At 71.1% G+C, this 57671-nt stretch carries 40 protein-coding genes (1 of these 40 running past the window's edge); 23 read left to right on the top strand and 17 right to left on the bottom strand.

From position 1 onward, the window contains the following. The 3 genes from JGU66_12890 to JGU66_12880 all read right to left on the bottom strand — a co-directional run. Window positions 1–594, bottom strand: the 5' portion of a protein-coding gene (locus JGU66_12890) for an alpha/beta hydrolase (protein MBJ6761665.1). Its footprint begins 186 nt before the window's first position; 594 of the gene's 780 nt are visible here — the first part of the coding sequence; it begins with the start codon at window positions 592–594; the stop codon falls past the left edge of the window. A 286-nt stretch (window positions 595–880) separates the two neighbouring features. Beyond that, a complete protein-coding gene (locus JGU66_12885) occupies window positions 881–1630 on the bottom strand; it encodes an amino acid ABC transporter ATP-binding protein (GenBank protein ID MBJ6761664.1) in 750 nt (249 codons plus the stop codon). Then, window positions 1627–3072 carry an ABC transporter permease subunit gene (locus tag JGU66_12880; protein ID MBJ6761663.1) on the bottom strand — a complete coding sequence of 482 codons (1446 nt, stop codon included), beginning with the start codon at window positions 3070–3072 and terminating at the stop codon, window positions 1627–1629. Before JGU66_12880 ends, JGU66_12885 begins: the two co-directional genes overlap by 4 nt. Before the next feature lie 140 nt (window positions 3073–3212). Here JGU66_12880 and JGU66_12875 point away from each other — a divergent pair, with 140 nt between their 5' ends. The 3 genes from JGU66_12875 to JGU66_12865 are packed head-to-tail and all read left to right on the top strand — an operon-like array spanning window position 3213 to window position 6483. Further along, complete coding sequence (locus tag JGU66_12875; protein MBJ6761662.1) at window positions 3213–3908, top strand: response regulator; 696 nt, start codon at window positions 3213–3215, stop codon at window positions 3906–3908. Then, window positions 3905–5242 (top strand): histidine kinase, encoded by a 1338-nt coding sequence (locus JGU66_12870; GenBank protein ID MBJ6761661.1) that lies wholly within the window; start codon window positions 3905–3907, stop codon window positions 5240–5242. The genes JGU66_12875 and JGU66_12870 overlap by 4 nt, the downstream gene beginning before the upstream one ends. Before the next feature lie 5 nt (window positions 5243–5247). Beyond that, a complete protein-coding gene (locus JGU66_12865) occupies window positions 5248–6483 on the top strand; it encodes a cytochrome P450 (protein MBJ6761660.1) in 1236 nt (411 codons plus the stop codon). Between the two features lie 13 nt (window positions 6484–6496). Here JGU66_12865 and JGU66_12860 read toward each other — a convergent pair whose 3' ends face one another. Next, window positions 6497–7150, bottom strand: a complete 654-nt coding sequence (locus tag JGU66_12860) for a thioredoxin domain-containing protein (GenBank protein MBJ6761659.1) — start codon at window positions 7148–7150, stop codon at window positions 6497–6499. A gap of 145 nt (window positions 7151–7295) precedes the next feature. Between JGU66_12860 and JGU66_12855 the strand changes: the two genes are divergently transcribed. The 5 genes from JGU66_12855 to JGU66_12835 all read left to right on the top strand — a co-directional run bounded on the left by JGU66_12855 (window position 7296) and on the right by JGU66_12835 (window position 13420). Continuing rightward, window positions 7296–8498, top strand: coding sequence for an alanyl-tRNA editing protein (locus JGU66_12855; protein MBJ6761658.1), 1203 nt, complete (start codon window positions 7296–7298; stop codon window positions 8496–8498). A 276-nt stretch (window positions 8499–8774) separates the two neighbouring features. Beyond that, window positions 8775–9212, top strand: a complete 438-nt coding sequence (locus JGU66_12850; protein MBJ6761657.1) for a hypothetical protein — start codon at window positions 8775–8777, stop codon at window positions 9210–9212. An 87-nt stretch (window positions 9213–9299) separates the two neighbouring features. Continuing rightward, window positions 9300–9959, top strand: coding sequence for a sigma-70 family RNA polymerase sigma factor (locus JGU66_12845; protein MBJ6761656.1), 660 nt, complete (start codon window positions 9300–9302; stop codon window positions 9957–9959). Further along, window positions 9956–12892, top strand: coding sequence for a CHAT domain-containing protein (locus JGU66_12840; protein MBJ6761655.1), 2937 nt, complete (start codon window positions 9956–9958; stop codon window positions 12890–12892). The genes JGU66_12845 and JGU66_12840 overlap by 4 nt, the downstream gene beginning before the upstream one ends. Before the next feature lie 27 nt (window positions 12893–12919). After that, complete coding sequence (locus JGU66_12835) at window positions 12920–13420, top strand: hypothetical protein (protein MBJ6761654.1); 501 nt, start codon at window positions 12920–12922, stop codon at window positions 13418–13420. A 131-nt stretch (window positions 13421–13551) separates the two neighbouring features. On the opposite strand, the gene JGU66_12830 is transcribed toward JGU66_12835, so the two are convergent. Then, entirely contained in the window at window positions 13552–16953 is a 3402-nt protein-coding gene (locus JGU66_12830; GenBank protein ID MBJ6761653.1) for an AAA family ATPase, read from the bottom strand. Between the two features lie 477 nt (window positions 16954–17430). After that, window positions 17431–18471 carry a hypothetical protein gene (locus tag JGU66_12825; GenBank protein MBJ6761652.1) on the bottom strand — a complete coding sequence of 347 codons (1041 nt, stop codon included), beginning with the start codon at window positions 18469–18471 and terminating at the stop codon, window positions 17431–17433. Window positions 18472–18874: 403 nt separating this feature from the next. On the opposite strand from JGU66_12825, the gene JGU66_12820 reads away from it, so the two are divergent. The 10 genes from JGU66_12820 (at window position 18875) to JGU66_12775 (ending at window position 31101) form a co-directional block, all read left to right on the top strand. After that, window positions 18875–20890, top strand: a complete 2016-nt coding sequence (locus tag JGU66_12820; protein ID MBJ6761651.1) for a YgiQ family radical SAM protein — start codon at window positions 18875–18877, stop codon at window positions 20888–20890. Window positions 20891–21050: 160 nt separating this feature from the next. Beyond that, entirely contained in the window at window positions 21051–21536 is a 486-nt protein-coding gene (locus JGU66_12815) for a hypothetical protein (protein MBJ6761650.1), read from the top strand. A gap of 59 nt (window positions 21537–21595) precedes the next feature. Then, a complete protein-coding gene (locus tag JGU66_12810; GenBank protein MBJ6761649.1) occupies window positions 21596–22585 on the top strand; it encodes a ChaN family lipoprotein in 990 nt (329 codons plus the stop codon). 554 nt (window positions 22586–23139) lie between these two features. After that, window positions 23140–24072, top strand: a complete 933-nt coding sequence (locus JGU66_12805) for a hypothetical protein (GenBank protein MBJ6761648.1) — start codon at window positions 23140–23142, stop codon at window positions 24070–24072. A 95-nt stretch (window positions 24073–24167) separates the two neighbouring features. Beyond that, window positions 24168–24953 carry a hypothetical protein gene (locus JGU66_12800; GenBank protein ID MBJ6761647.1) on the top strand — a complete coding sequence of 262 codons (786 nt, stop codon included), beginning with the start codon at window positions 24168–24170 and terminating at the stop codon, window positions 24951–24953. 91 nt (window positions 24954–25044) lie between these two features. Further along, window positions 25045–26637, top strand: a complete 1593-nt coding sequence (locus tag JGU66_12795) for a S8 family serine peptidase (protein MBJ6761646.1) — start codon at window positions 25045–25047, stop codon at window positions 26635–26637. Between the two features lie 119 nt (window positions 26638–26756). Next, a complete protein-coding gene (locus JGU66_12790; GenBank protein MBJ6761645.1) occupies window positions 26757–27581 on the top strand; it encodes a hypothetical protein in 825 nt (274 codons plus the stop codon). Window positions 27582–27592: 11 nt separating this feature from the next. Then, a complete protein-coding gene (locus JGU66_12785) occupies window positions 27593–28921 on the top strand; it encodes an SBBP repeat-containing protein (GenBank protein MBJ6761644.1) in 1329 nt (442 codons plus the stop codon). Window positions 28922–28956: 35 nt separating this feature from the next. Then, the gene (locus JGU66_12780; protein ID MBJ6761643.1) at window positions 28957–29904 is read left to right on the top strand and encodes a hypothetical protein; all 948 of its coding nucleotides are present in this window, start codon (window positions 28957–28959) and stop codon (window positions 29902–29904) included. An 87-nt stretch (window positions 29905–29991) separates the two neighbouring features. After that, window positions 29992–31101 (top strand): hypothetical protein, encoded by a 1110-nt coding sequence (locus JGU66_12775; protein MBJ6761642.1) that lies wholly within the window; start codon window positions 29992–29994, stop codon window positions 31099–31101. Window positions 31102–31196: 95 nt separating this feature from the next. Here the strand turns inward: JGU66_12775 and JGU66_12770 are convergent, their stop codons facing one another. Then, window positions 31197–32378, bottom strand: a complete 1182-nt coding sequence (locus JGU66_12770; GenBank protein ID MBJ6761641.1) for a hypothetical protein — start codon at window positions 32376–32378, stop codon at window positions 31197–31199. A gap of 1958 nt (window positions 32379–34336) precedes the next feature. Between JGU66_12770 and JGU66_12765 the strand changes: the two genes are divergently transcribed. Beyond that, window positions 34337–35878: an MFS transporter gene (locus tag JGU66_12765; GenBank protein ID MBJ6761640.1), complete on the top strand. Its 1542-nt coding sequence runs from the start codon at window positions 34337–34339 to the stop codon at window positions 35876–35878. An 11-nt stretch (window positions 35879–35889) separates the two neighbouring features. On the opposite strand, the gene JGU66_12760 is transcribed toward JGU66_12765, so the two are convergent. Genes JGU66_12760 through JGU66_12715 form a run of 10 tightly spaced genes read right to left on the bottom strand, consistent with a single transcriptional unit; the run spans window position 35890 to window position 44324 of the window. Next, window positions 35890–36960: a M20/M25/M40 family metallo-hydrolase gene (locus tag JGU66_12760; GenBank protein ID MBJ6761639.1), complete on the bottom strand. Its 1071-nt coding sequence runs from the start codon at window positions 36958–36960 to the stop codon at window positions 35890–35892. Then, window positions 36947–37813, bottom strand: a complete 867-nt coding sequence (locus JGU66_12755) for a [LysW]-aminoadipate kinase (GenBank protein ID MBJ6761638.1) — start codon at window positions 37811–37813, stop codon at window positions 36947–36949. Before JGU66_12755 ends, JGU66_12760 begins: the two co-directional genes overlap by 14 nt. Continuing rightward, entirely contained in the window at window positions 37810–38583 is a 774-nt protein-coding gene (locus tag JGU66_12750) for an SDR family oxidoreductase (protein MBJ6761637.1), read from the bottom strand. The genes JGU66_12755 and JGU66_12750 overlap by 4 nt, the downstream gene beginning before the upstream one ends. Then, on the bottom strand, window positions 38561–39508 hold the full coding sequence (locus JGU66_12745) for a sulfotransferase (GenBank protein MBJ6761636.1): 948 nt from the start codon (window positions 39506–39508) through the stop codon (window positions 38561–38563). The genes JGU66_12750 and JGU66_12745 overlap by 23 nt, the downstream gene beginning before the upstream one ends. Window positions 39509–39510: 2 nt before the next feature. Beyond that, complete coding sequence (locus JGU66_12740; GenBank protein ID MBJ6761635.1) at window positions 39511–40368, bottom strand: phage major capsid protein; 858 nt, start codon at window positions 40366–40368, stop codon at window positions 39511–39513. A 12-nt stretch (window positions 40369–40380) separates the two neighbouring features. Beyond that, the gene (argC, locus tag JGU66_12735) at window positions 40381–41421 is read right to left on the bottom strand and encodes an N-acetyl-gamma-glutamyl-phosphate reductase (protein ID MBJ6761634.1); all 1041 of its coding nucleotides are present in this window, start codon (window positions 41419–41421) and stop codon (window positions 40381–40383) included. Next, window positions 41418–42260, bottom strand: a complete 843-nt coding sequence (locus JGU66_12730; protein MBJ6761633.1) for a RimK family alpha-L-glutamate ligase — start codon at window positions 42258–42260, stop codon at window positions 41418–41420. Before JGU66_12730 ends, argC begins: the two co-directional genes overlap by 4 nt. A 7-nt stretch (window positions 42261–42267) precedes the next feature. Next, window positions 42268–42462 (bottom strand): lysine biosynthesis protein LysW, encoded by a 195-nt coding sequence (lysW, locus tag JGU66_12725; GenBank protein ID MBJ6761632.1) that lies wholly within the window; start codon window positions 42460–42462, stop codon window positions 42268–42270. Further along, window positions 42463–43500 (bottom strand): hypothetical protein, encoded by a 1038-nt coding sequence (locus JGU66_12720; GenBank protein ID MBJ6761631.1) that lies wholly within the window; start codon window positions 43498–43500, stop codon window positions 42463–42465. It abuts the gene before it with no gap. Beyond that, window positions 43497–44324, bottom strand: a complete 828-nt coding sequence (locus JGU66_12715; GenBank protein ID MBJ6761630.1) for a transketolase — start codon at window positions 44322–44324, stop codon at window positions 43497–43499. The genes JGU66_12720 and JGU66_12715 overlap by 4 nt, the downstream gene beginning before the upstream one ends. A 196-nt stretch (window positions 44325–44520) precedes the next feature. Between JGU66_12715 and JGU66_12710 the strand changes: the two genes are divergently transcribed. From JGU66_12710 to JGU66_12695, 4 genes are all read left to right on the top strand, one after another. Continuing rightward, window positions 44521–46200 carry an AMP-binding protein gene (locus JGU66_12710; GenBank protein MBJ6761629.1) on the top strand — a complete coding sequence of 560 codons (1680 nt, stop codon included), beginning with the start codon at window positions 44521–44523 and terminating at the stop codon, window positions 46198–46200. Window positions 46201–46246: 46 nt separating this feature from the next. Next, window positions 46247–50263 (top strand): amino acid adenylation domain-containing protein, encoded by a 4017-nt coding sequence (locus JGU66_12705; protein MBJ6761628.1) that lies wholly within the window; start codon window positions 46247–46249, stop codon window positions 50261–50263. Window positions 50264–50304: 41 nt separating this feature from the next. After that, window positions 50305–50574 carry a hypothetical protein gene (locus tag JGU66_12700; protein MBJ6761627.1) on the top strand — a complete coding sequence of 90 codons (270 nt, stop codon included), beginning with the start codon at window positions 50305–50307 and terminating at the stop codon, window positions 50572–50574. An 81-nt stretch (window positions 50575–50655) separates the two neighbouring features. Continuing rightward, the coding region (locus tag JGU66_12695) for an amino acid adenylation domain-containing protein (GenBank protein MBJ6761626.1) at window positions 50656–57671 on the top strand (7016 nt) is incomplete at its 3' end.

The raw sequence follows: 57671 nt of genomic DNA, 5'->3' as shown, positions 1-57671 counted from the left end.
GGCCGGCGGCACCAGCACGTCTCGGTCTCCCTGGATGCAGATGCAGGCCACGGGCAGCCGACGCAGCTCCGGAGGCGGGGGCTCGGAGCGGATGGCGAACGCGCGATACAGCGTGGTGACTCGCTCCTCCCACGTCGTGGGCACGACCTCCGCGACCTGCGCTCGCGGCACGGGCTTCCATGCGGCCAGCGACGCGGCGCCCCACCCGGGCCGCCCCAGCACGGCGATGGGCCCCATCATGCGGATGAGCCGGCCGCGAAGGCCCAGATGCTCGGTGCGTGCGAACGAGCCGAGGAACGCGACCCCACGCGTCGCTCCGCCGGCGGCCAGGTGCGCCGCCACCATGCCCCCGTAGGAGCTGGCCACCACCGCGTCCACCGGCCCCGCCGCACGCAGCACCCGCACCGCGAGCGAGCGAGCGCCCTGTGACGCGTGCACGCCTTCGGGGTACTCCACAAGCACCGGCCGCGAGCACTCCGCCAGCCGCTCCGCGAGCGCTCGAAAGCCCGAACCCCGTGCACCGAGCCCCGCCAGGAGGAGCACGCGAGGCCCCTCTCCCTGTCCGACTTCCGTGAGCTGTACCTCGCGACGCATGCAATCTTCCTCAGGTGAGCGCGATGGCGAACACGGCGGCGGCGCGACGTCTGCCCGCGCCCGGCCCTTCGCAGGCTCCCAGGCAGAGGCAGCAAGGGGAAGCCCGCCCGCCCTCCACTTTCAGCCCGTGTACACCCGGCTCGCGCATCAGACGCGCGCCGGACGATTCGTTCGAGCCACGGCGGTCACGAAGTCATCCACGCGATGTCCCACGACGTATCCGGACACGACCGCGCGGCGAACAGGTCCGACCTGGGACGTCGCGACTCCCGCCACGCCCTGCGGATCAGCCGCGCGCTGAGCGGTCCAACCCGAGGAAGGCGCGCGTGCGAGCGTGGTTCGGTCGCGTGAGGACCTCACCAGGCGCGCCTTCTTCGATGACCCGTCCTCCGTGCAGCACCAGCACCCGCGAGGCCAGCTCCCGCGCGAAGCGCATCTCGTGCGTCACCGCCACCATCGTCAGGCCCTCCGCGCGCAGGCCCGCGAGCAGGTCCACCAGCTCGCCCACTCGCTCCGGGTCCAACGCGCTGGTGGGCTCGTCCAGCAGCAACACCTCCGGGTCCATCGCCAGCGCCCGCGCGATGGCCACCCGCTGCTGCTCTCCTCCCGACAGCGCCGCCGGATAGGCGCTCTCGCGATGCGACAGCCCCACGCGCGCCAGCAGCGCCCTCCCGCGCTCGGTGGCCTCGCGAGCACCGAGGCCCCGCACGAACATCGGCGCCTCGATGACGTTGCCCAGCGCGGTGCGGTGCGCGAACAAGTGCCACTGCTGAAAGACGAATCCCACGCGCTGGCGGATGCGCCCCAGCACCGCCCCCTGAGACCGCCCACACCCCGGCCCCAACGTGTCCAGCCCCACGCGCACCGAGCCCGCGTCGAAGGACTCCAATCCGTTGAGGCATCGCAGGAACGTGCTCTTGCCGCCACCCGAGGGCCCCACCAACGCGACCACCTCGCCGCGAGCGAACGTCGCGCTCACGCCGTCCAGCACGGCCTGTCCGTCGTAGCGCTTGCGCAGCTCCTTGACGTCAATCATCCACGCTCCAGTCGCGCCTCCAGCCGCCTCGCCAGCCGCGCCAGGGGATAGCTCATCGCCAGGTAGAGCGCGGCACACAGCGCGCCGGGCACCAACCAACTGCGCACATCCACCGCGGTGATGGTCATCCGCTTCGTCAGCTCGACGACCGAGATGACCGACACGAGCGAGCTGTCTTTCAGCAACGCGATGAAGTCATTGGTCACGCCCGGCAGCGCCACCCGGAACGCCTGTGGCATCACCACGCGCCGCAAGGCCAGCCGGAGGGACATGCCCAGCGAGAGCGCCGCTTCCAGCTGTCCGCGCGGCACCGCCTGCACCCCCGCCCGGTACACCTCCGCCTCGTAGGCCGCGTAGTTGAGCCCCAACCCCAACACCGACGCGCTCAGCGCGTCCAATCGCAGCACTCCCGCCAGCCCGTAGTACAAGACATACAGTTGCAACAGCACCGGCGTGCCGCGCAGCAGCTCCACGTAGAGCGTGGAGGCCCGCGACACCACCCCGTTCCCGTACAGCCTCGCCAGCGCCAGGAGCACCCCCATGGGGATGGCGAGCGCCATGGCCAGCACGGACACCAGCAGCGTCACCCCCGCGGCCTGGAGGAAGAGCACCGCCTGTCCCCAGCCCAGGTGCGCGGTGGACGTGTCCGCCAGGAGCGCCTTGGTGTCCGCCTCCGTCCAGTCCACCATGCGCTGCTCGGCGTCATCGTCGACGTGCCAGCGCTGGAAGATGGCGCGCAGTTCGCCCGAGCGGGCCAGCCGCGTCAGCGCCGCGTCCAACGCCGCGCGCAGGTCTTCCTCACCGGGGCGCACGGCGATGGCGTAGTGCCCCTCCCCCACATCTCCCACCACGCGCAGGCGCGGGCGCGTCTGGCCGTAGCGCTCCGCGATGATGTCGTCCAGGAGCACCGCGTCCAGCCGCCCTTCCTCCAGGTCGATGTACGGCTCCTGCACGCCCTCGTAGGGCAGGGCCTGCGCCCCGACGCGCAAGAGCAGGTCCCACGCTTGCGAGTTGGCCAACGTGCCCACCCGCTTGCCTCGCAGCGAGGCCAGGTCCGTGATGCGCGCATCACCCAGCCGGGCCATCAACCGTTGCTGGAAGACGTAGTAGGGCCGCGTGAAGAGGATGCGGCCCGCTCGCGCCGGGGTGACTTCCAAGCCGTTGAGCGCCACGTCGAACGAGCTGCGCTCCAGGGATGGAATCAGGTTGGACCAATCGTTCTGCACGAACGCGGCGCGCACGCCCAGCTCACGCGCCAGCGCGTCCGCCAGCTCCACCTCGAAGCCGCGCACGCCTCCCACCTGCTCGGGATCCTCCATGACGTAGGGCTCGCCACCTTGCGCGTCCCCACCCCAACGGAGCACCCCCGCCCGACGCACGCGCTCCAGGCCCGTGCCTGTCTCGTGGCCGCAGGCGGCGCACAGCAGCGCAAGCACCGCCAGCGCCCGGCGCCAGGTGTGTGGGGGCCGGGTCGCCCACGACCAGGGTTGTTCCATCTCGCTCGAGTTTTGGATGCCACCGACATAGGCGAAATCCGAGCGGCAGTGCGGTAGTTTGTCGCGACCTGAACTCCTGGACATTCATGGAAGAGTCTAAAGTCTTGGTAGTGGACGACGAGCCCCAAGTGGCGCACGCCCTGCGCCGCCTGCTGCGCCGCGAAGGCTTCACGGTCGAGGTGGCGTACAACGGCGAGGAGGCCCTGGAGCGGCTCCAGCAGTTCACACCGGACATTGTCCTGTCGGACTTCCGGATGCCCGGGATGACGGGCAGCGAGTTGCTTCAGCAAATCAAACGCAGCCACCCGCTGGCGTTGCGGCTCATCATCTCCGGCTACGCGGACTTCAAGTCCGTCGTCGCGTCGGTGAATGACGGCGAGATTTGTCGCTTCATCAGCAAACCGTGGGACGACGCGGAGCTGGTGGCCTACCTGCTGGGGCTCTTGCGGCACCGCGAGGTGATGGCGCAGCTCTACCAGCCGTTCCTGGGTGAACGTGCGGGGCGCACCGCGGAGGTGTGCCCGGCGGACTCGGCGCTGGTGGTGAAGGTGCAGTTGACGGAGCCCGCGTTCGCGACGGACCAGGCGATGAAGCTCATCGAGCGCTTCGCGGGGCTGTTGGCCGACGACAGCCTCAAGGTGGTGGGCGGGTTGTTGGAGCGCTACGGGGGCAAGGTGTCCTTCGTGGCGGAGGTGGGCGGGCCGCAGCGGCTGAAGCTGGAGCTGCCCGTGCGGGCGGAGCTTGGGCCTGCGGCGGCTCGGACCACCGTGGGCAAGGCATGAGTCCCTCCCCCTGGGAGCGGGAGATGGACCTCCCGCCCGAGGAGGCCGCCCGACGCGTGAACCAACTCGTCCGCCGCATCACACTCGCGGCGGTGACGGCCCTGCACGCCCTGCTCCTGTGGACGCTGTGGGGGAAGTGGGGCCGCATGGCCTTGGTCACGGCGGTATTCGTCGCGGTGACCGCCATCAACCTCGTGCTGGCGCGGGCCTTCTTCAGTCGCCATACGCGCGTGGCCGAGGCCCTGCGCGTGGGGCTCAACCTGCTGGCCACCCTGCTCTATGGCACGGTGAGCGATTGGGCCGTCCCCGCGTGGCTGTACCTGCCCCTCAACAGCCTGTGGGTGGACGGCTACGTGGACCCGACCGCGCGCCGCCGGCTGGGGCTCCTGCTGGTGCTGGTGGCGGGCGTGGCCCTGCTGGATGGCTGCGACCCGATGCTCCCCGCGTGCTTCCTGCTGCTGTCCCTGCTGGTGGGCCTCATCTCCGAGGCGCGCGTCTTCCTCACGCACCAGGCGATGCGCGGGCTGGACCGTCAGCATCAAGCCCTGGCGCGGGCGCACGCGGCGCTGGATGAGGCACACCGTCGCGCGCACGAGCAGGAGCGGCTCTCCAGCCTGGGGCTGCTCGCCGCGGGCGTGGCGCACGAAATCAACAACCCGATGAGCTACGTGAAGAGCAACGTCAACTCGCTGCTCGTGGAGCTGAAGGCGACCCCGAACCTGTCGCCCCTGCTCAACGAGTACGTGGAGGACGTGCTGCCGGCCACGCTGGATGGCATCCGCCGCGTGACGGCCATCGTGGCGGACCTGCGTCGCTTCGCGCGGGGAGACCCGGAGGCGCTGACGGAGTACGACCTCAACGACGAGGTGGCCGTCGCGCTGCGCATCACCCGAAGCCAGCTCCACCCGCGCTGCGAAGTGGTGCCGCAGCTGGGCGAGGTGCCCGTGCTGCTCGGGCGTCCGGGCCAGATTGCCCAGGTGGTGGTCAACCTGCTGATGAACGCCTCGCAGGCCATGCCGGAAGGCGGGCGCATCGTCGTGTCCACCCAGCGGGTGCAGGACCACGCGGTGCTGCAGGTGAGCGACACGGGCATGGGCATGACGGCCGACGTGCGCGCGCGCATGTTCGAGCCCTTCTTCACCACCAAGCCCGTGGGCGAGGGCACCGGCATGGGCCTGTCCGTCGTGCACGGCATCATCACCACCCATCACGGCCGCATCGACGTGGAGTCCCAGCCCCGTCAAGGCAGCACCTTCACCATCCGCCTCCCCTTGCATCCGCCCTACCTGATGGGGCTGGCCGCCAGCGCGGCGCCCGAGTCCCACGGCGCCTGAGCACCATGTCCATTCCTTCCGCCCCCGACTTCCAGCAGCGCTTCCAGCCCCCGCACCTCGAGGACCCCTATCCCCTCTACGAGCGCCTGCGGCACGAGGCCCCCATCCACTTCAGCGAGGCGCTGAACCTGTGGGTCGTCTCGCGTCACGAGGACGTGCGCGCGGTGCTGGGCAATCCGGGGGACTTCCTGTCCGCCAACGCGTTCGCCAGCCCCGTGCCGCCGCCGCCCGAAGTCCTGGAGGTGCTGGCCCAGGGATATCCCCGCCTGCCCTCGCTGGTGGACGCGGACGCGCCGTACCACACGCGCATGCGCGCCATCGTGTCGCGCGCCCTGGCGCCGCAGCGGGTGGGCGCACTCGAGCCGCGGATCCGCGAGCTGGCCACGCGCATGGCGGACGACTTCGTCCCCTTGGGGCGCGCGGAGGTGGTGTCGCGCTTCAACTTCCCGCTGCCGGCGCGGGTCATCGGCCTGCTGCTCGGCATGCCGGACGCGGACCTGGAGCGCTTCCGCGTGTGGACCGAGGACATGTCGCTGTTGTCCGGCGGCAACCTGCCGGTGGCGCGGCAGGTGGAGTGCGCGCGCAGCCTCGTCGCCTTCCAGCACTACATGGCCGCCCTCATCCACGAGCGCCGCCAGTCCCCTCGCGACGACCTGACGAGCGCGCTCGTCGCCACGCGTCCCGAGGAGGGCCCACCCCTGGAGGACGCGGAGCTCATCAACCTGGTGATGGGCCTGCACTTCGGCGGGCACGAGACGACCACCAACCTGCTGGGCAACATGCAGGTGATGCTGCTGCGCGAGCCCGAGCGCTGGAAGGCGCTGCGCGACGAGCCCACCCTGCTGCCGCGCGCGGTGGAGGAGGCGGTGCGCCTGGACACACCACTCCAAGGGATGATGCGCACCACGCGGCGCGCGGTGTCGCTGGGCGACGCCGAATTGCCCGAGGGCGCGCGCGTGCTGGTGTTGTTCGGCTCGGCCAACCGGGACGCGGGCACCTTCCAGGCGCCGGACCGGTTCCAGATTCGCCGACCGGACACCGGCCGACACCTGGGCTTTGGCGCGGGCATCCACTACTGCCTGGGCGCGCAACTCGCCCGCCTGGAGGTGCGCGTGGCCATGGAAGTGCTGCTGGCGCGGATGGACAACCCGCGCCTCCAGGCGGACAAGCCCATCGTCTACCTGCCCAACTTCCTGCACCGGGGCCCCAAGCAGCTCTACCTGGAGTGGGAGCCCCGCTGAGGCCAGGCGGGGTTCAGCGTGAGAGCTCCGCGTCGATGAGCTGCGCGAAGTTCTCGATGGGCTGCGCGCCCGTCACGGGCTGGCCGTTGACGAAGAAGGTGGGCGTGCCGAGGACGCCGCGCGAACGGGCCTCCACCGCGTCCGCCTCCACGTAGGAGTCCCACGAGCGCTTGTCGAGCGCGGTGCGGAAGCGCGCCACGTCCAGCCCCAGCTTGCGGGCCAAAGACTCCAGCCCCGCGCGGTCCAGCGCGTCCTGCTGGGCGAAGAGGCCGTCGTGGAACTCCCAGAACTTCCCCTGCTCGTTCGCGGCCATCGCGGCGGCGGCGGCCAGCTTGGCGTGCGCGTGTCCCGGCAGCGGCAGGTTCCGGAAGACGAAGCGCACCCGGTCTCCGTACTTCGCGCGCAGGGCGCTCAGGGTCGTCGCGCCGCGAGCGCAGTACGGGCACTCGAAGTCGGACCACACCTCCACCGTCACGCGCGCGGAGACGGGCCCCACCGACGGAGCGTCGGAGCGAGGCGTGGCGGCGCGGGGCGCGGGGCGCGCGTCGGCCTCCTCGCTCCGAGCCTTGTCACACGCGTGAGCGGGCGCGTCCGCCTCGGAGCTGGCGAGCGAGGACAGGGGGAACAGCAGGACAGCAGACAACGACAGCATGAGCCGACGGTTCATGGACATCACCTGGAGATGTGGGGTGTGAGCAAGGCCACCCGCCCCCCAGCAAGGGGGCCGGCAGCGCGGGGCCACCTTGGCCGCGCGCCAAGGAGTGACACGAGCGCGCCGCCGGTTTCATCGCCCGCGTGTTATCCCCACCACCATGCTCCCCACCGAGCGCCTCTACTTCTCTGATCCGTTCCTCCTCCACTTCCGCGCCCGCGTGCTCGCCCACGCCCAATTCCAGGGCGCGCCCTCCGTCGTGCTCGACCAGACCGCCTTCTATCCGGAGGCGGGCGGCCAGATGGCGGACCACGGCGTGCTCGGCGGCCTGCCCGTGCGCGACGTCCAGGTGGACGACGCGGGCGTGGTGCACCACCTGCTGACCCTGGAGGCCAGCGCGGCCCTGCCCGCCGTGGGCACCGAGTTGAGCGGCGACGTGGACCGCGCCCGGCGCCGCGTGCACATGGCGCTGCACACCGGCCAGCACATGCTGTCGCGCGCGCTCATGGACGTGGCGGGCGCGGCCACCGTGTCCTCGCGACTGGGCGAGACCCTGTGCACCCTCGACACGGACCAGGACGCGCTCGATGAGCGGCGCGTGGCCGAGGCCGAGGCGCTCGTCAACGCGGTCATCGACGACGACGTGCGGATCCGCGCCTTCTTCCCCACCCCGGAGGAACTCGCCGCGCTGCCGCTGCGCCGGGCCCCCAAGGTGAGCGCCTCCATTCGCGTCATCCAGATTGGCGACTTCGACGTGTCCCCTTGCGGCGGGACCCATTGCACGGGCTCGGCGCAGGTGGGGCTGGTGCGCGTGCTGGGCGTGGAGCGCTACAAGGGCAAGGGCCGCGTCCTCTTCTCCGCGGGGCCTCGCGCGCGCCGCGAGCTGTGGGAGGAGGCCGGCGCCCTGCGGAGCCTGGGCCGCGCCTTCACCTGCGGCCCCGGCGAGGTGCCCACCGTCGTGGACAAGCTCCAGCGCGACCTCACCACGGCCCGAGAGGCCCTGGGCGCCGCCCGCGCACGCGCCGCCGAGCACATCGCCCGCGAGCTGGCGGAGCAGATGGCGCGCTCCGAGGATGCCCGCGTGGTCGCCGTGCTGGATGCCGCGGGCCCGGAGGAGCTGCGCGCCGTGGCCGCCCGCCTCGTCACCCACCCCAAGGCCGTGGTGCTCCTGGCGGGGCGCACACCCGAGGGGATGCCCGTCCTCGTGGCCCGAGGCCCCCAGTCCACCTTCGCCTGCGGGGCCTTCCTCAAGCGCGCCGCCGAGGCCGCCGGAGGCCGTGGCGGAGGACGCCCCGAGCACGCGGAGGGCCGCCTGCCCCTGGCCACGGACTGGCCCGCGCTCGTCACCAGACTCTCGGAGTGAGGGTTTCGCAGCCTGTCAGCGCAACGCCGGAGGTGGATTCGCGAAAATGTTTCACCCACCTGATTCGCCGTCTCACAGGGTGGGAGGACTTCACCCCATGGCGGGTTCAGACCCACCCAGGTTTCCCTCTGAGCGCGCGGGTTATTTGACTCTTCGCACCATGTGTTTTGATCCAAGATTCATCATGCTGAGCGTTGTATCGGACGCGACCCCAGCAGGTGCGTCAGGGCTGGAGCGCAATATGCACGGCATCAAGAAGGGGCTGGGGGGACTTGGATGAAGTTGAACGGCCGTTTGAATGCCTTTGGTGGTTTCGTCCGTGAGTACCGACCGGACCTGGAGCGCCTGGCCGCGCGGTTGTGCGCGGGCAGCAAGTTCGATCCGGAAGACCTGGTGAGCGAGACGCTGGAGCAGGCCCTGCACGTCTTCGAGACTCTGGAGGACCGGGACCCCAGTGCGGTGCGCGGGTGGCTGCTCACCACGATGCACCAGTGCTTCCTCGAGCAGTGCAGTCGGCAGGTCTCGGACGCGCGCCCGGTGGCGCCGCCCGTGCCGTTGGAGCTGGCCCGGCTGTCCGCGCCCGCGCTGGACGAGGGCGTCAAGAAGACCATCGAGATGCTCCGCGCCCGCTTCCGCGAGGTGTACGCGAAGCCCGCCCCCGCCGCGGAGCCGACCTCCGTGCCGAGCGGTGGCGCCACCCACTGGCGGATGTAGCGAAGACAGCGGCCTCCCCACACCCGAGCACGGGCGCCGCCCCAGAGGGCACGCCCAGAGCCAGTGTGGGTGGTGAGGCCTCGGCCCATGGGCCGTGACGCATCCTGGACTTTCCCGCGAAGAGACTTCACGTTCGGCGTTCATACGGCCGGAGGGGGCACTCCAAGCTTGGACCGACGTGAAAGCAGGGAGACGAAGAACGGGCCTGCCGCCCCGCCAATCGACCGTCATCGGTTCGAGGCGTTCGCGCGTGCGCGGCGGCAGGGCTTGCTGCGCATGGCCGTGCGGTTGTGCACGGGCGGCGGCATCGACGCGGAGGACCTGGTGCAGGAGACGCTGGAGCGCGCCTATCGGCATTTCGACCGGCTGGAGGGAGAACCCGCCGGCGCGGTCGCCGTCTGGCTGAGCACCACCCTGAGCAACCGCTTCCTGGATCACTGCCGTCGCCGGCGCACCGAGGCGCTGGGCCAGCCCGCCCTGCGCGTGGTGCAGCTCACCGAGACCGCCTCCGAGCCCACGCCCCACGAGCAGTGGGAGCGCGTCTCCCGCGAAGACTTCGAGCGCGCCATCGAGTCGCTCCCCGAGCCCCAACGCACCGCCTACCGCCTGCACGCCTCGGGCATGCGCTACCGCGCCATCTCCCGGCAGTTGGAGGGGGTCCCGGAAGGCACCGTGGGGCGCTGGCTGACCGAGGCGCGCCAGTCCCTTCGCCTCCACTTGTCCGCCGAGGACGGGTCCACGCCATGAGCGCCCCATGCGACAAGCTGGAGTCCTTCGTCGACGGGGAGCTTCCGCCGGTGGACGCGGAGAACTTCCGCCACCACCTGGCCCAGTGCGCCACGTGTCCACCGCGCATGCAGGAGCTGCTCGCCCTGGAACTGCTGGCGGATGACGTCCTGCACCCCGCCGAGGCCGAGGCACCTCCGACGCCGTCCCGCGTCCGCGCTCGCCCCCATTGGGCGTGGGTGGTGGCGCCGCTGGCGCTCGCGGCCAGCCTCGCGGTGGTGATGTTCGTCTCTCGCCGCGCGGACGAGCGCACGACCTCCGAGCTGTGGCTCGCCCAGGCCCCGACGCGCTCGCTGGAGGCGCGCCTGACGCACCCGGGGGCGGACCGCCACCGGCCCTACGAGGTGATGCGCGGCGCCCCGGACGCGTCCCGAGCGCTGTCCCTGCGCGAGCTGGCCCGGCTGGAGGACGCGGGAGACAAGCGGGGCATCGCGGCCGCGTACCTGCTGCGCGGAGAGCTGGTCCAGGCGGGGCCCTTCCTCGACGCGCTGGCGCCTTCGCCCGACGCGAGCAGCGACCGGGCCGTGCTGGCCCTCGCGCGCGGCGCGCCGGAGGAGGCGCTGGCGCTCGCGGAGCAGGCCCTCAAGCAGCAGCCTCGGCATCCCCAGGCCCTGTGGAACCGCGGGCTCGCGCTGCGCGCCCTGGGCCTGTTCATGACGGCGGCCGAAGCCTTCGAGCAGGTGGCCGCCCTCAAGGAGCCAGGGTGGAGCGACGAGGCCGCGCGGCGCGCCGTGGAGCTGCGCTCGCGAGCGAACGACGAGAAGAAGTCCTGGGAGGGGGCGTGGGAGTCCTGCCGCCGCATGGTGACGGGCGGCGCGCCCATGTCCGTCGCGGAAGCGCAGACGGTGCCCGGCATGGCTCGGCTGTGCCTCTATGACGGCCTGCGCACCGCGGACTCGCCCGAGCGCGTGGAAGCCCTGCGCGAGCTGGCCGCGGCGCTGGACGCGCATGACGGCGGCTCCGACCTGGTGGACGCCGTGCGCCGCACCGCGTCCCGGCGGGACTTCGCGGTCCGCCGTCCCCTGGCGCGGGCATATGCCCAGCTGTCCGTGGGGACGCTGCCCCCGGGCGAGCTGGCTGCGCTCATCTCCCGCCTGCGCGAGGCCCGGCAGGAGGATCAGCTCCTGGGCGCGCTCGTGTTCGAGCAGGACGCGCGCACGCACCTGGACGAGTACCAGGCGCTGGCCCGCGACACCCGGGACCCGTGGTTCACCCTGCTCGCGCTGGAGCGACGGACGCGGGCCGCGGTGATGGCGGGTGAGCCTCGGCGCGCCCAGGCGCTCACGCCCGAGGTGCTGCGCGCGTGTGGCGAGGATGCGCGGCCCGCGTACCGCTGCACCACGCTGCTGCGCGAGCTGGCGCTCGCGGAGGGCAACCTGCACCACCCCGTGGAGGCGCACGCCCACGCGCTCTCCGCGCTCCAGCGAGCCCGCGCCGGCCACGAGTGGGGCCAGGAGCTGCGCCTGCTCCAGGAGCTGGGACAGACTGCTCGCATGCGGGGCGAGCTGGCCCTGGCGCACGCGTACACCGAGGAGGCCATCCAGCGGTCCCCGGACAACTGCGCCTACACGGAGCTGGCGTACACCGGGCTCGCCACGGCGTTCCACCGCGCGCTGGACTTCCCCGCGGCGCGCGAGCAGCTCGATCGCGCGGCCCGCTGCGACACCCCGCCCTCCATGGCGCGGCTCTTCGTGGTGGCGGACCTGGCGCGCACGCCGCTGCGCCGCCCCGAGGACGAGGCCCTCATGCGCAGAGGCCTGGACGCGCTGCGGACTCCTGGCTCCCTGGACGCGGGCGAGGACCTCCTCCTGCGCCACATCGAAGGGCGCTTCTACTTGGAGCTGGACCGCGCCCGAGGCCAGGCCCTGCTGCGTCAGACGCTGACCGAGGCCGCGCCCCTCTTGGCCACGACGCCCAACGCCCGCAAGGCGCGCGTCTATACGTACACCTCGCTCATCCTGGACGCGGCCCGCCACGGCGAGTTCGAGCGCGGCATGGCCCTCACCTCCGAGGAGCTGGGACTGTCCACCGAGGGCACGTGTCTGCTGGGCGTGACGGTGGATGACGAGCGCACCTTCGTGGCGGCGCGCGGCGCTGACGGCCGACTGGTGGCGCACTACGACGAGCTTCGGCGCACGCCGCTCACCGACGTGACGGGGCTCATTCCGTCCGACGTGCTGGCCGCGCTGCGCGACTGCCCGAGCATCCAGGTGGTGGCCCGCCCCCCCGTGCAGGGCCGAGCGGGCCTGCTGCCCTCGGAGTTCGCGTGGTCCTACCGGGTGGGCCCGGCCCGGCCTTCCGCTCCCGCCGCCACGCCTCACCGGCTGGTGGTCTCGGACGTGGTGCCTCCGTCGGAGCTGCGCCTGCCGGAGCTTCAACCATGGCACGACGACGCGACCGAGGGCGATGCGCCCGTCGTGCTGCGCGGCCCCGCCGCCACGCCCTCGCGCGTGCTGGAGGCCATGCGGGACGCCACCGAGGTGCAGATCCACGCGCATGGGCTCATCGACCCGGGCATGTCGGACGCCTCGCTGCTGGTGCTGTCCCCGGAGTCCGAGGGCGGGCGCTTCGCGCTGACGGCCGCGGACGTCCAGGCCTCTCCACTCCACGGCCATCCCGTGGTGGTGCTCGCGGCGTGTCACGCGGCGCACGCCACGGCCTATGTCCACGAGAACTTCGGACTGCCTTTGGCCTTCGTGACAGCCGGTGCCCGCGCGGTGCTGGCCGCGACGCAGGTGATTCCCGACAGTGAGGCCTCGGCGTTCTTCACGCCGGTGCTCTCGCGCATCCGCGCCGGAGAATCCGCGGCCCCCGTGCTGCGCGATGCGCGCCGTGCCTGGCTCGCGGCCCATCCCGGCGCCACCTGGGTCGAGCAGGTCCTGTTGTTCGAGTAGTCCCACCCCCGCAACGAGCTACCTTCCATGAAGAAGCATCTGCTGCTGCTGCCGCTGCTGCTGGCGGTCTCCGGCTGTTTCCCTCATTCCATCGAGGCCGACCGCATCCTGCCCAAGGACATCCCCGAGGGGATGATCGTCACGGTCGTCGCCAGCAGCCCCCAGAACCCGAACCTCTACGTGGGCTACCTGGTGGATGCCAACTCCACCGAGGTCATCCTCCAGCACGAGTCCACGAGCCTCGACGAGCTGACCGCCTGGCTGCGGCGCTCGACCGGAAACACGACGCGACCCCAGGCGCAGGCGGAGCACTCGGTCGCCGCCGCTGCCGCCGCACCGACCTGCGTCGACGCGGAGGGCAATCCCTGCTCCATCGTCGCCAACGCGGGTGACATCTTCGGCAAGGGCGGCGGCCCCGGCCCCACAGGCACCGAGTGGAGGAAGTACATCTACCAGCTCTCGCGCTTCATCGTCTCCAACCGCCTGCCCTACAAGACGCGGGGACAAGTGGTGCGCGGCGCCCAGTAGCCCGGAAGAAAGCCCCCGGTGCCAGTCTGACACCGGGGGCTTGGGCAGGGCCGTGGTAGGGGCACTCGAAAGCGCCGCGGCCCTCCGCCCAAGAGAACGAGGCGAGGCACACTCCTTCGCGAAAATCCCACTCACTCCGTCGCGGCGCGACCCTGGGTGAGCGCCTCGACGTAGGCAGTGGCCACCGAGAGGAAGCGCCCGCCTCGCACGCCCGTCAGGTACTGCCGCTTCATGGCGCGCGTGGCCCCCACGTAGAACATGGCTCGGCGGATCCGCTCATTCTCGCGCGCGCCACGCTGACGCGCCCCGGCCATCCACGCCTCGATGGCATCCAGCGCTTCCAAGCCCGCGAAGAAGACGACGGGGCACTCGTGGCCCTTGCACGAGAAGACCGTGGTCGCGCGCACGTGGTCCACGCCCGTGACGCGGAAGTCCGCCGCGTCTCGGCCACCCTTGCCGCCGTACGCTTCGGCGGGGACGCCCGCGCGCTGGAGCGCCTGGGTGAAGGTGGCCGGCATCACCGGCGCCACCACGAGGATGTCTCCCGGCTTCACGCCCTCCTCGCGCACCAGCCGCGCCACTTCCTTGGCCACCCAGCGCGCCTCGCTCGTCGTGGAGGCGAAGCCGCGCACGGTGGGCACCACGCCGCCGCGCTCGGTGGACTGCACGCGGTAGAGCCCCTCCAGCGTCTCCTCGGGAAGCCAGACGAGTCCCTCGCGCGCGAGCTCGCCCACCTTCATGTACTCGCGCATGCCCGGGTCCCCCACCGCGTGCTGGCGCAACGGATCCAGCACCACGTTGAAGGCCACGTCGAGGATGTCGCGCGTGGCGCGGAACGTCTCCTTCAGCACGCGGGTGCGGCCTCGGAAGGACAGGCCATCCGGGAGCTGCTCCTTGAGCAGCTCGATGGGCACCTGGCCATAGACGTTCTGCGAGTCGTCCATGAAGAGCTGGAAGCAGCGCGACTCCTTCCCGTCCTCGGCGAGGTGAGGACGGACGAGCCCGTAGAGCGTGGCCAGCGCCTTGGCGTCCATGTCCTGCGCCTCATCCACGAAGACCGCGTCGAAGCTGCCGGGCTCGGGCCGGCGCAGCGCGCCCACGTGCCGCACCGTCACTTGAGTGCGAAGCTCGCGCACCCGCTCCGCTCCCGCGCGCTGCGTGAGCGCCTCCTTCAGCAGCACCTCCACGAGCGGGGCCAGTGAGCGGTTGTAGAAGGACACCAGCACGCGCGCGCGCGGGTGCTCGAGCAGGTAGCGCGCCACCCAGTTCGTCAGCACGTACGTCTTGCCGCTGCCCGCCACGCCGCGCACCAGGTGGTGGCCGCCGTCGAAGTTGCGCTCGAAGAGGGACACCTGCTCCTGCGTGAAGAGCGGCAGCGAGCCCTTGGCGCCTTCAATCTCCCCGCCCAGGCCCGCGGGCACCAGCGGAGGCGGAGGCGGAGGCGGTGGTCGAGGCTGGGTGGCGAGCGGCTCCAGGCGCGGCACGTCGCCGGCGTGCACGCGCACGCGAGGCAGGAGCGAGAAGAAGCGCGTGGCCACGGGCGAGGCGCGGGCCTCACCGCGAGACGCCAGCACCAGGAGGTAGTCCTGTGCGCGGCTGGCGGCCACGTTGAGGATGGGCACCAGCGCATGCGCCGGGAAGGGACGCCCACCGGCCACCGTGTCCACCATCACCACGTCGTACTGCGTGCCCTGCTGCCGGTGGATGGTGGAGGCGCTGAACACGTCCGAGCGCAGACCCGCGGCCGTGCCCATGCGGCGCAGCAGCGCGGCCTGGGCGCGGTACGGCGTCACGCACAGCACGGTGAGGCCCGCGCGCACCGCCTGCTTCGCCAGCGACACGGCGAGGTCCGCGGACAGCTCGCGTTGATAACCCGAGCCCGTCTCGCCGCGTCCGTGCGTGAGGCGGCGCGCGTCCCGGGTGAGGCCGTCCAACACCAGCCACGCGGCACGCAGCGGGAAGGCGGGCACCGGCGCGGGACGCTCCGCGCGCTGGCGCACGAGTTCTCCATCCTCCAGCGCGCCGCCGTAACAGAACTGGCTCACGACGCGGGCAATCTCGGGGTGCATGCGGTGCTGCGTGCGCAGCAGCATCACGTCCGAGCGCGAGGCGTCGCGCACCGCGTCCTCCAGGTGGGACAGGCCACTGGCGCGGAGCCAGCGCTGGGTTCCCTTGCCCACGCCCTCGGCCGCGCGGCTCACGGGGCCAATCTGCTTGGGGTCACCCGCCAGCGTCACCTGCCGGGCCAGCGGCGCCATGAGCGCGGTGGCCGCGCGCGTCACCATGCCGGCCTCGTCCACCACCAGCCGAGCGAAGGTCTCCGCGCCCTCCAGCTCCGACACGAGCCGCAGCGCGCGGTGCACGGTCAGCACCATGAGGGGGCTCTCGCCCTTCTCCGCCTCGCGCAGCGTGGGGTCCTTCACGCGACCGCGAAGGAGGCGCAGCTCCGCCTGCATCCGGGCCAGCTCGTCGGCGGGGCCGCCTCGGGTGCGCTCCAGCGTCAGCTCTCGCTCACGCTCTTGGATGGAGCTGCGCAGCTTGCTCGCCTTGGCCTCCTCCAGCGCCACGGTGGGCAGCTTCGAGAGCGCCTCGCTCGCGCCGGTGCCGCCCCGGAAGATGGTGCGTGCCAACGGGCGCAGCGGGATGGGCTCGCGTTCGAGGAGCGCGCTGACGCGCATGACCAGTTCATCCGCGGCGCGGTTGGTGGGCGCCACCGCGAGGATGCGCTCGTTCGGGAAGGCTCGCAGCGCGCGGGCGATGAGGTCCGCCACGGCGGTCGTCTTGCCTGTGCCGGGTGGGCCCCAGATGCAGCCCCAGGGCTGGCGCCACAGTCGATCGGCGGGCGTCCATTCCGCGTCGCGAGGCGAAGGCGGCGCGGGGGGCTCCTCACCGCAGGCACGGCGCAGGGCCTGGGCCAGCGCGGGCTGACGATCCGCGTACGCGGTCGCGGCGGTGCAGAGGGCCTCCGCGAAGTCGTAGGGCCGGTAGCACCAGCGCTCGGCCACGAGCGCGCGGCGGTCCAGGTCTTCACCCGAGTCCGACGCGGCGAACACACGCCCCGACTCGAAGTCCAGGTGGACGATGTTGCCGGCGAAGACGAGTTCCTCGCCGACGAAGCCGAGCAACGAGCCACCGGTCCAGTCCGGGTCCGCCGCGGGCACGGGCTGAAGTCCCACCACACCGGGCCCGGCCAGTCCCACGTCGCGCGCATCCTGGATGCGCTGCGCTCGATACTGACTGCGCTCGGCGGCCAGGGCCTCGGCCAGGTCGGGAGGCAGATAGTCGGGAGGGTTCCAAGCGTCACGGCGCCGGCCCGCCCCCACCGCGGCCTGCATCGCCTCGCGCTCGGCGCGGGTGGAGTCCACGGGGGCCGCGAGGTTTCGATCCACCTCGCGGACTTCATGCTCCGCCGGACTCTCGCTGGGGCGGGAGACACCACGAGCTCCTGCGGGCACGCGCGGAGCAGCGGGCGCCTCGGCGTCGAACGCGGGGGGCTCCGTCGAACTCGTCCCCGTCCTCGTGACTCCGCGCAACCGCTCCGTTGCGCGCGGGATGAGGACCTCCGCATGCGTCGAACTCGCGTTGGGTCGGGCGCTTCCGCGCGCTCTCTCAGCTGCGCGCGAACCGGTGGACTCCTCGGAATCGAACGCCTCGGGCTCCGCTGAGTTCACATGCCCGTTCGACCTTGGCTGCTCGCGCGCGAAGACGGGCTCGGCCTCGGGGCGCACGCGCAGCACGGGCGCTCCGGACGGCGTGGTCGGGTCCGCGTCGTACTCGACGCGCAACACGGGCACGGCGTCATCGGGAGCGCGCTCGTCCCGGGGCGCGTCCGGATGGGCTGGGTCCTCGTGCGTACGGCGCATCATGCGGAGCTGCCTTCGGCGCCGCCCATCCGCTCGGGCGGAATCACCGGGGCGCGAAGCAAGCCAAGGTAGGGGACCCGAGGATCCCCGTCAACGCTCGTTCCGAGCACACCGCGCGTCCCGGCGCGCCCACCTCCGCCTCGCTCCCTACAGCAGCGTGCACAGCAGGCCACCGCCCGTGTTCGGCGGACAGCCCGTCCCCCGGCAGAACACCGTCCCCGAGTTCGTGCTCTGCCCTCCCAACGGCGGCGGGACAGACACCTCGCAACTGCTGGTGGCCACGTTCCCCGACGCGTCCCGCACCTCGTAGGTGAACGTGTAGACGCGTCCGTCTCCCAGCAGCGCCGACTCCGCTCGGAGCCGCGCCGACTTGCGATCCGGGCTGAGCTGGATGTCGTCGCAGGCGACCAGCCGCAAGATGGACAGCGCATCCTCGGCCTCATCCGAGGTCACCCGCACAATCGTGCCCGTCTGCGCCAAGGACAGCGTCCCCCCGCAGTTGTCCACCGCCGGCAGCGCGCAGTCCGCCAGCGTGACGACGCGGTAGTCAGAGGCTGGGCTGCCCGGAAGCACCACGTGCCGGCTCGCGCCCGGCACCGGGGGCAGCACATCCGTCACCGTCACCGTGGCCGCACACGAGCTGGACGCCTCGCCGTCCGACACCGTGAGCTCCACCGGCGTGGTGCCCAAGGGGAAGGGCCCCGCCGGGCTCTGGCTCACCGAGAGCAGCCCCGGTCGCTCGTCTGGATCAAACGAGCCATGGTCAATGGACGCCATCGCGCGGCACGACGCGTCCGCGGTGGCCGTGACGGCGTGACACACCGCCGTGGGCGCCTGGTTGCTCAGGCACGCACCAGACAGCGAAGCGGACGCGACGTTGTTCGTCTCATCCACCTCCTTGAAGCGGCGGTCGTCGTCCGCCACCACGAACACCTGCGTCGTGCCCGGCGGCAGCGCGACGTCCACCTGGAACGCGCGGCGCTCCTGGCCCACCAGGAAGGGAATGGACACGCTCGCCAGTCGAAGACCGAGCGCGGGGTCCCCCGCGTACACCCCGACGGTAGACGCATCCACGCCGCTCACGAACTCGTTGACCACCACGGCGGACACCCGCGGCATCGCCCCCTCGCAGTTCACGGCGACATTGGACGCGCTGAAGTCCAACCCGGAGGACGCGAGCGCCGACACACGCGGGCCCGGCTCCGCATCGGGGGGTTCGACACCACAGCCACCCAACAGCAGCAGGAGGGAGGAGGGAATCCAACGGAGGGCTCGGCGATGGCGCATGTTCGGCGTTCCTGGTGTGAGGGCATCCACCCCGAACCAGGGCTCTCGGCCGGCTTCACGGCGCGCGGCCGGACCCTGCCCCGGGGCGACCGTGTCTGGGGCCGCTCGACATTCCATCCGACCCGCGCCGATTGCGATGGCCCCCCAGTCCCGGGCAACGTGCACCGGCCCTCGCACGGATGGGACTCGCGGGCCGGGTGAGGCACACCCCGCTCGAACCCGGGAAACAGGGGACGTCCGGCGGGCCGTCCCACCCAATGGGTTTGCGTCGCGCCACGCTGGGGGTTTAGGAGGGGGTCCCCCCATGGCAACTCCCGCCCGCCACGCCCACCCGTTCCTCCCCATCTCTCGCGCCGACATGAAGGCTCGGGGCTGGGAGCAGTGCGACATCATCATCGTCACGGGGGACGCCTACGTGGACCACCCGGCCTTCGGGCCGGTGCTCATCGCCCGCTTCCTGGAGGGCCGAGGCTTCAAGGTGGGCCTCATCCCCCAGCCGGACTGGCACTCGGCCGAGCCCTTCCGCGCGCTGGGGGCGCCGCGCCTCTTCTTCGGGGTCGCCGCGGGCAACCTCGACTCGATGCTCAACCGGCTGACGGCGCAGAAGAAGAACCGCTCCGAGGACCAGTACAGCCCGGGCGGGCGCACCAACACCCGGCCGGATCGCGCCACCATCGTCTACGCGCAGCGCTGCCGCGAGGCGTACCCGGACGTGCCCATCGTGCTGGGCGGCATCGAGGCGAGCCTGCGCCGCATCGCGCACTACGACTACTGGAGCGACAAGGTGCGCCGCTCCATCCTCTTCGACGCCAAGGCGGACCTGCTCGTCTTCGGCATGGGCGAGCGGCCCATCTGGGAGATCGCCGACCGGCTGCGCAACGGCGAGCGCGTGGAGGACCTCCGCGACATCCGCGGCACCGCGTACCTCATCAACGACGAGGCGATGCGCGCGCTGGAGGCAGACCCCGCCAAGCGCGCCGCGGACGACAAGGTCGTGGTGCTCCCCTCCTACGAGGACGTGACACAAGACGCGCGCGCCTTCGCGGTGATGAGCCGCGACTTCCAGATGGAGACGAACCCCGGCAACGCGCGCCCGCTCGCGCAGCGCCACGGCAACCGCGCCATCTTCATCAACCGGCCCGCGCGCCCCCTGGAGGACGGCACCGGCCTGCGCCCCGACGAGCCGAGCACCGTGGCCATGGACGAGCTGTATGACCTGGCCTTCAACCGCGTGCCGCACCCGATGTACTCCGAGCGCATCCCCGCCTACGAGACGGTGAAGCACTCCGTCGTGCTCATGCGCGGGTGCTTCGGCGGCTGCACCTTCTGCTCCATCACCGAGCACGAGGGCCGCGTCATCCAGAGTCGCTCGGCGGAGAGCGTGCTGCGCGAGGTGCGAGCGCTGCGGCGCATGGGCGACTTCCGCGGCACCATCACCGACCTCGGCGGCCCCACGGCCAACATGTACAAGCTCAAGTGCAAGAGCGAGGACATCGAGCGCCGCTGCCGGAAGCTGTCCTGCGTGCACCCGGGCGTCTGCGAGAACCTCCAGACGGACCACGGCCCGCTCATCGACGTGATGAAGCAGGTGCGCGCCGAGGCGGGCGTGAAGCACGTCTTCATCGCCAGCGGCGTGCGCTACGACCTGGCCGAGCGCTCACCCGAGTACGTGAAGGAGCTGGCCGCGCACCACGTGGGCGGCCAGCTCTCCGTGGCCCCCGAGCACGTGTCTCCGCGCGTGCTGGAGAAGATGAAGAAGCCCGGCATCGAGAGCTTCGAGCGCTTCCAGCACATGTTCGCGTGCGCCAGCGAGGACGCGGGCAAGGAGCAGTACGACATCCCCTACTTCATCAGCGGCCACCCGGGCTCCACGCTGGAGGACATGGTGGAGCTTGCGCTCTGGCTGAAGGTGAAGGGCAAGCGCCCGCGCCAGGTGCAGGACTTCATCCCCACGCCCATGGCCGTGGCGACGGCGATGTACCACACGGGCTTGGACCCGCTGAAGATGGAGCCCGTGTACACGGCGAAGGGCCTGCGCGAGAAGCGGCTCCAGAAGGCGCTGCTCCTGTACTGGAACCCGGAGCACTGGCCGCTGGCGCGCGAGGCCCTGAGGCAGGCGGGGCGCGAGGACCTCATCGGACGCGGCCCCCACGCGCTCGTTCCGCCGGAGTCTCCCGCCGAGGCCGCGCGCCGCCAGCGCACCGAGGCCGCCGAGCCGCGCGACGCGGGCGAGGACTTGCCTCGCGCGGCCTATCCTCGGCCCGTGCAGCCGCGTCCGTCCTCGGGCCGCCCCGCGCGCCCGGGGCCTCGCTCGCGCTGAGCCCGTCCCTCCTTCCGCGCGGCACGGACGCCGTGACGTCGGGGAGGGCCCGGTTCTCGGGGCGTGGAGGCGGCGATAGGGCGCGGCGCACCTTCCTCAAGTCGGAGGGCTCGGCTACGGTGCGCCGCCCAACTTCCCCCCACGCCGAGGACACATCACCATGGCCAGGACCTCCCAGGAGCAGACGCAGGAGCGCCACGCGTTCCTCATCGACCTCTTCCGCACCCAGCCGGAACTCTCCCGGAATGAAGCGATGGACGCCTACAAGGACAAGTTCGGCGCCAGCATCAACCTGAAGACGTTCAGCCAGCTGCGCGATCAGATCCAGAAGGAGCTCGCGGAGATGGCCGCGGAGCCCGCCGAGCCTGTCGAGCCCGAGGAGACGCCGGAGCCCGCCCTCAATGACTCCGCGGCCGGCCTGAAGTCCGCGGCCAACGCCGACTCGCTCAGCGCCTCCAACGCCGCGCCCGCGAAGAAGCCCAAGGCCAAGGGCCCGGGCTCGCGCAACGTGTTCGTGGACGCGCCGCAGGAGCACCTCGTGTTCCTGGAGCGCATCGTGAACCAGCTCCAGGAGGCCGGCGCCTCCAACCTGCGCATCGACCACTCCACCGACCGGTGGATGGTGCTCGTCGTCGACGCGAAGTAGTCATCAGCCGCACGGCCCGCGGGCTGCCGCCAGCGCTGTCCCTGGTGTCAGATGGGTGCATGTCACGCACCCTCCTCGCGGGCCTCTTCTTGATGTCCTTGTCGTGCGCCGGACGCACGCCCTCCCCTTCGGGCGCCGCGCCCCCCAGCGCGCCTCGTGCGTGGCAGGCGCCGCTCCACCGCGACCATCCCTTGGTGGGCCGCATCTGGGACGTGGCCCAGGGCCGCTTCGTCGACGAGGCCACCCTGCTCGAGTCGCTGCGCCCCGCCCGCTTCGTCCTCGTGGGCGAGCGGCATGATCAACCCGACCACCACCAGCTCCAGGCCGAACTCGTGCGCGCCCTCGCGAAGGACGCGCGCCCCGCGCTCGCCTTCGAGATGCTGGACACCGCCCAGGCCCCCGCGGTGGAGGCCTCGCTCTCAAAAGCCCCGGGCGACGCGGACGCCCTGGCGCGAGCGGTGGACTGGGAGCACAGCGGGTGGCCCGCCTGGGCGCTCTACCGCCCCGTCTTCGTCGCGGGCCTGGAGGCGAAGCTGCCCATCGTCGCCGCGAACCTGCCGCGCACCCAGGTGCGCCAGCTCGTGAAGGAAGGCCCCACGGCCCTCGAGCCGGAGCTGCGCGCGCGGCTGGGCCTGGACACGCCCGTGCCCGAGGACGAAGCGCGCGCGGTGAGCGAGGAGCTGGACCGCTCGCACTGCGGCCAGCTCCCGGCCGCGATGATGGACCCCATGGCGCTGGCGCAGCGCGCCCGTGACGCCGTCATGGCGGACCGGCTGCTCGCCTCCGCGACCCCGGCGGGAGCGGTGCTCATCGCGGGCAACGGCCACGCGCGGACCGACCGAGGTGTCCCCGCGCACCTCGCGCGCCGCGCACCGGGCGTGAAGGCGCGCAGCGTGGGACTGATTGAGGTGTCCCCTGACGCGCGCGAACCCCAGGACTACGCGGCCACCTTCTCCGCCGCGCGCATTCCCTACGACTATGTCTGGTTCACCCCCGCGGTGCCGGAGGAGGACCCGTGCGCGCCCCTGCGCAAAGCGCGTCCCCAGTGAGGCGGCACCCCACTCCGCCCAAGCTGCAAAGCTTCACCAAGACAAGATCTGCCATTAAATAACGCAAGAGCAACAATTTCAGAAATCCAAGAAATCGTCTTGCGCGCGTCTTCACTCCATGTATTATAAATCATACGGAGTGAGGGAATCGCCTTGCCGCGTCCCGTCACTCTCCCTGAGGGGGGAATTCATGACTCGGTGGAAGTCGCGCCCAGGCGCTGATTCACACGGAGTGAAGTCTATCCAGACCCGGCCCTGTGCACTCGGGCGGGTTCCTGGAAAGGCAGACCCAGGCATTTCTCAGTTCAGCGGCCCCTGACGCCAGTCCTGGCGGCGAGGCATTGAACGCGGGCGGCTCCCCCGCAAATCCAGACATCCCGCAGACGTCGACCTGCCTCCGCCGGAGGCGCGGTCAATGACATCCCATGCCCAGGGACGCACGACGCGCACCGGACCCACCGGGGCCGTGGCGCCCCGGCGCGGGCGACGCTCCCTGTCGTCCTCACGTTCTTTGGCGACAGGGAACGTGGAACACCAAAACCGCAGGAGGAAGCATGCACAAGTTGTCTCTGCCGACCCTCGTTGTCGCCCTGGGCCTTGCCGCTCCGGCCATGGCGGCGTGGGCTCCGAGCTACTACCGCTGCACGTTCGATCAACTCACCAGCGATCAGGCCAAGGGCCGCCAGCAGTGGGCCAAGAAGTGGGCGGACGCGGATCCGTACAACATCTCCACGGGCAAGGATCAGCGCTTCTGGGCCACCGTGTATGACACGGATGCGCGCGACGCGCTCAATGCCTACAACACCTGGCTGTACCCGGTGTTCGTGGACCCCAACAACAACTACGAGCCCTGGAAGGGGCCGGGAGCTCCGGGCACCACGACGGCGGGCTTCACGGGCGATCAGATCTTCGCGCTCGGCTTCAACTCCAAGCCGGTCCAGATCCTCATGGACGGCGTCTGCGAGCCGGGCTGCTACACCCCCGACCAGCAGGTGCTCTTCCAGAGCGGCTCGCTGCCCATCGAGAAGGCCCAGGCGGGCGGCGTGGATGACCTCGTCACCCTGTCCAAGGACGCCTCCATGGACAAGCTGACGCTCGTGCCCAACACCGTGGAGCGCTACACGGTGGACAAGGACGCGGCGCGCCAGGACATCCTCCGCTTCCGCATGGCCTCGGGCGGCAAGCTGTCCGTCACCCTGGAGCACCCGCTCGTCACCACCGACGGCACGCTCAAGAAGGCCAAGGAGTTCGTCATCGGTGAGCGCCTGGTCCGCCAGGACGGCACCCCTGACGAGATCGTCTCCATCCAGGGCGAGTCCTGGTTCGGCAAGGCGTACAACCTGCGCCCCACCAGCACGGACCTGACCTCCAACATCCTGGTCGCCGAGGGCTACCTCAACGGCTCCGCCCGGTTCCAGAGCGAGTACGTGGAGGAGCTCAACCGCCTCATCCTCCGCACCAACGTCCCGGACGCGCTCATCCCGTAGTCCCGGCCGCTGCAACTGACTCACGTTGATCCGGACGGCTCCCGCGCTCCCCGCGGGGGTCCGTCCGCCCATTCCCAGCCATCCGAGGCCTCGCCATGGCACGCCGTGCCCGCTCGAAGTCCGTGCTGTCCTTGATTGCCTGCGCGCTGGCCGTGGCCGCGGGCGTCGCCTGGCTGCGCCTTGGCGCTCCCGAGCCCGTGCCGCCCCCGGTCGTCGCCCAGACGCCCGCGCCCGCGCCGCGGCTCCCCCTGCCCTCTTTCGAGGGGCCCTCGCCCACCATCCCGGGCCGCCCGCTGGACACCACCAACCCGGTGGTCGTGAGCGCGCCGCTCGAATCCCAGACACCCACGCCCCAAGCCCTGGCGCGCCCCGGCTCGCCGCTGGACTCGCTGCGCCAGCGCGTCATGGCCCAGAACCCGGACCTCGCCCGCTTCCGCCAATTGCAGCGCAAGGTGCTGCGCCGCGCGGACGAGACGCAATCCCTCCAGGCGCTCTATCAAGATCGCAAGGTCATCGAGGCGGCGAAGAAGGACCTGCTGGCCCAAGGCCAGACGCGCTTCGACGACGAGGCCCAGTTCCGCCGGCTCTACCAGGTCGAGTACCTGGGCAATGGCATCGAGTGGAAGGACAACCCCGAGCGGCCCGCGCTGATGCAAGACGTCGAGGACCTCATCCTCGCGCAGAACATCCAGCCGGACATGGACCTGGAGCTGCGGCGCTCGCTCGCGGGCGACAAGGTCGAACTCTTCATGGTCATGCTGCACAACGACCGGCCGCGCGCCGAGGCGCTCCTCGCCAGGGCGCAGGGCACCCGGCTCGCACCGCTCTTGGAGAACGCCCGCGTCCGCTTCGACGCGCTGTGGGCGCTCGCGAACAAGTAGCGGCCATCCCTTTTCCCACCATTCCCCCCGACCTCGGGCCCTTCAGGGCTCGGGGCGACGGACGGCTGTAGTCACCCCAGGAGGCTGTTTCATGCAAGCAAGGACGTCGAAGAAGAGTGTCGCTTCCCGCCGGCTGATGATGGCGCTCGCCATGTCGCTGGCCCTTCCCGCCGCCGCCGCGGACACGCGCGGCACGGGCGAGCTGGCTCCCCGGCTCCTGCCGCGCAAGGGGCTGCACGACCTGCGCGCCGACGTGTCCGTTCCCCGCGTCGTGGTGAAGTTCCATGAGGGCACCCACGTGCGCGTGCGCGATGGCCGCCTCGCCCAGTTCGCCGCCGAGCGCAGCGCGCGCGAGGGCAACCAGCTCACCGCCCGCGGCCTGTCCGCGCTCCAGATCCAGTCGGACGTGGACGCGCTGGTGCGCCTGGCCGGCGACGAGCCCCGCGCGCTCGGCCTGGACCGCCTGTTCAAGGCCGAGGAGCGCCTGCTGGACGCGCGCCGCAGCGAGGGTGAGCTGCGCGGTGGCCAGGAGCTGGCCGACCTGAACCTCTACGTGGAGCTGCCCATGCGCGCGGGCACCACCTTCGCGGACGTGCAGGCCCTGGTGGCCCGCCTGGACGCGCTGCCCAGCGTGGAGACCGCGTACGCCGAGCCCGTCACCGAGCCCGCGTCCCTCACGGGGCCCGCCACCACCACCCCCGCGCCCTTCGCCTTCAGCGGCGTGGGCAACCGCCAGCCCAACCAGGGCTACCTGGCCGCGGCCCCCAACGGCGTCGACGCGCTGTACGCGTGGACGGTGGCGGGCGGCAACGGCGCGGGCATCAACATCGTGGACGTGGAGGGCGCCTGGCGCACCACCCACGAGGACCTGCCGGCCTTCTTCCACATGGGCGGCACGCAGTTCAACGATCCGGCGTGGCGCAACCACGGCACCGCGGTGATGGGTGAGATGGTGGCGCGCAACAACGGCGCGGGCGTGACGGGCATCGCGCACGGCGCCTCGCCGGGCTTCGAGGCCATTGGCGCGCAGAGCGCCGCGAGCGCCATCGCCAACGCCGCCGTCGCGGCGGGCCCGGGCAACGTGGTCCTCATCGAGCTGCACCGCCAGGGCCCCGCGGACGCCACGCCCTGCACGTGCAACTTCGGCCAGTGCAACTACATCGCCATGGAGTACTGGCAGGCCGAGTTCGACGCCATCACCCAGGCCACCTACAACGGCACGTCCGTGGTGGAGGCCGCGGGCAACGGCAGCGTGAACATGGATGACCCGGCGTACGGCGGCCTCTTCAACCGCGACACGCGCGACTCCGGCGCCATCGTCGTGGCCGCCGGCTCCTCCAACGGCATCGTGCCCATGTGCTGGACCAACTTCGGCGGCCGCCCGGACGTGAACGGCTGGGGCGAGAACGTCGTCTCCACCGGCTACGGCGACCTCTACAACGGCGGCACCGAGGACAGCTGGTACACCGGCACGTTCAGCGGCACGTCCAGCGCGTCCCCCATCGTCACCGGCACCGTGGCGGTCATCCAGGGCGCCCTGCGCGGCCACGGCCGCTTCCCGCTGAGCCCGCTCGCGCTGCGTGACGTGCTCTCCAGCACCGGCAGCGCCCAGGCCGCGGACGCCCGCCGCATCGGCAACCGCCCCAACCTGCGCGCCGCGCTCACCCGCCTCAACCTCTTCTAGTCGCTCCACGCCCCGGCGCCCCCACGCCGGGGCGTGAAGGCGGCGGCGGCCCTGCTCCCTCCTCCGGAATGGGGCCGCCGCCTCCCCGCCGTCCGTCCCCTGTGTCACCCGAGCCGACCATGTCCCTTCCCACCCAGCCGCCACAGAAGAAGAAGACACTCTTGGGCGTGGGGGCCGCCGCCCTTCTCGCCGCCGCGGGCTTCGCCGCGTGGAGCCTGCTGCATCCGGCCCCGCCGCCGCCCGCGCCCGAAGTGGCCACCCCAGGCGCCCCCGCTCCGTCCGCGCCCACGACGGGCGCCGCGCCGCGCACGAGCCCCAAGGTCGCGCCCCCTGTCGAGCAGCCCTCGGCCGTGGTCATCACCGAGCCGCACCGCCCGGGCGACAGCGCGGGCAAGGGCCGCCCCCGCATGTTCGTGGACGACCTGCGCGACAAGATGATGGAGCAGCACCCGGACCTCGCGGAGTTCCGCACGCTCCAGCGCAAGGTGCTCCAGACGCCCGCGGAGAAGCAGCGGCTCCACGCCATCTACCAGGACCGCGAGCAGATCGCCGCGGCCAAGAAGGACCTCCTGGCCGAGTCGGAGACCACCTTCAACGACGACAACCAGTTCCTGCGCCTGTACCGCACCGAGTACCTGGGCGCGGCGCTCGAGTGGACCGAGAACCCCGAGCGCGCGCACGTGCTCGACACCGTCGAGTCGCTGGTGGCGGCGAAGAACCTCAAGCCCAACCAGGACCAGGCCCTGCGGCGCTCGCTGTCCGGGGACAAGGCGGAGCTGATGATGATCCTCCTCTACAACGACCGCCCCCGCGCCGAGCAGCTCATCACCGAGGCCCAGGCCCAGGGCAGTGAGTACGCGAACCTCCTCGTCTATGCCCGGACGCGTTTCGACGCGCTCTGGGCCTTGGCGAAGCAGCAGCAGCAACCGCAACCCAACCCATGAGGCGTCTCCGAATGTCTTTCAATCAGCGGTGGTGGCTTTCTTTCGGCATCCTGTGCCTCGGCACGTCCTGCGGACCGGAATCCGCGGAGGCGCCGCAATCCCTCGCACCCGTCGTCCACACCCAGGCGCTCGGCGACGGCGTGCTGCTCCAGTTTGGCACCTCCGGCACGGACCGCCCCTCGGCCGTCACCCAGGCCCCCGACGGGAGCCTCTTCCTCGTGGGCAACACCGACGGCGCGCTCGGCGAGCCGTCCGAGCAGAGCGCCGCGCAGGACATCTTCATCGCCAAGCTGACCAACAACCTCATCTTCAACTGGGCCCACCAGCTCGGCTCGCGGGGGGATGACTCCGCGTGGGACGTCGTCGCCGCCAGCGACGGCTCGGCCTACGTGGTCGGCCTCACCTCGGACGAGCTGCCCGGGCAGCTCACCGCGGGCGGCTCGGACATCTTCGCCACGCGCTATGACGCCAATGGCAATCGCTCCTGGATCTTCCAGCGCGGCACCGCCGGGGAGGACTACGCGCTGGCCGCCACGCTGCGCCCCAACAACGACCACCTCGTGCTGGCGGGCGCCGCGCAGAACTCGGAGAACTACGACTTCGACGTGGTGATGGACGAGCTGGACCTGACGGGCCAGCCGGTGGGCCGCAACGCGTTCGGGTCCTCCAACTTCGCCAATGACCGCGGCGAGGGCGTCTCCGCGCGCGCGGACGGCATGTCGTGGGTGGTGGGCTCCACGCAGGGCGTCATGGGTAGCAACCCCGCCGCGGGCTCCACGGACGTCTTCGTGCGCCAGCTCGACGGCAGCTTCGCCAACCAGTGGACCCGCCAGAAGGGAACGCCCGACATCGACGCGGCCCTGGAGGTCGCGCAGGACGGCGTCGACCGCATCTACGTGCTGGCCATGTCCTACAGCAACCTGGAGACGGGCCAGTCGGAGAACGACGGCATCCCCAACGCCTTCCTCATGCGCTACGCCACCAACGGCGACCTGAAGTGGGTCAAGCGCATTGGCGCGGCCAACAAGCTGAGCCTCGCCACCGGCCTCGTCGTGGACTCGCAGGGCTATGCGTACGTGGCCGGCTGGACCACCGGGCAGATGACGCTCGACGCCAACCACGGCGGCACGGACGCCTTCGTCGCCAAGTTCGATCGCTACGGCAACCGCGTGCGCGCCTGGCAGTGGGGCACGAGCGCGGACGATGACGCGCGCGACATCGTGCTGACGAGCGCGACCACGGCGGTGGCGGTGGGGACGACCAGCGGAGAACTCGCCGGCCCGGGGTCCAACTCGGGCGGCCAGGACGTGTTCGCCGTGAAGTTCGCGACGACACCGTAGCAGCGCAACACCAATCACACAGGGGAGTAGACACGATGAAGACACTCACCGCAGTCATTGGGGCGTTGGTGCTGTCCACGCCCGCGTTCGCGGCCTATGCGCCCACCAACTACCGGTGCACTTTCGATCAGCTGAACTCGGATCAGGCCTATGGCCGCCAGAGGTGGGCCAAGCGCTGGCAGCAGCAGAACCCGTATGCCACCACGCAGTGGGGCGGGCTGGACATGCGCTACTGGCACTCGTCCTACTCGACGGAGGCCAACGACGCCGCCGCCCTGGCGACGCCCATCTGGCTGTACCCCATCTACGTCGACCCCGCGAACATGTACTCGCCCTGGAAGGGCCCGGGCGCGTATGGCAGCACCACGGCCACCCTCACCGGCGCGCAAATCCAGACGGACATTCCCTACACGTTCAAGCCCGCCGGCATCCAGATGGACGGCCTCTGCGAGCCTGGGTGCTACGCCCCGGACCAGGAGATCCTCCTGTCCAGCGGCCCCATGGGCATCCAGAGCGCGCTCGAGTCCGGCCAGATGGACCTGGTGACGCTCACGCCTGACGCGACGTTCTCCGCGCTGACCTTCATGGACAACACGGTGGAGCACTACACGCTGGACCGTGACGCGGCGGACCAGGAGATCGTCACCTTCCACACCGAGTCCGGCGGCGTGCTGCGCGTCACCACCGAGCACCCGCTCGTCGTCCCCGAGGGCAACCTCAAGCGGGCGCGCGAGCTGGGCGTGGGTGACCGCCTCGTGAACCAGGATGGCAAGTTCGACACCATCGTCTCGCTGGAGAAGTCCATCGAGCACACGCGCGTGTACAACGTGCGCCCGGTCACCACGGACTACACGTCCAACATCGTCGTCGCGCAGGGCTTCCTCAGCGGCTCGCAGCGGTTCCAGAGCGAGTACGTGGAGGAGATGAACCGCCTCATCCTCCGCGGCAACGTGCCGGACTCCGTCATCCCGTTTACGCCCTGAGAGCCTGTCGTTGAAAGCCAGAAAGCGCCCTGACGGGCGCTCTCGTCGCTGAACCAGACCGGGCACCGCCGTGGAAGTCCACGCGCGGTGCCCGGTCGCGTCCTGTCGTGGCGCCCCCTGTCGCTCCAGCCCGTCGTCCTCACCGAGGAAGCCATGCGCAATGCATTGTCACATTCGCTGCTCATCCTGACCCTGGGTGGCTCGCTCACCGCGTCCGCCATCGAAGCCCCTCCGCAGTCCAACCTCCCCGAATCCCTGATGATGGACACCGACCCCAATGATCCGGGCGGCGGGGGTGGGGGCGGCGGCGGCGGCACCTGGGTCCCCTACAACTACCGATGCACGTACGACCAACTCAACATCGACCAGGGCTATGGGCGGCAGAAGTGGGCCAAGCGCTGGCAGCAGGGCAATCCCTACGGCCTCACGCAGTGGGGGGGCCTGGACATGCGCTTCTGGGACTCGGCCTTCTCGATGGAGGCGAACAACGCCGCGCTCGCCGGCACCTGGCTGTATCCGGTGTACGTGGACCCCAACAACACCTACGCCCCGTGGCCTGGGCCCGGCGCTCCGGGCTCCGCGACGGCCGGCTACACCGGCGCGCAGATCCAGGGCGTGCCCGGCACCTACAAGCCCGTCGCCGTCCAGATGGACGCCCTCTGCGAGCCCGGCTGCTACACGCCGGACCAGGAGGTCCTCCTGTCCACCGGGCCCGTGCCCATCGGCGAGGCGCTGGCCACCGGCCGCCGTGACCTGGTGACGCTCACGCCCAACGCCACCTTCGCGGCGCTCACCTTCATGGACAACCCGGTGGAGCACTACACGCTGGACCAGCGGCTCTCCGAGCAGGAGATCATCACCTTCCACACCGAGTCCGGCGGCGTGCTGCGCGTCACCACCGAGCACCCGCTCGTCGTCCCCGAGGGCAACCTCAAGAAGGCGCACGAGCTGGGCGTGGGCGACTCGCTCGTCACCCAGAACGGCAAGTCCGACCCCATCGTCTCCGTGGAGAAGTCGCTCGAGTGGGTCCGCGCTCACAACGTGCGCCCCGTCACCTCCGACCCCACGTCCAACATCCTCGTGGCCCAGGGCTTCCTCAGCGGCTCGCAGCGCTTCCAGAGCGAGTATGTGAATGAGCTGAACCGGCTGCTCATCCGAGCCAACGTGCCGGATTCCGTCATCCCCGCCATCCCCTAGGCGTCGCCAGCATTCACTCGTAGTGCGTCAAGACTCACCCATCAGACACGGCCCGGAATGAAAACTTCCGGGCCGTGAAAGGACTCACGCGGGCGTCACATGCCCATGGGGTCCATGCCGAGAATCAACGAGCCGTTGTTCGTGTACAGGTTCCAGCTCTGGTTGATACCGCCCCAGCTGGCGATGGTCAGCCACCAGGTCTTCTTGAAGATCCAGAAGCCAATCCGGACATACAGCTTCAGGGTGCCGGACAGGGCGTTCAGGTTCAGGGTGGCCTTCAGGGTCCAATCCAGCGAGTAGAAGGGCCAGAACAGCTCGGCGAAGGCAGGCAGGTTGATGTTGATGAGGGTCAGGCTGCCCTCGACACCAAAGCCCGCGATGATGATGTCCACGCCCGCGGAGGCGGTGACGTTCGCCCAGCCGCCCGGGGTGGCGGTCAGACGGGCCACGGTGGGGCCAATCTGGCCCGTGACGGTCAGCTTCACGCCGCCGCTGACGGACGCCGCGACGCGCACGGGAACGGGGCCGACCATGAACGTCTTCGAGGCGGAGAAGAACGTGCGGCTCCAGTTGATGGGGGTGATTTCGAAGCTGTAGAAGAGGTTGCCGGACCAGATCTGCTGGCCCATGGCGTACACCTTCGCGGTGCCGCTGTTGTTGCCGCCCTGCTGGCCGGAAATCTCAGCGCGCCCTCGGACAATCTCCTTCTGGAAGCTGAACGCGGTGGCCGTCACCTTGCCTTCGGCATAGGCCTCCACGCGCTTCTCACCCACGCCCGTGGACGGCGTGGCCGTCATGGACGCGTCGATGACATAGCCCGCGCCGAACAGGCTGTTGCCGAAGCCCTCGTTGCGGAAGTAGCTCTTGGTGAACGGCTGGTTGCCCGTGGGCAGCGACGCGCTGTCGTTGGTGACCGTCACCGCCGGCTGCACGTTCTGCGTGTTGGCCTCGGGGATGACCCCTTGGTCAATCGTGATGTTCGGCTTGCCATCCGCCGGGTCGGTGCCCAGCGTGCCGTGGGTCAGCGCGACCTCCTGGTTGATGATGAGCTGCTGCTCGCTCGTCGTGTAGTTGGGCGAGAACGGGTACGACGACTTCCAGGGATAATTGTTGTCCAGCTGGTAGCCGGACGGATACGTCGTCGCCGGAAACGCGCCGGTGTCCACCGTATAGACAACCGGATCGGAATACGACGGCACCTGCGCCAGCGCGACTTGAGGAACCACGACGGCACAGACCGCCGCGGCGACGCCGGATAACAGACGCAACTTATGCATGGGACCCCCTCCTGCTTGGTTTTGTCTCCGCTTACATCGAAAAACGCGGAAACAAAGATCGTCATACTTTCGCCTTGCATGGGGTGTCAATTCGATTTCACTAATAGTATGTCAGTTTTATGGCGCTCCTGACAGATTTTTAAACCCTGACCGGGGCCTTCTCCTGTCATGACACCCCGCAAAAACTCGCATGAATCTTTCGGGACACACTAGGCGTGAGGCCGGCGAGCATGCTAGCGATTGGGGCATGCGCATGCCCTGGAAGCGTCATCACAGCCTCCTGCTGTTGCTCGCCGTGGTGCTGGGAATCGTGGGCTGGTGGGGAGCGAGCCGCGCGGGCGATGAGTCCGGACCCTCGCCCGTGGCGGAGACCCGGCCCACCGCTCGGCCGCCGCGGCCCGCGGCCTCGCTGGATGAGCCCGAGCCCACGCGGACGCCCGACGGCACGCGTGCGTGGGTGCCAGGCCAGCAGTTCCGCTACGCGGTGGACACCACGCAGCAGGTGACGTTCGTGGCCTCGCAGCCAGGCGCGCAGGTGCCGCCGGGGATGCGCTTCCACGTGCAGGGCGAGTGGCGCGTGGGCATCACCGGCGCGCGCGACACGGAGGTCGAGGCGCGGGCCGCGCTGCTGCTCACGGACCTGTCGGTGACGGTGGAGGGGCGGGACGCGCTGGAGCCGCAGATGCGCGCCGCGCTGACGGCGAGCCTCACGCTGCCCATCTTCCTGACGATGGAGCGCACGGGCGCCGTGCGGACCGTCCACGTGGAGCCGGGGCTGGACGTGCTCGCGCAGGGCATCCTGCGCTCGGTGGTGGCCTCCACGCAGTTCGTGGTGGCCGGCGCTCCGCGCGACGCCTGGGAGAGTGACGAGCAGGACGCGACGGGGCTCTACCGCGCCGCGTACCGCCGGCTCGAGGCGAAGCGCTATGAGAAGACGAAGCGGGGCTATACGCACGTGGCCACGTCGCAGGGACTCCAAGAAGTGGACGCGAGCAAGCTGCGCCTGGACGCGCGCACCCGCGCCGTCATCGACGTGGGCGAGGACGTGTGGCCCGAGCTGCTGGAGGGTGACGAGCAGCTCGGCGTGGACGCGGGCGACGGCATGCCCAAGGTGAGCCACTCGCTGCACGTGAGCCTGAAGCTGCTGGAGCGCGGGCGGGACTCGACGCTGGTGGGCCTGCTGGACCGGGAGCGCTCGCGACTGACCGCGATGCCGCTCGCCAGCTTCCAGGCCGCGCCGCAGGACCCCAAGGAGCAGTACCGCCGGCTGCTCGCGGGCAAGCGCTTCGACGACCTGGTGAAGGACCTGCGCTCGCTGCCCAAGGACGAGAAGGAGCGCGACGACGCGCGCACGCACGCGCTGGAGCAGCTGCGCGCCCTGTTCCTCCTGGAGCCCCAGGAGGCAGGCAAGGTGCCCGGCCTCCTGCACGAGGGGATGGATCCCCTGGCGGCCAGCCCGATGCTGGGCGCGCTCTCCGCGGCGAGCACCCCCGAGGCGCTGAGCGCGCTGTCCAAGGTGGTGGATGACGCCGCCGTGGGCGTGCCGGTGCGCACGGACGCGGTGGCCGCGCTCGGCATGGCGGAGACGCCCTCCACCGAGGGCATCCAGGCGCTGAGGGACCTGGGCAACGACACGCACCCGGAGCTGCGCGACACGGCGGCGCTGGCGCTGGGCAACTCCGCCTACCAGCTCCGGGACGAGGACGCGCACGGCGCGGAGGCCCTCTCACGCGAGCTGGGCACGCGCTTCCACGCGGCGAAGACGCCCGAGGACCAGGCGCTCCTCCTGCGCGCGCTGGGCAACACGCGCGACCCGGGCGCGCTGACCACGATTCGCGAGGCGCTGGCCTCGCCCTCCGTCCCGGTGCGGCAGGCGGCCGTGGAGGCGCTGCGGCTGGTCCCCGAGGCGGAAGCCGACCGGCTGCTCGCCTCACGGATGCTGGAGGACCCCTCGCCCGATGTGCGCAAGAGCGCCGTGTTCGCCGCGAGCTTCCGCGCCCTGCCCCCCTTGCTGCCCACGCTGGGGACGGTGCTCCAGCGAGACAGCGCGGACGCGGTGCGCGCCGAGGTCGTCGGCCTCCTGGGCGCCAACCTGGGCGCGCTGCCGCAGGGGCTCCCCTTGCTCACGTGGACGAGCCAGCACGACTCCAACCCCAACATCCGCCAGTCCGCGCTCGGATTCCTGGGGGCGCTGGCCACCGCGCCGCATCCCTGACGCTTCTGTCACGAGCGGGCACGCGGGAGCTGCGTTAGAACGAAGCCCCGTGTCCGCTCCCTCATCGCCGCGCTTCGCCTCGTTCCGGGCCTTCTCGCACCGCGACTACGCGGCCATCTGGACGGGCACCCTGGTGTCCAACATCGGCACGTGGATGGAGTCCATCGCGCTGGGCGTCCACGTCACGCAGGTGACGGGCGAGGCGGCCTGGACAGGCGCGGTCGCGTCGCTGACGTACCTGCCCTCCCTCGTGTTGTCCCCGCTGGGCGGCGTGCTGGCGGACCGGTTCGATCGACGCGCGTTCCTCGCGGTGTGCGTGGGCGCCCAGGCGCTGCTGGCCGGACTGCTCGCGGCGCTGGCCTACACGGACCACCTCACCGTGCCGGCCATCGCGCTCATCTCGCTGCTCAACGGCAGCCTCAACAGCGTCGTCATCCCCGCGGCCACGGGCCTCATCGCCGCCGTCGTCCCCGCCGAGGACCTGCACAGCGCGCTGAGCCTGGACTCGGCGCAGTTCAACCTGGGCCGCATCGTGGGGCCCGCGCTGGCGGCGCTGGTGCTGTCCATGGGCGGCATCACCTGGGCGCTGCTCATCAACGCGGTGTCCTTCGGCGCGGTGCTGCTGGCCATGACGCGCGTGCGCGGCGGCGCGCTCCCCCCGACGACGCGGCGCGAGCCCTTGTGGCGAGGGATGGCGGACGGCGCGCGACTGGCCTGGGAGGACCCCGGCATCTTCCTCGCGCTGCTCGCGGTGCTGGGCGTGGGCCTGCTCATCACCCCGTTCATCGGGCTGGTGCCCGTCTTCGCGCTGCGCGTGCTGAACCTGGGTCACTCGGCCACCGCGTTGCTCGTGACGGCGCAGGGCACGGGCGCGGTCATCGCGGCCTTCCTCGCGAGCGCGGCGGCGCGGCGCTTCGGGCAGCGACGACTCCTGGAGGGAGCGCTCGTGGTGCTGGGGCCGGCGACCGCGCTCTACTGGCTGTCCCCCACCCTGCCCGTGGCGACGGCGGCCCTGTTCGTCCTGGGCGCGGTGTACTTGCTGACGTTCAGCGGATTGAAGACGGTGTGCCAGGCGCGCGCGCCCCTCGCGCTCCAGGCGCGCATCAGCAGCCTGTTCACCGTGTTCATCAACCTGGGCTACACGGTGGGCGTCGCCGGGCAGGCGGAGCTGTCGGACCGGCTGGGCGTGCGCATCGTCACCGCCACCGCGGCGCTCGCGTTCTTCGTCCTGGTGCTGACCACGCGCGCCCTGCGCCCGCGGGGCCTTGCGGCCCTGGGCACCTGAGCTTCCGCGGCCTACGGCGCTCCCTTCGTGGGCAGCAGGGCCAGCACGCGGGTCAGCACCGCCACGCCCTCCTCGTACTCGGGCACGGTGATGTGCTCGTGGGGCGTGTGGTCCAGCGAGGAGTCACCGGGGCCGTACGCCACGATGGGGACGTTCCACGCGGACGCCACGGTGTTCCAATCCGAAGTGCCCGTCTTCAGTCGCAGCGTGGGCCGGGCGTTGCGCTCGCGAATGGCCTGCTTGAAGGCGCGCAACAGCGCATCCTGGCCCGCCGTGGAGACCGCGGCCTTGCGCGACACCGTCCGCACGGTGACCGAGGGCACCTCCCCCAACAGGGCCAGGAGCTGCTCCACGTCGGTGGACGGCCCGGTGCGGATGCTGACCGCGGCGGTGGCCCACTCCTCCTCGTCGGTGGCCCCGGTGTGGAAGGCGTTCAGCGAGGGCAGGTGCTGCTCGAACAGCGACGTGCGCTCGCGGTTCCAGGTGTCGCACGCGCGCTTGAGCAGGTTCCAGGCGTCCACCACGTGCTCGGCGGACGCGCGGTAGTCGCGGCTGGCCGTGTGCCTCCGCGCCGCGCGGTGCTCCAGGTCCAGGCGCAACAGGCCCTTGTAGCCAATGGTCACCGCGTGCGCGCCGCTCGGCTCGCCGTTGATGACGTAGTCCGGTGCGTAGCGCTCCTTCACGTGGAAGGCGCCTCGGGTGATGGCCACCTCCTCCTCCACGCAGCCCAGGAGCAGGAACTTCTTCCCCTCGCGCGCGGCGGGCGTCAGCGCCTCCACCGCCTCGACGAACGCGGCGATGGCGCCCTTCGCGTCCACCGCGCCCCGGCCATAGAGCGTGTCGCCCTCCATGCGGACGGGCACCTCTCCGGGCACGGTGTCGATGTGTCCGAGGAGCGCGATGACGGTGTCGCCGTCGCCGTGGCTCGCGATGGCGTTGCCCACCTCGTCGGTGTGCGCGCGCCAGCCCTGTCGCCCCAGCCGTTCCACCAAGGCGCGCGAGAAGGCCTGCTCGTGGTGACTGGGGCTGTACTGCTCGACCATCCACCGCAACAACGCGATGTCCGGCTCACGCGCCTGCATCCGCCGCCGCCTTTCCTGGCTGGGTGAAGCGCGTGCCCCGAAGTCCCTCCAGCGCGGAGAACACGGGCCGCTCCGCGCACGAGGCGCTGACATGCACCGAGGGCACTCCCCCCTCCAGCGCGCGCGCCGCCGCCTCCAACTTGTACCGCATGCGCCCACGGGCCAGCCGCATGCTGGCGCGCGCATCGTCACTCTCGCGAACCAGCGTCGAGGGATCCGCGGGGTCCGCCAGGAGCCCCGGCACGTTGGACAACATCACCAATGCCCGCGCCCCCAGCCCCACCGCGAGCGCGGCGGCCACCTGATCCGCGTCCACGTTCACCAGCACCTGGTCCGCCGTGACGGCGGGCGGGCAGATGACAGGCACCTGCCCCACCGAGAACAACGCGTCGAGCAGCGCGACGTTGATGGCCGTCACCTCTCCGGCCAGATGCTCCCGGTCGATGCGCACGCGCCCGCCCTCCTGGAGCTTCAGCGGCGCGCGTCGCTTCGCGGTCAGCACGCGGCCATCCGCGCCGCACAGCCCCACGGCGGACACGCCTCGGGCGAGCAGCGCGAGGACGACGGCTTTGTTCACCTCGCCCACCCACGCCATGGTGAGCGCGCGCAGGGTGGGCGCGTCGGTGAGGCGCACGACGTTGCCGCTCACCGTGGTCGCCTCGCGGCGCGCGAGCCCCAGCGACGACAAGAGCCGCTCGCCCGCGTCCGAGCCACCGTTGACGACGACCACGCGCACGCCCTGCCGCGTCAGCTCGGCGATGTCCTCGCAGGCGCCGTCCAGGTCCACGCCCGCGGCCCCGCCAATCTTCACCACCACGGGAGGACCCGCGAGACCGACGGACGCGGTGCTCATCCCACCACGCTCGCGCCGCCATCCACGAGCTGCACCGTGCCCGTGATGAAGGACGCGCGCTCGCTGGCGAGGAACACGGCCGCGGCGGCGAACTCGTCCGCGCGCCCCACCCGCTTCATGGGGATGTGCGCGGCCATGGCGCGCAGCCCCGCGTCCACGTCCCCCGAGGCCCCCGCGGTGCGCTCCACCGGCGGCGTGCGCGTGTAGCCGGGGGCCAGCACGTTGACGGTGATGCCCGAGTCGCCCAGCTCCTGCACCAGCGCCTGGGCGAACGCGACGATGCCCGAGCGCGCGAAGCCCGACAGCGCGAAGCGGGCCACCGGACGCACCACCGTCTCGGAGGTGATGAAGAGCAGGCGCCCCCATCCGGCCCGCTTCATGTACGGCAGCGCCGCGAGCGCCAGCCCGATGGGCGGCAAGAGCACCGCGTTCGTGGCGTCGCGGTAGTCGTCCACGTCGAAGCCCGTGGCGGGCCCCGGCGGAGGTCCTCCGCTGTTCGTCACCACGATGTGCGGACCGCCCAGCTTGGCGGACACCTGCTCCACCCAGCGGCGCATGGCCGCCGCGTCCCGGACATCCACGGGAGAGGCGAGCACGCGACCGCGGCCCACCGCGTTGAGCATGCGCTCGGCGCGCGCGAGGCGCTCGGGGTCACGCGCCGCGATGGCCACGTGCGCGCCTTCCTTCACCAGCTCCTCGGCCACCGCGAGCCCCAGACCGCTGGAGCCTCCGGCGACGAGCGCGACCTTATTGGCGAGTCCCAGTTCCAAGCACGTCCCTCCTGGAGTCGGCGACCGGGGCGGTGCCGGAGAAGTAGCCGTAGCGCGCCATCAGTGGCCAGGCCATGGCCAGGGTGGTGGCGCGAGCCGAGGCGGACAGCTCGCCTCGCCATGCGTCGTCCTCGCCGCGCAGCAACGTGGGCCCGCTGCGGAAGCGGTCCGGGTTGCCCGTGACGGTGTGATTCGTTCCCAGCACCACCGTGCGCCCATCCACCGGGTTGCGCGCGCGGTCCACGCCCATCAGGTCGAGCAGCGTGTCCACCGTGGCGCTCGGCGCGGCGATGAAGTCCTCGTAGCGCAGGAAGACGGACGCGCTCGGATGGCGGCGCGTCACTTCCTCGGAGGCGAGGTTGAAGCCCACCCAGTACGCGGTGCTGCGGGCCGCGGACATGGGGACGACGTACTGCTTCGTCTTCGTCCACGAGTGCGTCACCGCGCGCGGGTCCCGCACCAGATGCAGGTACAAGGGCCGGATGCCCTCCACGTGCGGCAGCAGCGCCGCCTCGGAGGGGAACTTGCCGCTGTCCACCAGCACCGTGCTGCCCGTCACGTCCGCGATGGCGCGGTAGGTGCGCGCGAGGAAGGCCGCGTGCTCGCGCAGCGGGGTGGACTCGCCCGCCTCGTCCAACACGCGCCACGTGTGCCGGGTGCGCACCGCGGCCTGCTGCCGCTTCACCACTTCCGCCGCGCGCTCAGGCCCCTCGAGGACGGCCTTCCAGATGGCGCAGTCCACCAGCTGCGTGCCGCAGCCGCACAACGTGTTGGAGCCGTGGCCGTAGGCGTTCTTCCAGAGGAAGCTCAGCTCGCCCACGTGGAAGGCGCCCGGCAGCTCGTTGAGCACGTTGCCGAGGATGGTGCTGCCGCTGCGGCACCACCCGGTGATGTAGAGGACCGTGAGCACGGGCGCGTCCGCCATCGTCACACCAACGAGGTGACGAAGAAGTGGGTGGGCAGGTGCACCGTGAGCGCCGTGTAGACCTCGCCATACGCGGCCAGTCCCTCGCGCGGGAAGATGCCGGGCGGAGGCTGCGCGAAGCGGATGACGGAGCGACCGCTGTCGAACAGCGTGGCCGCGGCGGTGAAGTCCCCCACGATGACCGTGCCCGGGTTCACCATGCGCGTGCGGCAGATGCGAACGCCCATGCTGGCCAGGTCCCCCAGGAGCCCGTTCTGGCCCACCAGGTGCGCGTAGAAGTCGAGCGAGTTGATGATGATGCCGTCCGCGGATCCGCCCATCTGCTCCACCTCGGCGCACGCCGACAGGAGCGAGGCCACCGGCGTCTTGCGCGGCGGCAGGCGGCGGATGCCCGGCGTCTCCAACAAGCCCCGCACGCGCTCGCCGCCCTTGCCGATGCACAGCGCCTGGTTCTCCGCCGTGTTGAGGCGCACGAGCAGGCGGAAGTCGATGAACTGCGCCAGCGCCTCGCGGTCCTCCAGCAGCGGCCGAGGCACTTGAATCCACGCGGTGGTGGGCTTCAGGGGCATCTGGTCCTGATGGAACTCGAAGGCCGCCTCGGGACGCAGCTCCACGTCCTCCACCTTCACGGTGGGCGCCGTGCGCGGGTGCGTCTCGTACCAGTAGGGCACGGGGTCCTTCTCCGCGCGCGCCACCTTGAACATGCCGCGCACGGCGATGCGCGGGCGGCGTTTGAAGCCGGGGAAGGCGTCGGTGATGGTCGTGTTGAACGAGACGGACGCCTGCGCTCCTTGCTGCTGGCACGCCTCCGCGAAGGCCCTGCCGGGAGACACGTCCGCCGTCGTGACAAGCGAGCTCATGGAATTCCTTTCCTAGAGGGGATGCAGCCCCCGGAAGCCGAGTCCCTCGGTCTCCGGACGCCCGAGCATGAGATTGAGCGCGTGCACCGCCGTGCCCGACGCGCCCTTCACCAGGTTGTCGATGGCGGCGTTGACCACGATGCGGCCGCGCTCGGCGTCCACGGACACGGCGAGGTCGCAGTGGTTGGTGCCCGCCAGCGGGCCCGGCTCCGGGAACGGCGACGCGGCGGAGTTGGGACGCAGCAGCCGCACGAACGGCTTGTCCCGGTAGGCCATGGCGAGCACGCGCGCCACCTCGGCCTCGTCCACGGGCCGCGATGCGAACGCGTGCACGGTGGCCAGGATGCCGCGCACGGACGGCACAGCGGTGGCGCTGAAGTGGACGGTGGGTCGCACGCCCGTCACGCGCGAGACGATGTCCTCCAGCTCCCCGGTGTGCCGGTGGCCCACGGGCCGGAAGCAGCGCAGCGCATTGGCCCGCTCCGGATGGTGCGAGGACCGGCCCGGCGAGGAGCCGCCGCCCGATGAGCCTGTCTTCGCGTCCACCACGACCTCGGGCTTCACCACGCCCGCGCGCACCAGCGGGATGAGGGCCAGGAGCCCCGCGTGCGCCATGCACCCGGGGATGCAGACGAAGCGCGCGCCGGCGAGCGACTCCCCCATCCACTCCGGCAGCCCATAGACGAACGTGGGCAGGCCTGGAGGTCGCGGGTTCTGCGGGTACCAGCGCGCATGTCCCTCGGCGTCCAGCCGGAAGTCCGCGCTCAGGTCCACCACGCGCTCGGCCAGCGGGGCCACGCGCTCCCAGCGCTGGAGCAGCTCGCCCGAGGGCAGGCAGCTCACCAGCACGTCGCACGGCTCCACCGCGTCATGGGGCGAGTAGCGCAGCGTGCTCATGCCCCGCAGGTGCGGATGCGGGAAGTCCAGCCGCTTGCCCGCGAACTGGCCCGAGGTCGCCTGCACCACCTCCACGGCCGGGTGGGCCAACAAGAGGCGCAGCACCTCGCCGCCCGTGTAGCCGGCCGCGCCCAGCACCGCCACGCGCGCCGTCATCGCCGGACTCCCAACACGTGCTCGGCGATGAGGTCCGGCAGCGGGATGCCCGTCAGCTCGATGCTCCGCCCGAACTCCACGCAGTGGTTCAGCTCGTTGACGTAGACCTCGCCCTCGCGCGTCTCCAGCAGGTCCACCGCGACGATGTCGCCACCCACCGCCGCCGCGGCCTCTTCCGCCAGCTTCGCGTGCGCGGCGGGGACCTCGTAGCGCTCCGGCACCGCGCCGCGCGCCGTGTTGGTGATCCAATGCTCGGAGCGCCGGCGCATGCCGCCCACCGCGCGCCCCATCACGTACACGCGCAAGTCATAGCCCGGCTTGTCGATGTACTGCTGCACGAGCGCCACGTGGTCCTGCGCGCCGCCCGTCCCGAAGCGCGTGGACAGGATGCCCTCGGCGGCGCTGCGCGAGTCGATGCGCGCCACCATGCGGCCCCACGAGCCCAGCACCGGCTTCGTCACCACCGGGTAGCCCCGCCGCTCAATCTCCGCGAGGCACGCCTCCTCATCGAAGGCCACGAACGACCACGGCTGCCGCACGCCGCGCGCCGCCAGCGCCGCGGACGTCAGGGCCTTGTCCCCGCAGGTGGAGATGGCCCGCGCGCTGTTGAGGACGCGTGCCCCCTTCACCTCCAGGAAGGTGGCCAGGTAGCGCGCCCGCGTGAAGGACATGCTGCGCATGAGCACCGTGTCGCTCTGCGACCAGGGCCGCTTGTCCAACGACAGCACCAGGTCCGCGTCCTGGTGCATGTGCACGACGCAGTCTCGCCGGCGGAGGGCGTCGTGAATCAGCCGCTCCTCGGCGCGCAGGCGCGTGTAGACGAGGTCGATCGTCGCCATGGGCCGACTACTCGCCCCAGTCTTCCTCGACCTCGGGCGCCTCGGCCAGACGCAGTGGATTGAGCCCCACCACCTCCAGCTCCGCGTCACAGCCTTCGCATGTGACGACCTCGCCCATCATCCGGTTCCCCCCCGGGACGTCCAGCGCACACAGGGGACATGGGCTGCCACCCAGGGCGTCCATCTGCTTTTGCGGCTGCATTCAACTCCTCCTCGTGACTGGTCCAACCGCCGCCATCCGGGGACGCGGCAGCGCGCTCAACACGCGCTCCGCCACCTGCGCCCCCTCCAAACCGTGTCCGGCCAGCAATGACTCGTGCGAGCCCGCCGTCGCGTCGTACCGGTCCTGAAGGCCCACGCGCACCACGCGCCGCCCCAGGCCCACCGCGCCCACCGTCTCGCAGACCGCTCCGCCCAGGCCGCCCAGGACGTTGTGCTCCTCCACCGTCACCAGCAGCCGCGTGCGCTCCGCCGTCTCCAGCACCGCCGCCTCGTCCAGCGGCTTGAGCGTGTGCACGTTCAGCACGCGCGACGACACACCGCGCGCTTCCAAGAGCCGCGCCGCGTCCAGCGCCACCGCCACGCCCACCTCGCCGTGCGCCAGGAGGCCCACGTCCTCGCCCTCGCGCAGGCACTGCGCGCGCCCCAGCTCGAAGGGACCGCGGGGCACGTCGTGCCGCGTGACGCGGTTGCGCCCCAGACGCAGGTACACCGGGCCGTCGTGCTGGAGCATCGCGCGCGTGGCCTGCACCGTCTCCAGCCCGTCCATGGGGGACACCACCGTCATCCCCGGCATGGCGCGGAGGATGGCCAGGTCCTCCACCGCGTGATGCGTGGGCCCGAAGAACGCGCCCGCCACGCCGCCGTAGTCGCACACGAGCTTCACGTTCGCGCGTCCGTACGCCATGCCCAGGCGCACCTGCTCACAGGCCCGCATCACCCCGAACGGCGCGAACGAGTGGGCGATCACCACGTGGCCCACGCGCGCCATGCCGCACGCCACGTCGATGAGCGTCGCCTCGCAGATGCCCAGGTTGAAGTAGCGGCCCGGGTGCCGCGACTCGAAGGGGTCCGCGCCGCCGCCCAGGTCCGCCTCGAGGAAGACGATGCGCGAGTCCAGCTCCGCGAAGCGCGCCGCCGCGTGACGGAAGACGAGCCGCGAGGCCAGCTCCGGGTGCTCGCGCAGCCACACCTCGGGCGTCTCCAGCAGGTCCGCGCCGGGCCGTGACGCCATGCTCATGACGCCTCCTCGCCCAGGGACGCGAGCGCCCGGCGCAGGTGCTCCGGTGAGAACACCGCGTAGTGCGGGCCCTTGCCGCGCAGCATGGGGACCCCCGCGCCCTTCTGCGTGTGAGCCACGAGCGCCCGAGGCCGCTCCCCCCCGGACTCGCGCAGCGCGGCGCCCAGCGCCGTCAGGTCGTGCCCGTCCACCTCGGAGGTGTGGAAGCCAAACGCCTCCAGCCGCCGCGCCAGCGAGGCCTGCGAGAGAATGGACTCGGTGGGCCCGTCGTTCTGTCCGCCGTTGCGATCCACCACGAGCGTCAGCGCGGAGAGCCGGTGGTGCGCGGCCACTTGCAGCGCTTCCCAGTTGGAGCCCTCGCCCATCTCTCCATCACCGCACACCACATAGGTCCGGTTGGGCTCGCCCTTGAGCTTGTGTCCCAGCGTGAGCCCCACGCCCAACCCCAGCCCATGTCCCAGGCTCCCGGTGGCGAACTCCACTCCGGGCACCGCCGCGTTGACGTGTCCGGTGTACGGGCTGCCCTCCGCGTTGTAGCGGCTCACCAGCTCCTCGGCGTCCAGGAAGCCGAACTCCGCCAGCGCCGCGTACATCCCCGCGGCCGCGTGGCCCTTGGACAGGATGAGGTGGTCTCGCTCCGGGGACAGGGGCGCGCGCGGATCCACCCGCATCACCTCCCCCAACAGCACCACCAGCAGCTCCACCACCGACAACGAGCCCCCGAGATGACAGCCCGACGGCGTGGCCGCCAGCCTCAGGATGAGCCGCCGGACCCGCCGGGCTCGCCGCTCCAATTGGGATGCATTCGCCGAGAGAGGAATCATGCCCGTTGCGTCGCTGGCGTCAGCCCTGGGTTCCGGCCGCGAGCTGGCACCCTAGGAAATCGCATCGTGTTACGTCAACGCGGATTTTCTCAATATTCGGATGTGCGAGAAAAACCTGCCTTTACCGGTGACAACACCATCACTACCGTGCCGCTTCCCGCGCCGCGATACGTCAATTCCTGCGAGGAGAATCCAGATGGGACAGCGCTTCCAGAACCCTGCGGCCCAGACGCACGGCGCCCTCTATCGGCAGAGGGGTTGGTGGCGTGACGCCACGATTGTGGATGACCTTCGGCGCGCCGTGCAATCCCATCCAGAGAAGACAGCAATCATTGCCGCACGGTATTTTTCCAAGGATGTGACACGTCTGACCTATGCGGACCTGAGCCGTTATATGGATCGGTTCGCGGGGGCGTTGCTGTCGCTGGGGGTGGGTCGCGAGGACATCGTCGCGGTGCAGCTCCCCAATGGGTGGCAGTTCTCCGCGCTGGCGCTGGCCTGCGCGCGCATGGGCGCGGTCATCGCGCCCATTCCTCCGGACTACCGACGGCGTGAGGTGGAGTTCATCCTCGGCCGCACCGAGGCGTCCGTGTACATCGGGCCGCAGGCCTGGGCGGGCTACACGCACCGCGACATGGCGCGGGAGATCGCGGGCGTGCTGCCCTCGCTGCGGCACCGGGTGCTCCTGGGCGCCGAGGGCCCATTGGGGCCGGGCGAGCTGGACTTCGACGCCACCTTCGTCGCGCGCGCCTGGGAGGAGGAGCGCCCGGCCGCCGAGCTGGACGCACGCGAGGCCCACGCGGACGAGGTCTGCAACGTCCTCTACACGTCCGGCACCACGGGCGAGCCCAAGGGCGTCATCCACTCCCACAACACCAACTACGGCATCACCCGGGCGCTGGGAGAAACCCTGTCACTGACGGGCGAGGACGTCTTCTGCCTCCCGTCCCTGCTCACCGCCTCCACGGGCTTCACCTATCTGTTCCAGCTCCCCGTGCAGCTCGGCGCGACCGCCGTCTACATGGACGTGGGTGACCCCGAGCTGACGCTCAAGCTCATCGAGGAGCACCGCGTCACCTTCTCCTATGGCATTCCGACCTACCTGATGAATGTCATCGCGACGCAGCGCAAGCGCCCGCGCGACACCTCCTCGTTGCGAAAGCTGGCCACGGGCTCCATCCCCGTTCCGCCCCACCTCATCGCGACCGTGAGGGAAATGTTCGGCATTCAACTGCACACATTGTGGGGGATGACGGAGAATGGCGCCGTCACCATCACCCGCCAGGACGACCCGCCAGACTGGCCCGCCCACAGCGACGGCCGCGCGGTGGAGTGGATGGATGTCAGGATTGCCCCCGCCGTGGCCGAGGATGGGACGCCCTATCCAGACGGCACCGGCCGCCTGTTGGTGCGCGGCGCCAGCCAGTGTCTGAGCTATTTCAAGCGTGACGACATCTATGCCGCCAGTGTGGACGCCGAAGGCTGGTTCGACACCGGAGACCTGGCGCGCGACGACGGCCGAGGCGGCATCCGCATCGTCGGCCGGCTCAAGGACGTCATCTTTCGATATGGCTATAAGATTCCCGTCGTGGAAGTGGAATCCGCGCTGTATTCCCATCCCAAGGTGAAGGAAGTCGCGGTCGTCGCGCACTCGGATGACAAGATTGGCGGCGAGCGTGTCTGTGCCGTCGTCGTGACGCGCGAGGGCGAGGGCACGCCCACCCTGGACGAGCTGCGCCAGCACCTGAAGCAGCAGGGCATGTCCAATCAGTACTGGCCAGACCGCCTGGAACTCGTCGACGCGATGCCCAAGACGGCCACCGGCAAGGTGCGCAAGCACCTCTTGCGTGAGCAGCTCAATTCGCGCGCGCGTTAGGACAAAACGACATTCAAAGACATCCTGTTAAGGTTCGGCGGGCGCCATGACCCTCTCATTCCCCTCCGAGCCACGGGACGTGAAGGATTCCGATGGGACACGGACGCGCGCCGTGCGCTCGCGGCGGGCCCCTCCCCTGGCGGTGATTGCGCGCGAGGGGCCGCTGCGCCAGTCCTTCGCGCAAGAGCGTCTGTGGTTCCTCTCCCGGCTGGACGCGGGAGGCTTCTCCTACAACATCGCGTTCTTCGCGCGGCTGGTGGGGCCGCTGGACGCGGACGCGCTGGAGCGAGCGCTGCGCGCGCTGTGTCTGCGCCACGAGTCGCTGCGCACCACGTTCGGTGAGGAGGGCGGTCAGCCCGTGCAGCGCGTGGCCCCCGTTCCGGACACGGTGCTCGTCACGGAGGCGCTGGCCGACGGCGCGGGCCCCGAGGCCCTGCGCGAGCGCGCCGAGCAGGAGGCCCGACGCCCCTTCGACCTGGAGCGAGGCCCGGTGTTCCGCGCCACGCTCGTGCGCCTCGCGCCCCACGAACACGCGCTGCTCTTGAGCCAGCATCACATCGTGGGCGATGCGTGGTCCCTGGGTGTGCTCGCCCGGGAGCTGGCGGCGCTCTACGGCGCGTTCACCCAAGGCGCCGAGCCGCGACTCCCGCCGCTGACGGTGCAGTACGCGGACTATGCGCGATGGCAGCGCGACTGGCTGGAGGCCGGCGCGCGGGATGAACAGCTGTCCTGGTGGATTGACCGACTGGCCGGCGTGCCTCCCGTGCTCGCGCTCCCCACGGACCGTCCGCGCCCTCCGGTGCAGACCTTCCGTGGGGCGAGCTTCCGCACACAGCTTCCCCTGGGACTCACCGAGGCCATCCATCGGTGCGCCCGCGCGGAGGGCGTCACGCTGTTCATGACGCTGCTCGCGACCTTCCAGGTGCTGCTGTCGCGCTACAGCGGGCAGGAGGACATCATCGTCGGCTCGCCCATCTCCGGCCGCGTGCGCCGCGAGTTGGAGGGCCTCATCGGCTTCTTCGTCAACACGCTGCCGCTGCACGCCCGCGTCGCGCCACAAGACACCTTCCGCACGCTGCTCGGCCGCGTGCGCGAGCACTGCCTCGGCGCGTTCGCCCACCAGGACGTGCCCTTCGAGCACATCGTGGACGCGGTGCAGCCCGCGCGCGACCTGAGCCGCACTCCGCTCTTCCAAGCGATGCTCGCGGTGCAGCTCGGCTTCCCGGAGCTGACGCTGCCCGGGCTCTCCTCGGAGGAGCTGGACTTCGAGCCGGGCTTCGCCAAGTTCGACCTCACCCTCTTCATGCGCGAGACGCCGCAGGGGCTGGTGAGCTTCTGGGAGTTCAACACCGCCCTCTTCGACGAGGACACGGTGCGCCGCATGGCGGCCAACCACGCGCGGCTCTTGGAGGCCGTGGTCTCCCACCCCGAGGCACGGCTGGGGACGCTGCCCCTCTTGTCGGACGCCGAGCGGCATCGGCTCCTCGTCGAGTGGGCTTCGCGGCGCGACGACTCGTTCGCCCCGGACCTCATCCACCACTGGGTCCAGGAGCAGGTCCTCCGCACACCGCACGCCGAGGCCGTCACGGACGGCGCGCACGCGCTCACCTACGCGCAGCTCGACGCGCGCGCCAACCAGCTCGCGTGGCACCTGCGGGCGCTGGGCGTTCCACCGCTGGGCACCGTGGGGCTCTGCCTGGAGCGGGCCAGCCTGGACATGCCCGTCGCGGTGCTCGCGACGATGAAGGCGGGCGCCGCGTTCCTTCCGTTGGATCCCAGCCTCCCCGCGGAGCGGCTCGCGCTGATGTTGGAGGACACCGGCGCGCCCGTGGTGCTCGCACACGCGGGGCCCGCGCGCGCCCTGCCCGCGTCCCTGTCGGCTCGAGTGGTCCGCATGGAGCGGGCGGCCGAGGAGATCGCCGCACGGCCCGCGCGCACTCCGGGCGTGGACCTCTCCCCCGAGGCGCCCTGCTACTTCGTCTACACGTCCGGCAGCACCGGCCGCCCCAAGGGCATCGTGATGTCCCACCGCGCGGTGGGGAACATGCTGGGCTGGCTCATCCAACGCGCGGTCAACCCCACCGCCACCACGCTCCAGTTCGCCTCGCTCAACTTCGATGTCTCCTTCCAGGAGATGTTCGGCACCTGGTGCCTGGGTGGCCGGGTGTTGCTCGTCTCCAACGAGACGCGGCGAGATCCAACGGCCCTGCTCCACCACCTGCTCCGCCACGGCGTGGAGCGACTCTTCCTGCCCTTCGTCGCGCTGCAGTCGCTCGCCGATGCCGCGCTGGGCGAGGAGCGCCTGCCTCCCCTCAACGAGGTCATCACCGCGGGCGAGCAGCTCCAGGTGACGCCCGCGCTCGTGGCGCTCTTCGAGCGGCTCCCGGGCTGCGTGCTGGAGAACGAGTACGGCCCCTCCGAGGCGCACGTCGTCACCGCCTGGCGGGCCCGAGGCGCGCCGAGCACGTGGCCCACGCTGCCCCCCATCGGCGAGCCCATCCCCAACCTCCAGGTGTTGGTGCTCGATGACCACGGGCAGCTCAGCCCCATCGGCGTCCCCGGAGAGGTGCACGTCGGAGGCGCCAGCCTCGCCCACGGCTATCACGGGCGGCCGGACCGCACCGCCGACCGCTTCATCCCCTCGCGCTTCGGCACCACGCCGGGCGCGCGGCTGTACCGCACGGGAGACCAGGCCCGCTGGCTCGCGGACGGCACGCTGGAGTTCCTTGGCCGCCGCGATGGACAGGTGAAGCTGCGAGGCTTCCGCATCGAGCTGGGCGAGGTGGAGGCCGCGCTGCGCGCCCAACCGGGCGTGAAGGACGCCATCGTCGTGGTGCGCGAGGACTCACCAGCGGGCTCGCCCGCGGACTCGCCCAAAGAGCGCCGACTCGTGGGCTACGTCGTCCTGCCCGCGTCCGCATGGGAGCCCGAGTCCCTGCGCGATGCGCTCGCGCGGCGCCTGCCCGAGTACATGCTGCCCTCGGCCCTGGTGCGCTTGGAGTCCCTGCCGCTCATGCCCACCGGCAAGGTGGACCGCAAGGGCCTGCCCGTGCCGGATCCAAGCCAGTCGCTCGGGGGCGCGCACGTCGCGCCTCGCACGGAGCTGGAGCAGCGGCTCGTGCAGGTGTGGGAAGAGGTGCTGGCGACAAGGCCCATCGGCGTGACGGACTCGTTCTTCGCCCTGGGCGGCCACTCGCTGTCCGCCCTGCGCCTGCTGTCGCGCGTCCGGGGACTGACGGGCCGCGCGCTGCCGGTGGCCACCCTTTTCGAGCACCCCACCGTCGAGAAGCTCGCCGAGCACTTGCGGCAGGACACGCGCGACGCGTCTCCGCTCGTGGAGCTGCGGGGCGGCGCGGCGCACCCGCCCTTCTTCTGCGTCCACCCCGTGGGCGGCACCGTGCTCAGCTACGCGGAGCTGGCGCGAGCGCTCGGCTCCGAGCGGCCCATCTACGGCCTCCAAGCGCGCGGCCTGGAGGGCGAGGCCGAACCGCTGCGAACGATTCCAGCCCTGGCCGAGCACTACCTCGCCGCCGTGCGCGCCCGTCAGCCGCACGGGCCCTATCTGCTCGGCGGTTGGTCCATGGGGGGCTCCATCGCGTGGGAGATGGCCTCGCGGCTCACGGGGCAAGGCGAGCAGGTCGCGCTGCTCGCGCTCATCGACACGTATGCCCGGCCCTTCGCCGAGGGACAGACGCCTGACCTGGAGCAGGAGCGCAGCCGCTTCGGCGCGCTCTTCTACGAGGACCTGCTGCGCGCCACCGGGCGCTCGCCCAGCGACACCGAGCCGCTCCAGTCCCTGCGCCACGTCTTCGAGACGAACCTCATGGCCGCGTGGACCTACGAGACGCCGCAGTACTCCGGCCCCGTGCTCTCGCTCGAATCCAGCGCGTCACCCCGTGTGCACGAGTGGGAGCGCGTGGCCACCGGCCCGCTGGAGGTCCACGTCATCCCGGGCGACCACTACTCCATCCTCCGCCCCGGGAACGTGGAGGTGCTCGCGGCGCATCTGCGCGCCGCCATTCAACGCGCCTTCCTCTCGCGGAATAAACGAGATAATTCTTAAATTCGCAACATTCAGATATCCGTGCACTCAAGGAGCAACCCGTGAGCACCGACAGCGTCCTCCGAACGTCCATGGAACAGAAGTTGGCTGACTACTGGCGCGAGTCGCTGGGAGTGGAGGTGGTGCGGCCGGCGGACCACTTCCTGGAGATCGGCGGCAACTCGTTGCTCGCCACCATGCTGGCCAACCGCATCGAGGACGAGCTGGGCGTGCAGGTCTCCATGGTGGACCTGTTCAACACGCTGGAGCACGTGGCCTCGCTCTGCGAGCAGCTCCTGCAGGAACAGGGCGGCGCGGCCCCCGCGGCCTGAAGCGCATGAGCGCGTGGGGTCCATCTCCCGCGCGCGCATGAACGTTCCTCTCCCCTCCTCTTCCTCATCCCGAGCCGCGCCATGAACGAGCACCCTGGGTCCCCGCTCCCGCGAGACACGCAGTCGGCTGGCACGCTCGCGCCGGCCGCGCCCCCACCCAAGCCCGCGCGTCGAGCGCCGCCCGTCGTCCCGGTGTCCCGCCAAGGCACGCTGCCGCTGTCGTTCGCGCAGCTCCGGCTGTGGTTCATCGATCAGCTCGCGCCGGGGAACTCCTCGTACAACGTCTCGTACTTCATGCGGCTCACGGGCCCGCTGGACGCGCCCGCGTTGGAGCGGGCCTTCGTCGCGTGGGTCCAGCGTCACGAGGCCCTGCGCACCCACTTCGAGGAGGTGGATGGCCGTCCCGAGCAGCGCATCGTGCCCCACCTGGACGTGGCGTTGCCCGTGGAGGCACTCGACACGACAGGGGCCGAGGACGAAGCCATCGCGCTGCGTCGGCTCGCCGAGGCGGAGGTCCGCCAGCCGTTCCAGTTGAAGCAGGGCCCGATGTTCCGCGCGCGGCTGATCCAACTGGCGCCGCAGGTGCACGCGCTGCTCTTCACGGTCCACCACATCATCTGCGACGTCTGGTCGCTGGGCCTGATGGAGCGAGAGCTGAAGTCACTCTACGTGGCGGCGCTCTCGGGCGCAGCGCCCACGCTGCCGCCGCTCACCGTGCAGTACGCGGACTATGTCGCGTGGCAGCGCGAGTGGATGCGCGGCGAAGTACTCGAAGGGCAGCTCGCGTGGTGGAAGGCGCAGCTCGCGGGCGCTCCTGCCTCGCTCGACCTGCCCACGGACCGGCCACGTCCACCGGTCCAATCCTCGCGCGGCGCGCGCTACCGCGTGGCCCTGCCCGCCGCGCTGTCCACCGACATCCAGACACTGAGCCGCAAGGAGGGAGTCACCTCCTTCATGACGCTGCTCGCGGGCTTCCAGGCCCTGCTCTCTCGCTACAGCGGCCAGTCGGACATCGTGGTGGGCACGCCCATCGCGGCGCGGAGCCGGCGCGAGCTGGAGGGCGTCTTCGGCTTCTTCGCCAACACGCTGGCGCTGCGCGTGGAGGTCGCTGGTGAGCAGGACTTCCGCACCCTCCTGGCGCAAGTGCGCAAGGTCTGCCTCGGGGCCTACGCGCATCCGGACGTGCCGCTGGAGCAACTGGTGGAGGCGCTCCAGCCCGTGCGAGACCTGAGCCGCACGCCGCTGTTCCAGGTCATGTTCATCCAGGAGAGCGGCGCGTCCGCGCTTCAGCTCCCGGGCGTGGCCGTGGAGGAGCTGGAGTTCGAGCCCGGGGTGTCGCGCTTCGACCTCGCCGTCTTCATGCGCGAGACGCCGGAGGGCATCCGGAGCTGGTGGGAGTACAACACCGACCTCTTCGACGAGGCGACGGTGGCGCGCATGGCCGCGCACTACGCCCGGCTGCTGGAGGGCGCGGTCGCGCAGCCGTCGCGTCCGCTGGCCTCCCTGTCGCTGCTCTCCGAGACGGAGCGTCACCGGCTGCTCGTCGAGTGGAATGACTCGGCGGTGTCCGTGCCTCCCGCGCTGGGCGCGCATGCCCTCTTCGAGGAGGCCGTGCGCCGCGCCCCGGAAGCCATCGCGGTCCGCTTCGAGGACGCCACCCTCACCTACGACGCGCTCAATCGGCGCGCCAACCAACTGGCACATCTGCTGCGCGAGCACGGCGTGGGCCCGGACGCGCCCGTCGCGCTGTGTGTCGAGCGCTCGCTCTCGCTGCCCATCGCGCTGCTCGCCATCCTCAAGGCCGGCGGCGCGTACTGCCCGCTCGACCCGGCCTATCCGCCCGAGCGACTGGCCCTCATGCTCCAGTCCTCGCGCGCGAAGCTGCTCCTCGCGCAGCGGCACCTGGAGCCCTCGCTCCCGCGCGACGTGGCGCCGGTGCTCCTCTTGGACGATGACACCCCAGGGCTCGCCGCGCAGCCGGACACCAACCCGGAGCCACGCTCGGGCCCGGATCACCTCGCCTACGTCATCTTCACCAGCGGCTCCACGGGCGTGCCCAAGGCCGTGGCCATGCCGCACCGCCAGCTCCTCAACCTCATCCACTGGCAGAACCTGCGCTCCACCGCGCCGCGCGCTCGGACGCTCCAGTTCTCCGCGCTCAGCTTCGACGTCTGCTTCCAGGAGCTGCTCCCCACGCTCGTGGCCGGAGGCGAGGTCGTCCTCCTCACCGACGACGTCCGCCGCGACACGCATGCGCTGCTGCACCTGCTGCGCGAGCGCGCCGTGGAGCGACTCTTCCTCCCCTTCGTCGCGCTCCAGCACCTCGCGGAGGTGAGCGCGGAGGAGGGGCTGCTGCCGGTGCACCTGCTCGAAATCAACACGGCTGGCGAGCAGCTCCGCCTCACGCCCGCGCTGCGCCGGATGCTGCGCGCGCTGCCCGCCTGCGCCCTGGACAATCACTACGGCCCCACCGAGACGCACGCCGGCACCGCCTTCATGCTGCGCGGCGCGCCCGAGACGTGGCCGGACCTGCCACCCATTGGCAAGCCCATCACCAACGCGCGCATCTACCTGCTCGACGCGTACCTCCAGCCCGTGCCCCTTGGAGTCCCGGGCGAGCTGTACATCGGCGGCAAGCAGCTCGCGCGCGGCTACCTCCACCGGCCCGACCTCACCTCCGAGCGCTTCCTCCCGGACTGCCATGCGCCCACGCCCGGCGAGCGCATGTACCGCACCGGCGACTTCGCCCGCTTCCTCCCCTCCGGTGACATCGAGTTCCTCGGCCGCCGCGACGCGCAGGTGAAGGTGCGCGGCTATCGCGTCGAGCTGCACGAAGTGGAGGCCGCCCTCTCCGCGATAGAGGGAGTCCAGGACGTGGCCGTCGTCGCCCGCGATGAGGCGGGCCTGGGCAAGCAGCTCTTCGCCTACGTCGTGCCGAAGCCCGGCGTCACGCTGGACGCCGCGACGCTGCGCTCCGCGCTCAAGGGCCGGCTGCCCGAGTACATGGTGCCCGCGGCCTTCACGACCCTGGCCACCTTCCCGCTCACGCCCAGCGGCAAGCTGGATCGCAAGGCGCTCCCCACGCCGGTCCTCGCCTCGGACGAGGAATCCTTCATCGCGCCGCGCACGCCAGTCGAGGCGGCCATCGCGTCGCTGTGGGCCACGCTGCTGCATCTGCCCCGCGTGGGCGTCAGCGACAACTTCTTCGAGCGCGGCGGGCACTCGCTGCTCGCCACGCAGGTGGTGTCACGCCTGCGCGCGCGCTTCCTCATCAACCTCCCGCTGCGCGCCCTCTTCGAGCACCCCACCGTCGAGGAGCTGGCCGACCACCTCCAGTCCCTGCTCGAACCCCAGAAGTCCTCCGCCGCGCTGCCGCACGCGCCCGCGCTCGTCGCGAAACCGCGCACAGGTCCGCTCCCGCTGTCCTTCGCGCAGCAGCGCCTCTGGTTCATCCACCAGTTCGACACCGCGTCGTTCGCCTACAACCTCCCGCTGTTCCTGAACCTGCGGGGCCCGCTGGACGCCAGTGCCCTGGAGCGAAGCTTCTCCGCGCTGATCCAGCGCCACGAGGCGCTGCGCACCACGTTCACCCAGGTGGACAGCCGCCCCGTCCAGGTCATCTCCCCCGTCGTCGACTTCGCCCTGACGTCGCGGCGCATCGACTCCTTGGACGAAGCGCTCCGGCTCGCGGAGGAAGAGGTCCGCCGCCCCTTCGACTTGCGCCAGGGCCCGCTCGTTCGCGCCTCGCTCCTCCAGGTCGAGCCGCACCACCATGTGCTGCTGGTGACCCTGCACCACGTCGTCTGTGATGGCTGGTCGCTCGATGTCCTCCAGCGCGAGCTGGCCGCCTTCTACTCCGCGTTCTCTCGAGGCCAGCCCGAGCCCGTCCTCCCCCCGCTGCCCGTCCAGTACGCCGACTTCTCGCGGTGGCAGCGCGAGTGGCTGACCGGCCCCGTCCTCGACTCGCTCCTCTCCAGTTGGAAGCAGCGCCTCGCCGGAGCGCCTCCCGCGCTGGAGCTGCCCACCGACCTGCCTCGCCCGCCCGTGCAGTCCTTCCGAGGCGCGCACCTGTCCGTCTCGCTCCCGCCCGCGCTGTCGGGCGCGCTGGATGCCCTGTGCCTCCAGCGCGGCGTCACGCCCTTCATGGCACTGCTCGCGTCCTTCCACGCGCTGCTCTCGCGCTACACGGGCCAGGACGACATCGTGGTGGGCGCGCCCATCGCCGGACGCACCCAGCCGGAGCTGGAGCCGCTCATCGGCTTCTTCGCCAACACCGTCCCGCTCCGGCTCCACCTGCCGAGCGGCACGACCTTCACGCAGTTGCTCGACCGCGCCCGCGACGCCTCCCTCTCCGCGTTCGCGCACCAGGAACTGCCCTTCGAGCAGCTCGTGGACGCGCTCGGACTGGAGCGAGACCTCAGCCGCACGCCGCTCTTCCAGGCGATGTTCGTGCTCCAGAACGCGGCCACCGCCACGCTGGAGCTGCCCGGCATCACCGCGTCGACGCTCGACGTGGAGACGGGGATGTCGAAGTTCGACCTCACCCTCTTCGCACAGCCGGCGCCCACGGGCCTGTCCTTCCTCTGGGAATACAACGTCGACCTGTTCACCCGCGCGACCCTCGAGCGGATGGCCGACCACCACGCGCGACTCCTCGCCAGCGCGCTCGCCCAACCCGACCGCCGCATCAGCGACCTGCCCTTGTTGTCCGAGGCCGAGCGCCACCAACTCCTGGTCGAGTGGAATCGCAACGAGGCGGACTTCCCGCGCGACGCCACGCTGCACGGCCTGGTGGAAGCCCAGGTGCGGCGCACGCCCGACGCGGTCGCCGTCATCAGCCCGGAGAAGCGCCTCACCTACCGCGAGTTGGACGCTCGGGCGAACCAGCTCGCGCATCGGCTGCGAGGCATGGGCGTGGGCCCGGAGGTGAGGGTCGGCCTGTGCGTGGAGCGCACGGCGGATATGGTGGTGGGCGTCCTCGGCATCCTCAAGGCGGGCGGCGCGTACGTCCCGCTCGACCCGAACTATCCCAAGGAGCGATTGGCGTGGCTGCTCCAGGACGCGCGAGGCCCCGCGCTGGTGGCGCACTCGCGCCTGTTGGCCACGCTGCCCGAGCACCCCGCGCCCGCCGTCTGCCTGGACACCGACCCCGAGCTGGCGCTCCAGCCCGAGCACGCGCCCGACGTGGAGGTGCTGCCGGAGAACCTCTCGTACCTCATCTACACCTCGGGCAGCACGGGCCGGCCCAAGGGCGTGGCCATCGCGCACCGCAACGCGGTGGCCGTCATCCAGTGGTCCCTCGACACCTATGACCGCGCCGCGCTGCAAGGCGTGCTCGCCTCCACCAGCCTGAACTTCGACATGTCGGTGTTCGAGCTGTTCGCGCCCCTGTCTTGCGGTGGCAGCGTGGTGGTGGCGCGCAATGCGTTGCACCTCGCGGAGCTGCCCGCGGCGAACGAGGTCACCCTCATCGACACGGTGCCCTCGGCGATGGCGCTGCTCGTCCAACAGGGCGCGGTGCCACCCCACGCGCACATCGTGAACCTGGGCGGCGAGGCCATCCCCGGCACGCTCGCGCGCCTCGTGTACAGCGTGCCCACGGTGCACAAGCTGTACAACCTCTACGGCCCTTCGGAGGACACCACCTTCTCCACGGTGTCGCTGGTGGGCGTGGAGCGAGAGCCCGACATCGGGCGACCGCTGTCCAACACGCGGGCCTATCTGCTCGATGCGCAGCTCCAGCCCGTGCCGGTGGGCGTGGTGGGCGAGCTGTACCTCGCGGGAGAAGGCACCACGCGCGGCTATCTCCTGCGGCCCGACCTGACCGCGGAGCGCTACATCCCCGCGCCCTACGGACCGCCGGGAAGCCGCATGTACCGCACGGGCGACCGCGTGAAGTACCGGGCCGACGGCGTGCTCGAGTACCTGGGCCGCGCCGACTTCCAGGTGAAGATCCGCGGCTTCCGCGTGGAGCTGGGAGAGATTGAGACCGCGCTGCGCGCCCACGACGCCGTGAAGGACGTGGTGGTCGTCGCGCTGGATGAGGGCGTGGGCAAGAAGCTGGTCGGCTACGTCGCGCCCAAGCCCGGGCACACGTTGGACGCGGGCGAGCTGAAGGCACGGCTGCGTCAGTCGCTGCCCGAGTACATGGTCCCCGGCGCCCTCGTCGTCCTGGACGCCCTGCCGCTCAACCCCAACGGCAAGGTGGACCGCAAGGCCCTGCCCGCGCCGGAGGCGGCACTCGACACGCGCGAGTTCGTGGCACCGCGCACGCCGCTGGAGCAGGTGGTCGCCGACATCTGGGCGCCTCTGCTGGGACTGCCGCGTCTGGGCGCGGAGGACAACTTCTTCGACCTGGGAGGCCACTCGCTCATGGCCACCCAAGCCGCCTCGCGCCTGCGTGAGACGCTGTCGCTCGACTTCCCCGTACGCCTCCTCTTCGAGGCCCGCACCGTCGAGACCCTCGCCACGCGACTGGAGGACGTGCGCCAGGAGAACCAGCCCGCGCGCCTGCCGCCGCTCGTGCCGATGACGCGAAGCCAGCGCTCACCGCAGTCCTTCGCGCAGCAGCGCCTGTGGTTCATCGCGCAGATCGACGCCACCGGCCACGCGTACCACGTCCCGATGTTCGCGCGACTGCGGGGCCCGGTCGACGACACCGCGCTGGAGAAGTCCATCGCCCTGCTCGTGCAGCGGCACGGCGTGCTGCGCACCGTCTTCACCGAGGAGGACGGACAGCCCCTGCAGCACGTCCTGCCCACCATGGCCGTCGCGCTGAAGCGGGAGACGTTGCGCGTCGCGGAGGGGCAGGATGTGCCCCAGGCCATCCGCGCCCGAGCCGAGCGAGAGATTCGCCAGCCGTTCGACCTGCGCCAGGGTCCGCTGCTCCGGGCCACGCTCGTCCGCGTGGACGACGAGGACCCTGTCCTCCTGCTCGCGTTCCACCACATCATCTTCGATGGCTGGTCCATCGACGTGTTCGCGAAGGAGCTGAGCGCCGCGTACGCCGCCTTCGCCAGCGGCTCGTCGCCCGCGCTCCCGCCGCTGCCCATCCAGTACGCGGACTTCGCCCAGTGGCAGCGCTCCTGGCTCCAGGG

The sequence above is a fragment of the Myxococcaceae bacterium JPH2 genome (assembly GCA_016458225.1).
In the GTDB taxonomy this organism is placed as follows: domain Bacteria; phylum Myxococcota; class Myxococcia; order Myxococcales; family Myxococcaceae; genus Citreicoccus.
Note: the sequence above shows the minus strand (reverse complement) of the source record. Positions and strands in the feature narration are given on the sequence as shown.

Coding starts and splice junctions, on each gene's coding strand:
- JGU66_12885 (MBJ6761664.1), bottom strand. CDS start 1,630: ATGATTGACGTCAAGGAGCTGCGCAAGCGCTACGACGGACAGGCCGTG.
- JGU66_12875 (MBJ6761662.1), top strand. CDS start 3,213: ATGGAAGAGTCTAAAGTCTTGGTAGTGGACGACGAGCCCCAAGTGGCG.
- JGU66_12870 (MBJ6761661.1), top strand. CDS start 3,905: ATGAGTCCCTCCCCCTGGGAGCGGGAGATGGACCTCCCGCCCGAGGAG.
- JGU66_12865 (MBJ6761660.1), top strand. CDS start 5,248: ATGTCCATTCCTTCCGCCCCCGACTTCCAGCAGCGCTTCCAGCCCCCG.
- JGU66_12860 (MBJ6761659.1), bottom strand. CDS start 7,150: ATGAACCGTCGGCTCATGCTGTCGTTGTCTGCTGTCCTGCTGTTCCCC.
- JGU66_12855 (MBJ6761658.1), top strand. CDS start 7,296: ATGCTCCCCACCGAGCGCCTCTACTTCTCTGATCCGTTCCTCCTCCAC.
- JGU66_12850 (MBJ6761657.1), top strand. CDS start 8,775: ATGAAGTTGAACGGCCGTTTGAATGCCTTTGGTGGTTTCGTCCGTGAG.
- JGU66_12845 (MBJ6761656.1), top strand. CDS start 9,300: ATGGGCCGTGACGCATCCTGGACTTTCCCGCGAAGAGACTTCACGTTC.
- JGU66_12840 (MBJ6761655.1), top strand. CDS start 9,956: ATGAGCGCCCCATGCGACAAGCTGGAGTCCTTCGTCGACGGGGAGCTT.
- JGU66_12835 (MBJ6761654.1), top strand. CDS start 12,920: ATGAAGAAGCATCTGCTGCTGCTGCCGCTGCTGCTGGCGGTCTCCGGC.
- JGU66_12820 (MBJ6761651.1), top strand. CDS start 18,875: ATGGCAACTCCCGCCCGCCACGCCCACCCGTTCCTCCCCATCTCTCGC.
- JGU66_12815 (MBJ6761650.1), top strand. CDS start 21,051: ATGGCCAGGACCTCCCAGGAGCAGACGCAGGAGCGCCACGCGTTCCTC.
- JGU66_12810 (MBJ6761649.1), top strand. CDS start 21,596: ATGTCACGCACCCTCCTCGCGGGCCTCTTCTTGATGTCCTTGTCGTGC.
- JGU66_12805 (MBJ6761648.1), top strand. CDS start 23,140: ATGCACAAGTTGTCTCTGCCGACCCTCGTTGTCGCCCTGGGCCTTGCC.
- JGU66_12800 (MBJ6761647.1), top strand. CDS start 24,168: ATGGCACGCCGTGCCCGCTCGAAGTCCGTGCTGTCCTTGATTGCCTGC.
- JGU66_12795 (MBJ6761646.1), top strand. CDS start 25,045: ATGCAAGCAAGGACGTCGAAGAAGAGTGTCGCTTCCCGCCGGCTGATG.
- JGU66_12790 (MBJ6761645.1), top strand. CDS start 26,757: ATGTCCCTTCCCACCCAGCCGCCACAGAAGAAGAAGACACTCTTGGGC.
- JGU66_12785 (MBJ6761644.1), top strand. CDS start 27,593: ATGTCTTTCAATCAGCGGTGGTGGCTTTCTTTCGGCATCCTGTGCCTC.
- JGU66_12780 (MBJ6761643.1), top strand. CDS start 28,957: ATGAAGACACTCACCGCAGTCATTGGGGCGTTGGTGCTGTCCACGCCC.
- JGU66_12770 (MBJ6761641.1), bottom strand. CDS start 32,378: ATGCATAAGTTGCGTCTGTTATCCGGCGTCGCCGCGGCGGTCTGTGCC.
- JGU66_12765 (MBJ6761640.1), top strand. CDS start 34,337: ATGTGCGCAAGAGCGCCGTGTTCGCCGCGAGCTTCCGCGCCCTGCCCC.
- JGU66_12760 (MBJ6761639.1), bottom strand. CDS start 36,960: ATGCAGGCGCGTGAGCCGGACATCGCGTTGTTGCGGTGGATGGTCGAG.
- JGU66_12755 (MBJ6761638.1), bottom strand. CDS start 37,813: ATGAGCACCGCGTCCGTCGGTCTCGCGGGTCCTCCCGTGGTGGTGAAG.
- JGU66_12745 (MBJ6761636.1), bottom strand. CDS start 39,508: ATGGCGGACGCGCCCGTGCTCACGGTCCTCTACATCACCGGGTGGTGC.
- JGU66_12740 (MBJ6761635.1), bottom strand. CDS start 40,368: ATGAGCTCGCTTGTCACGACGGCGGACGTGTCTCCCGGCAGGGCCTTC.
- argC (MBJ6761634.1), bottom strand. CDS start 41,421: ATGACGGCGCGCGTGGCGGTGCTGGGCGCGGCCGGCTACACGGGCGGC.
- JGU66_12730 (MBJ6761633.1), bottom strand. CDS start 42,260: ATGGCGACGATCGACCTCGTCTACACGCGCCTGCGCGCCGAGGAGCGG.
- lysW (MBJ6761632.1), bottom strand. CDS start 42,462: ATGCAGCCGCAAAAGCAGATGGACGCCCTGGGTGGCAGCCCATGTCCC.
- JGU66_12720 (MBJ6761631.1), bottom strand. CDS start 43,500: ATGAGCATGGCGTCACGGCCCGGCGCGGACCTGCTGGAGACGCCCGAG.
- JGU66_12715 (MBJ6761630.1), bottom strand. CDS start 44,324: ATGATTCCTCTCTCGGCGAATGCATCCCAATTGGAGCGGCGAGCCCGG.
- JGU66_12710 (MBJ6761629.1), top strand. CDS start 44,521: ATGGGACAGCGCTTCCAGAACCCTGCGGCCCAGACGCACGGCGCCCTC.
- JGU66_12705 (MBJ6761628.1), top strand. CDS start 46,247: ATGACCCTCTCATTCCCCTCCGAGCCACGGGACGTGAAGGATTCCGAT.